Origin of the sequence: Nocardia jiangsuensis (assembly GCF_042650385.1) — a bacterium.
Classification (GTDB): Bacteria; Actinomycetota; Actinomycetes; order Mycobacteriales; family Mycobacteriaceae; genus Nocardia; species Nocardia jiangsuensis.
The window spans coordinates 1-57671 of sequence record NZ_JBHSAX010000011.1 but is presented as its reverse complement, the minus strand read 5'-3'; the positions used below and the strand labels follow the sequence as shown (position 1 = coordinate 57671).

General features: G+C 74.0%; 21 protein-coding genes and 1 pseudogene (1 of these 22 running past the window's edge). 11 read left to right on the top strand and 11 right to left on the bottom strand.

Going from position 1 to position 57671, the window contains the following annotated elements:
• The 4 genes and pseudogenes from ACFO0B_RS11515 to ACFO0B_RS11500 form a co-directional block, all read left to right on the top strand.
• A protein-coding gene (locus ACFO0B_RS11515; RefSeq protein WP_378612389.1) for a non-ribosomal peptide synthase/polyketide synthase crosses the window boundary here: on the top strand, window positions 1-11909 show its 3' portion. Its footprint begins 5770 nt before the window's first position; the window shows 11909 of its 17679 coding nt (coding positions 5771-17679); its start codon lies off the left edge, out of view; the stop codon is at window positions 11907-11909.
• Entirely contained in the window at window positions 11906-37192 is a 25287-nt protein-coding gene (locus tag ACFO0B_RS11510) for a non-ribosomal peptide synthase/polyketide synthase (protein WP_378612388.1), read from the top strand. Before ACFO0B_RS11515 ends, ACFO0B_RS11510 begins: the two co-directional genes overlap by 4 nt.
• A gap of 41 nt (window positions 37193-37233) precedes the next feature.
• The gene (locus ACFO0B_RS11505) at window positions 37234-37446 is read left to right on the top strand and encodes an MbtH family protein (RefSeq protein ID WP_233020628.1); all 213 of its coding nucleotides are present in this window, start codon (window positions 37234-37236) and stop codon (window positions 37444-37446) included.
• Between the two features lie 78 nt (window positions 37447-37524).
• Window positions 37525-37701 (top strand): annotated as a pseudogene (locus ACFO0B_RS11500) (type II toxin-antitoxin system RelE/ParE family toxin); the annotation flags it as partial.
• 124 nt (window positions 37702-37825) lie between these two features.
• On the opposite strand, the gene ACFO0B_RS11495 reads toward ACFO0B_RS11500, so the two are convergent.
• Window positions 37826-39019 (bottom strand): hypothetical protein, encoded by a 1194-nt coding sequence (locus tag ACFO0B_RS11495; RefSeq protein WP_378612387.1) that lies wholly within the window; start codon window positions 39017-39019, stop codon window positions 37826-37828.
• Between the two features lie 341 nt (window positions 39020-39360).
• On the opposite strand from ACFO0B_RS11495, the gene ACFO0B_RS11490 reads away from it, so the two are divergent.
• Window positions 39361-39558, top strand: a complete 198-nt coding sequence (locus ACFO0B_RS11490; RefSeq protein WP_357025467.1) for a hypothetical protein — start codon at window positions 39361-39363, stop codon at window positions 39556-39558.
• Between the two features lie 49 nt (window positions 39559-39607).
• Here the strand turns inward: ACFO0B_RS11490 and ACFO0B_RS11485 are convergent, their stop codons facing one another.
• On the bottom strand, window positions 39608-40480 hold the full coding sequence (locus ACFO0B_RS11485; RefSeq protein ID WP_378612386.1) for an aldo/keto reductase: 873 nt from the start codon (window positions 40478-40480) through the stop codon (window positions 39608-39610).
• Window positions 40481-40603: 123 nt separating this feature from the next.
• Here ACFO0B_RS11485 and ACFO0B_RS11480 point away from each other — a divergent pair, with 123 nt between their 5' ends.
• The gene (locus ACFO0B_RS11480) at window positions 40604-40996 is read left to right on the top strand and encodes a YybH family protein (RefSeq protein WP_378612385.1); all 393 of its coding nucleotides are present in this window, start codon (window positions 40604-40606) and stop codon (window positions 40994-40996) included.
• Window position 40997: 1 nt separating this feature from the next.
• Here the strand turns inward: ACFO0B_RS11480 and ACFO0B_RS11475 are convergent, their stop codons facing one another.
• The 7 genes from ACFO0B_RS11475 to ACFO0B_RS11445 all read right to left on the bottom strand — a co-directional run bounded on the left by ACFO0B_RS11475 (window position 40998) and on the right by ACFO0B_RS11445 (window position 50514).
• Entirely contained in the window at window positions 40998-42230 is a 1233-nt protein-coding gene (locus ACFO0B_RS11475; RefSeq protein WP_378612384.1) for a TetR/AcrR family transcriptional regulator, read from the bottom strand.
• A 67-nt stretch (window positions 42231-42297) separates the two neighbouring features.
• Window positions 42298-44298 (bottom strand): acetoacetate--CoA ligase, encoded by a 2001-nt coding sequence (locus ACFO0B_RS11470; protein WP_378612383.1) that lies wholly within the window; start codon window positions 44296-44298, stop codon window positions 42298-42300.
• Window positions 44255-45070 (bottom strand): HpcH/HpaI aldolase/citrate lyase family protein, encoded by an 816-nt coding sequence (locus tag ACFO0B_RS11465; protein WP_378612382.1) that lies wholly within the window; start codon window positions 45068-45070, stop codon window positions 44255-44257. The genes ACFO0B_RS11470 and ACFO0B_RS11465 overlap by 44 nt, the downstream gene beginning before the upstream one ends.
• Entirely contained in the window at window positions 45067-45552 is a 486-nt protein-coding gene (locus ACFO0B_RS11460; RefSeq protein ID WP_378612381.1) for a MaoC family dehydratase, read from the bottom strand. The genes ACFO0B_RS11465 and ACFO0B_RS11460 overlap by 4 nt, the downstream gene beginning before the upstream one ends.
• The gene (locus ACFO0B_RS11455; protein WP_378612380.1) at window positions 45549-46709 is read right to left on the bottom strand and encodes an acyl-CoA dehydrogenase family protein; all 1161 of its coding nucleotides are present in this window, start codon (window positions 46707-46709) and stop codon (window positions 45549-45551) included. The genes ACFO0B_RS11460 and ACFO0B_RS11455 overlap by 4 nt, the downstream gene beginning before the upstream one ends.
• Window positions 46706-48901: an acetyl/propionyl/methylcrotonyl-CoA carboxylase subunit alpha gene (locus ACFO0B_RS11450; RefSeq protein WP_378612379.1), complete on the bottom strand. Its 2196-nt coding sequence runs from the start codon at window positions 48899-48901 to the stop codon at window positions 46706-46708. Before ACFO0B_RS11450 ends, ACFO0B_RS11455 begins: the two co-directional genes overlap by 4 nt.
• A gap of 5 nt (window positions 48902-48906) precedes the next feature.
• Complete coding sequence (locus ACFO0B_RS11445; protein ID WP_378612378.1) at window positions 48907-50514, bottom strand: carboxyl transferase domain-containing protein; 1608 nt, start codon at window positions 50512-50514, stop codon at window positions 48907-48909.
• Window positions 50515-50599: 85 nt separating this feature from the next.
• Between ACFO0B_RS11445 and ACFO0B_RS11440 the strand changes: the two genes are divergently transcribed.
• Window positions 50600-51196, top strand: coding sequence for an SACE_7040 family transcriptional regulator (locus ACFO0B_RS11440; RefSeq protein WP_378612377.1), 597 nt, complete (start codon window positions 50600-50602; stop codon window positions 51194-51196).
• 67 nt (window positions 51197-51263) lie between these two features.
• Here the strand turns inward: ACFO0B_RS11440 and ACFO0B_RS11435 are convergent, their stop codons facing one another.
• Both ACFO0B_RS11435 and ACFO0B_RS11430 read right to left on the bottom strand, forming a co-directional pair.
• Window positions 51264-52010, bottom strand: coding sequence for a 3-hydroxybutyrate dehydrogenase (locus ACFO0B_RS11435; protein ID WP_378612376.1), 747 nt, complete (start codon window positions 52008-52010; stop codon window positions 51264-51266).
• Between the two features lie 82 nt (window positions 52011-52092).
• Window positions 52093-53472 (bottom strand): MFS transporter, encoded by a 1380-nt coding sequence (locus ACFO0B_RS11430; RefSeq protein WP_378612375.1) that lies wholly within the window; start codon window positions 53470-53472, stop codon window positions 52093-52095.
• 94 nt (window positions 53473-53566) lie between these two features.
• On the opposite strand from ACFO0B_RS11430, the gene ACFO0B_RS11425 reads away from it, so the two are divergent.
• From ACFO0B_RS11425 to ACFO0B_RS11410, 4 genes are all read left to right on the top strand, one after another.
• Window positions 53567-54526 carry a LysR family transcriptional regulator gene (locus tag ACFO0B_RS11425; protein WP_378612374.1) on the top strand — a complete coding sequence of 320 codons (960 nt, stop codon included), beginning with the start codon at window positions 53567-53569 and terminating at the stop codon, window positions 54524-54526.
• A 10-nt stretch (window positions 54527-54536) separates the two neighbouring features.
• Entirely contained in the window at window positions 54537-54962 is a 426-nt protein-coding gene (locus tag ACFO0B_RS11420; protein WP_378612373.1) for a PPOX class F420-dependent oxidoreductase, read from the top strand.
• A gap of 79 nt (window positions 54963-55041) precedes the next feature.
• Complete coding sequence (cobM, locus tag ACFO0B_RS11415; protein ID WP_378612372.1) at window positions 55042-55788, top strand: precorrin-4 C(11)-methyltransferase; 747 nt, start codon at window positions 55042-55044, stop codon at window positions 55786-55788.
• A 382-nt stretch (window positions 55789-56170) separates the two neighbouring features.
• On the top strand, window positions 56171-57671 hold a 1501-nt coding region (locus tag ACFO0B_RS11410; protein ID WP_378612371.1), incomplete at its 3' end, for a condensation domain-containing protein.

Below are 57671 nucleotides of genomic sequence, written 5' to 3'. Positions count from 1 at the left end.
GCTACCACGGCCGGGCCGCGCTCACCGCGGAGCGGTTCGTCGCCGGCCCCGCGGGGGCACGGCTCTACCGGACCGGCGACCTGGTGCGGCGCAACCGCTCCGGCGAGCTGGAGTACCTCGGCCGCGCCGACTTCCAGGTGAAGCTGCGCGGGCAGCGGCTGGAGCTGGGCGAGGTCGAGGCCGCGCTGGCCGCGCAGCCCGAGGTGCGCGCGGCCGCCGCAGGGGTGTACCCGCATGCCGCCGGTGAGCTGCTGGTCGCCTGGGTGGTGCCCGCGGTCCCCGACCCCGCCGCGGTGCTGGAGCAGCGGCTGCGCGAGCTGCTTCCCTCGTACATGGTGCCCGGCGCCTTCGTCCTGCTGGACGCGCTCCCGCTCTCCGCGGCGGGCAAGCTCGACCGGCGCGCGCTGCCGGAGCCGGAGCTCACCGTCGCCGCCTTCCGCGCCCCGGAGACCGCGGTCGAGCGCACCGTGGCCGCGGTCTTCGGCGAGGTGCTCGGGCTGGAGCGGGTCGGGCTGGACGACGACCTCTTCGCGCTCGGCGGCAACTCGCTGGTCGCGACCAGGATCGCGGCCCGGCTCGCGGCCCGGCTCGACCTCGACGTCCCGGTGCGCGCGCTCTTCGACCTGCCGACGGTCGGTGCGCTGGCCCGCGGGCTGGCCGAGCGCGGCGCGGTGCGGCGGCTGCCCGCCCCCGTCGCCGTGGTGCGGCCGGAGCCGCTGCCGCTCTCCTACGCGCAGCAGCGGCTGTGGTTCCTGGACCGATTCGACAGCGAGTCGGTGGCCAACACCCTGGTCGCCGCCTTCCGGCTGGACGGAGAGCTGGACGAGGCCGCGCTGCGCGCCGCCGTCGGCGACCTGCTGGCCAGGCACGAGGCGCTGCGCACCCGCTACCCGGCGGTGGACGGGGTCGGCTGCCAGCAGATCCTGCCGCCGGACCCGGCGCGGGTGCCGGTGACGGTCGAGCAGGTGGAGAGCGCCGCGGTCCGGCGGCGGGTGCGGGCGCTGGCCGCCGAGCCGTTCGCGCTCGACCGCGAGGCGCCGGTGCGGTTCGCGGTGCTGCGGGTCGGCGTGCAGCGGTCGGTGCTGGTCGTCGCGCTGCACCACATCGCGGCGGACGGCTGGTCCATCACGCCGCTCACCCGGGATCTGTTGCAGGCGTATGCCGCCCGGGTCGGCGGTGGCGAGCCGGGGTTCACCCCGCTGCCGCTGCAGTACGCCGACTTCACGGTCTGGCAGCACACCGTGCTCGGCAGCGCCGACGACCCGGAATCGCCGCTCGCCGAGCAGCTCCGGTTCTGGCGCGGCGAGCTCGCCGGGCTCCCGGACGAGCTCGGGCTGCGCACCGACCGGCCGCGGCCCGCGGTCGCCTCCGGTCGCGGTGCCAGGCACTCCTTCACCGTGGACGCGGCGACAGCGGGCGCGCTGCGCGAGCTCGCCGCGGCCGCCGGGACCACGCTCTTCATGGCGCTGCAGGCGGCCTTCGCCGCGCTGCTCGGCCGGCTCACCGGCACCACCGACATCGCGCTCGGCACACCGGTGGCGGGGCGTACCGACGCGGCGCTGGACGACGTGGTCGGCATGTTCGTGAACACCCTGGTGCTGCGCACCGCGGTGGACCCGGCGGCGGGTTTCACCGCCCTGCTCGCGGCGGTGCGCGACGGTGACCTGCGCGCCTTCGCGCACGCCGACATCCCGTTCGAGCGGCTGGTCGAGGCGCTGAGCCCGGAGCGCTCCAGCGCCAGGCACCCGCTCTTCCAGGTCATGCTCGACCTGCGCCAGGAGCCGCCCGCCGTGCCTGCGCTGCCCGGGCTCGCGGTCGAGCCGCTCGAGATCGACACGGCCACGGCCAAGTTCGACCTCCAGCTGACGGTCACCGAGCGGGCTGACGGCCCGCTGCCCGCCGTGCTCGAGTACGCCACCGATCTGTTCGACGAGGGGACGGTCGGCGCCCTCGCTTCGCGGCTGACCCTGCTGCTGCGCGCCCTGGTCGCCGAGCCGGAGCGGGCGGTCGGCGAGCTGCCGCTGCTCACCGCGGGCGAGGCGGAGCGGGTGCTGCGCACCTGGAACGACACGGATTTCCCGGTGGATCCGGAGGCCACCCTGGTCTCGATGTTCGAGGCGCAGGCGGCGGCTACGCCGGATGCGCCAGCGGTCACCTTCGAGGGCGAGACGCTGAGTTACGCGGAGTTCGCGGGGCGGGTGCGCCGGACGGCTCGGGCGCTGGTCGCGCACGGGGCCGGGCCCGAGGTCGTGGTCGGGGTCGCGCTGCCACGCGGGGTCGACCTGGTGGTCGCGCTGTACGCGGTGCTCGCGGCGGGCGGGGCGTACCTGCCGATCGATCCGGAGCATCCGGCGGAGCGGATCGCCGATGTGCTGGGGACGGCGCGGGCGAAGTTCGTGCTCACCCGGGGCGGGTCGCCCTTCGATTCGCGCGGCACGCGCCTGCTCGACCTGGGCTCGCTCGAACTCGGGTCGTACTCGGACGCACCGCTCGGCGGGGTCGGGCTGCGGGCGGCGAATGCCGCGTACGTCATCTTCACCTCCGGTTCGACCGGGCGGCCCAAGGGTGTCGCGGTGTCGCACGGGGCGATCGTGAACCGCCTGGTGTGGATGCAGGAGGAGTACGGGCTCGACCGGTTCGACGTGGTGCTGCAGAAGACGCCCGCGACCTTCGACGTGTCGGTGTGGGAGTTCTTCTGGCCGCTGCAGACCGGGGCGCGGTTGGTGATCGCCAGGCCGGACGGGCACCGCGACCCCGCCTACCTGGCCGAGGTGATCGTGGCCGAGCAGGTGACGACGGTGCACTTCGTGCCGTCGATGCTCGCGGTCTTCGTGGCCGAGGATCGGCTCGGGGACTTCTCCGACCTGCGCAACGTGTTCTCCTCCGGCGAGGTGCTGCCCGCGCCGGTGGCGCGGAGGCTGCTCGATTCGACCAGTGCCTGGCTGCACAACCTGTACGGGCCGACCGAGGCCGCGGTGGATGTGACGTACCACGAGGTCACCGAGGCGGACACGGCCGCTGTTCCGATCGGTTCGCCGGTCTTCAATACCCGGGTGTACGTGCTGGACGCGCGGCTGCGGCCGGTGCCGGTCGGCGTGCCGGGCGAGCTGTACCTGGCGGGCGCGCAGCTGGCGCGGGGGTACGTCGGCCGGGGCGAGCTGACGGCGGAGCGGTTCGTCGCCGACCCGTTCGGCGGGCCGGGGGCGCGGATGTACCGCACCGGTGATCTGGCCGCCTGGCGCGGCGACGGTGCGCTGGAGTACCTCGGGCGCACGGATTTCCAGGTCAAGCTGCGCGGGCAGCGGATCGAGCTGGGTGAGATCGAGGCGGTGCTGCGGGCGGACGCCGCGGTGGCGCAGGCCGCCGTGCTGCTGCGCGGGGAGCACCTGGTGGCGTACGCGGTGCCGGGCCGGGACGGGCACCTCGACCCGGTCGCGGTGCGGGCCTCGGTCGCCGAGCGACTACCGGCCGCGCTGGTTCCGGCCGCCGTCGTGGTGCTGGACGCGCTGCCGCTCAGCGGGTCGGGGAAGTTGGATCGGCGGGCGCTGCCCGACCCGGAGTTCGGCGGGGCCACCGGATACCGCGCGCCGCGCGGGGTGGCGGAGGAGGCGGCCGCGGCTGCCTTCGCCGAGGTGCTCGGGGTGGGGCCGGTCGGGGCGGACGACGACTTCTTCGCGCTCGGCGGGAACTCGCTGAGCGCCACGCGGGTCGTGGCCCGGCTCGGGGCCGCGCTCGACGCGACGCTGCCGGTGCGGATGCTCTTCGAGGCGCCGACCGTCGCGGGGCTGGCCGCGCGGGCTGCCCGGCATCGCGGGGAGGGGGCGCGGCCGCCGGTGATCCGGGTCGCGCGGCCGGGGCGGATTCCGCTGACCGCGGCACAGCGGCGCATGTGGTTCGTGAACCGGTACCTCGACGGGGCGGACACGCTCAATACCGTGCCGCTGGCGCTGCACCTGCGCGGTGTCGTCGATCGGGGGGCGCTGGAGGCGGCGCTCGGGGATGTGGTTGCGCGGCACGAGGTGCTGCGGACCGTCTATCCGGATGGGCCGGATGGGCCGGAGCAGCGGGTGGCGCCGGATGCGCGGGTCGCGCTGCGGGTCGTGCGCGGGGCGGACTCCGGGATCTCGGCTCTGGTCGCCGCGGCGGCGTTCGATCTGACCACCGATCTGCCGGTGCGGGCGGCGCTGGTGCAGACCGCGCCGGACGAGCACGTCCTGCTGGTGATCGTGCACCACATCGCGTGTGACGGGTTCTCGCTCGCACCGCTGGCCGCCGACCTGACCAGCGCCTACGCGGCGAGGGCGGCCGGGAGGGAGCCGGGGCTGGCGCCGCTGCCGGTGCAGTACGCCGACTACGCGCTCTGGCAGGAGGCGCAGCGGGCGCATCCGGAGACCGAGCGGCAGCTCACCTACTGGCAGCAGCGGCTGGCCGCGCTGCCCGAGCGGCTCGAGCTGCCCGCGGACCGGCCCCGGCCCGCCGCCGCCTCGCACCGGGGTGCGGCGCATCACCTGTACATCGACTCCGACCTGCACGGCGAGCTCGGTGAGCTGGCCCGGAAGCGGGAGAGCACGCTCTTCGGGACCGTGCACGCGGCACTGGCCGTACTGCTCGCCCGGCTCTCCGGGAGCGCCGATGTCGCCGTCGGCACGCCGGTGGCCGGTCGCGGGGATGCCGCGCTCGATCCCATGGTCGGCATGTTCGTGAACACCCTGGTGCTGCGGAGCACGGTCGATGTGCGCGACCGGTTCGAGGCGGTGCTCGACGCCGTGCGCACCGGCGACCTGGACGATCTCTCCCGGCCGGACGCCGCCTTCGAGGAGCTGGTGGAGCGGCTGGCTCCGGCGCGGACCGCGGATCGGCATCCGCTCTTCCAGGTGGCGCTGAGCTTCCAGAACTTCACGCCGCCGGTGCTCGAGTTGCCCGGGCTGACCGTCGCCCCGTACCCGATCGCGCCCGCGGTGGCGAAGTTCGATCTGCAGTTCACCGTGGTCGAGGCCTACGACGCGGATGGTCGTGCGGGTGGCATGGATATCGAGATCGTCTACGCCACCGATCTCTTCGACGCCGCGACCGTGCAGGTGCTCGGGCGGCGGTTCGCGCAGGTGCTGGCGGCGGTGGCGGCGGATCCGACCGTTGTGGTCGGGGACATCCAGTTGCTCAGTGCCGAGGAGCAGGAGCTCGCGCTGCGCGCGTGGGCTGTCTCCGCCCCGGTCGCCGAGGTCGCGAGCGATACGCTCGTCTCCCGGTTCGCGGGGGCGGCTCGTTCGTCGGGCGACGCGGTGGCCGTGCGGCACGGTTCGTCGGAATTGAGTTTCGGGGAGTTGGCGGCGCGGGCGCGGCAGCTCGCCCGGCGGTTGATCGCCGCCGGGGCGGGGCCGGAGACGCTGGTCGCGGTGGCGCTTCCGCGTTCGGCGGAGCTGATCGTCGCGCTGCTCGCGGTTCTCGAAGCAGGTGCCGCCTATCTCCCGGTCGATCCCGGGTACCCCGCTGATCGCATCGCCTATGTCCTCGACGATGCCGCCCCCATCTGCGCTGTCACTGCGCCGGACGCGGGGCTCGCCGCGGACTGGTTCGCCGGGCCGGTCCTCGATGTCACCGGCACCCTGCTGTCCGGCGCCGACCGGGCCGGCACCGGGCCGATCACCGACGCGGAGCGGCGGGCGCCGCTGCGCCCGGAACATCCGGCCTACGTCATCTACACCTCAGGGTCGACCGGCAGGCCCAAGGGCGTCGTCGTTCCGCATCGGGCGGTGCTGCGGCTCCTCGACAACACCCGGGACCTGTTCGACTTCGGGCCGTCCGACGTGTGGACGATGTTCCACTCGTACGCCTTCGACTTCTCGGTCTGGGAGATCTGGGGTGCGCTCCTGCACGGTGGGCGCGTCGTTGTGGTCGACCATTTCGTGGCCCGCTCTCCGCAGCAGTTCCGCGAGCTGTTGCGCGCCGAGGGTGTGACGGTGCTGAACCAGACCCCGTCCGCCTTCTACCAGCTGATCGCCGCCGACCTGGCCGAACCGCAGGAGCCGAACGCCCTGCGCACGGTCATCTTCGGTGGTGAGGCGCTGGAGCCGTCGCGGCTGCGCGAGTGGCAGGGGCGGTATCCGGAGCAGCCCGCGCTGGTGAACATGTACGGCATCACCGAGACGACGGTGCATGTGACGCATCGCGTCGTCGAGCCGGGGGCGACCGGTGTGATCGGCAGCGCCGTGCCCGGGTTGACCGTGCGGCTGCTCGACGAGCGGCTGCGGCCGGTGCCCGCCGGGGTGCCGGGGGAGATCTACGTCTCCGGCCTGCAGCTCTCGCGCGGGTATCTGAACCGGGGCGGGCTCACCGCGAGCCGCTTCGTCGCCGACCCGTACGCGGGTGACGGAACCCGGGCGTACCGCTCCGGTGATCTGGCGCGGTGGACCGCCACCGGGGATCTGGAGTACCTCGGGCGGGCGGACCAGCAGGTCAACCTGCGCGGGTTCCGGATCGAGCTCGGGGAGATCGAGGCGCAGCTGGTGCGCGCACCCGGGGTGCGCGAGGCGGCGGTGATCGTGCGGCACGACCTGGCCGACGAGGGTGCCGTTGTCGGTTACGTCGTGCCGGACCTCGCCCGCGACGCCGCGCTGGATCTGGTCGCGATCCGGCAGGCGCTGGCGGCGGTGCTTCCGGAGCACATGGTCCCGGTGGCGCTGGTCGAGGTCGAGCGGATTCCGCTGACGGTCAACGGGAAGCTGGATCGGGCGGCGCTGCCCGCACCGGTGTTCGAGGCGGCCGGGTACCGGGCGCCGAGCGGGCACGCGGAGGAGATCGTGGCCGCGGTGTATGCCGAGGTGCTCGGGGTGGAGCGGGTCGGCGCGGACGACGACTTCTTCGCGCTCGGCGGCAGCTCGCTGCTGGCCGCCAGGGTGGCGGCCAGGATCGGGGCCGCGCTGGACCGGACGGTCGGGGTGCGCACGCTCTTCGAGGCGCCGCGCGTCGCCGAGCTCGCGCGGGCGGTCATGGCCGGTGCCGAGGAGCGGCGGCCCGCGCTCGCGGCGGGGGAGCGCCCCGCGCGGATTCCGCTCTCGCCCGCGCAGCAGCGCATGTGGTTCCTGAACCGCTTCGGCACCGCAGCGACCGCCTACAACATCCCGTTCGCGCTCCGGCTCACCGGCGAGCTCGACACCGAGGCGCTGGCCGCCGCCATCGCCGATGTGCTCGCCAGGCACGAGGCGCTGCGCACCCGGTACCCGGTGGTCGACGGCGCGCCGGTGCAGGAGATCCTCCCGGTGGGTGATGTCGTCCGGAAATCTCTGCACCCGGTGCGGAGTTCTGCGGACGAGGTACCCGGCCGGATCGCCACCCTGGCCGCCACCACCTTCGACGTCACCGCCGAGGTCCCGCTTCGGCTCCGGCTCCTCCGGCTCGGCGAACGCGAGCACGTGCTCGCCGCGGTCCTGCACCACATCGCCGCGGACGGCTCCTCGCTGGCGCCCTTCACCCGCGACCTGATGACCGCCTATGCCGCGCGGACCGCGGGCACCGCACCCGCCTTCGCGCCGCTCCCGGTGCAGTACGCGGACTACGCGCTGTGGCAGCACGCGCTGCTCGGCGCCGACGCCGATCCGGAATCGCTCGCTGCCGAACAGCTCTCGTTCTGGAGCGCCACCCTGGCCGGGCTGCCCGACCAGCTCGCCCTGCCCACCGACCATCCGCGCCCGCCCCGCCAGAGCCTGCGCGGCGCCCGCGTCGCCGTCGAGCTGGACGCCGCGGCGCACGCGGCGCTGACCGCGCTCGGCCGCGGCCGCGGCGCCACCCTGTTCATGGTGGTGCACGCTGCCTTCGCCGCGCTGCTCGCGCGGCTCTCCGGCACCACCGACATCGCCGTCGGCTCGCCGATCGCCGGCCGCGGCGCCGCCGAGCTCGACGACGTCATCGGCATGTTCGTGAACACCCTGGTGCTGCGCACCGAGGTGCGCGGCGCGGAGAGCTTCACCGCGCTGCTCGACCGCACCAGGCGGGCCGACGTCGCGGCGCTCAGCCACGCCGACGTCCCGTTCGAGCGGCTGGTCGAGGTGCTGAATCCGGCTCGTTCGACCGCGCGGCACCCGCTCTTCCAGGTCGGCTACTCGTTCCAGAACCACGAGCGCGGGGCGCTGGAGTTGCCCGGTCTCGCGGTCGAGCCGGTGCGGTTCGAGGACGGTGTCGCCCAGTTCGACCTGCACCTGTTCGTGCAGGACCACTACGCCGCCGACGGCACCTCCGCCGGACTCGAACTGACCCTCGGCTACGCCACCGACCTCTTCGAGCCCGCCACCGCCGACGCCATCGCCGCCCGCCTCGTCCGGGTACTGCACCGCGTAGCCGCCGACCCGGCGCACCCCGTCGGCGACCTCGATCTGCTCGACGCCCGCGAGCGCGCCGCCCTCCTCGCCCCGACCCCGCACACCCCCCTCGCCCCCGCCACCCTGGACGACCTCTTCACCGCCCAGGTGGCCCGCACCCCCGACGCCCCCGCCCTGCTGGACGCCGTCGCGGGCACCACCCTCCGCTACCGCGAACTCGACGCCAGGGTCACCCACCTGGCCCGCACCCTCCTGTCGCACGGCGTAGGCCCCGAACGCACCGTCGCGCTCGCCATGCGCCGCTCCCCCGAACTCGTCATCGCCATGTACGCGGTAGCCCGAGCCGGTGGCGCCTACGTCCCCATCGACCCCGACCACCCCGCCGACCGAATCGCCCACATCCTCGAAACCGCCGCCCCGCTCTGCGTCCTCACCGCCACCGACGGTCCCTCGATCGCCACCGACCGCCCGACGCTGGTGGTCGACGGTGCCGAGCTCGATGCCGCCGGAACCGGCACCGCACCGATCACCGACGCGGAACGCCGGGAACCCCTCCGTCCGGAGCACCCCGCCTACCTCATCTTCACCTCCGGCTCCACCGGCGTACCCAAGGGCGTAGCGATCCCGCACGCCGCCGCCGTCAACCAGATCAGCTGGCTCGCAGACCGATTCGAGCTCGGAGCGAACGACGCGACCCTGCTGAAGACCCCGGCGACCTTCGACCTCTCGGTCTGGGAGTTCTGGTCCCACCTCAGCACCGGCGGCAAACTGGTGGTAACCGAACCCGGCACCGAACGCGACCCGCACCACCTGCGCGAACTGTCCGAGAACTTCGGCATCACCACCCTGTACGCCGTCCCCTCCCTGCTCGGCATGCTCCTGGAGACCGGCCTCCCCCGAACCCTGCGCCGAGTACTCGCCATCGGCGAGGCCCTGCCCCCGGCAACCGCATCGGCTCTGCGCCGCGAGAACCCCGACGTATCCCTGTGGAACCTGTACGGCCCCACAGAAGCCGCGGTCTCGATCACCGCCCACGAGGTGACCGACACCCCCGTCCACACGGTCCCGATCGGGACGCCCTGCTGGAACAGCGGCATCCGCGTACTCGACCCCCGCCTGCACCCGGTCCCACCCGGCGTCCCCGGCGAGCTGTACCTCACCGGCGCCCAGCTGGCCCGCGGCTACCAGCACGACCCCGCCCGCACGGCAGACCGCTTCGTCGCCGACCCCTACTCCACCGGCACCCGCATGTACCGCACCGGCGACATCGTCAGACGCCGCCCCGACGGGGCCGTCGAGTACCTGGAGCGCGCCGACTTCCAGGTGCAGATCGGCGGCTTCCGCATCGAACTCGGCGAGCTCGAGAGCGCCCTGCTCCGCCACCCCGCCGTGACCGGCGCCGTCGCCGTGGCCAGGGCGAGCGCGGGCGGCGCACGGCTCGTCGGCTACGTCGCCGCGCCCGTGGCGGACACCGCCGCACTCGCGACCGAGCTCCGCACCGCCCTGCGCGCGGAACTCCCGGCCTACATGGTCCCCGCGACCATCGTCGTCCTCCCGACCCTCCCGCTCACCGGCAACGGCAAGGTCGACCGCGCCCGCCTCCCGGACCCGGAGTTCACCGAACCCACCGGCCGCGCCCCCTCCGGCCTCGCCGAACACCTCGTCGCGACCACGTTCGCCGAGGTCACCGGCGCCTCGGCGGTCACGGCGGAGACCGACTTCTTCGCTCTGGGCGGCACCTCCCTGCTCGCCACCCGCCTCGCCGCGCGGCTCGGCACGGCCCTGCGCGCGCAGGTGCCGGTGGCGGCGGTCTTCGAAGCGCCGACGGTGGCCGCGCTCGCCGCGAAACTCCCGGAGTTCGGTACCCCGCGCCCGCCCCTGACCGCGCGCGGGAGCGACGCCCCCGTCCCGCTGGCCCCGGCCCAGCACCGCATGTGGGTGCTGAACCAGCTGACCACCACCTCCGACGCCTACAACATCCCGCTGGCGCTCCGCCTCACCGGCGAGCTCGACGTCACCGCGCTGAGCACCGCCCTCGCCGCCGTCGTCCGCAGGCACGAACCGCTGCGCACCCGCTACCCGGACACCCCCGACGGCCCGATCCAGGAGATCCTGCCCGCCCCCGCCGCCGAACCGCTGCCCATCCGGACGGTCACCGACTACGAGACCGCCATCGCCGATTTCGTCCGCGAAGGCTTCGACGTGACGACCGCCCCTCCGGTCCGCGCGACCCTGCTCCGCGCGGGCGAGCGGGACTGGGTCCTCGCGGTGGTGCTGCACCACATCGCCGCCGACGGCTACTCGGCGGTGCCGCTCGCCACCGACCTGGTCCGCGCCTACACCGCCGCCGCGGCGGGGCAGCACCCGGAGCTCCCCGCCCCCGCGGTCACCTTCGCCGACTACACCGCCTGGCAGCACACCCTGCTCGATACCGTCGCCGCCGACCAGCTCGCCTGGTGGGGCACGGAACTCGCCGGCGCCCCCGAGGTGCTCGCGCTGCCCGCCGACCGGCAGCGCCCGGCCCGCCGGGACGGCCGCGGCGCCACCGTCAGCACCACCGTCGACCCGCAGCGCACCGCCGAGCTGCGCCGCGCCGCCGTCGAGCAGCGCGGCACCCTGTTCACGGTGCTGCACACCGCGCTCGCGGTGCTGCTCGGCAAGCTCACCGGCAGCGCGGACCTCACCATCGGCACCCCGGTGGCGGGGCGGGGCACGGCCGAACTGGACGGGCTGGTCGGCATGTTCGTGAACACCGTCGTGCTGCGCAGCGAGCTGGACCCGCGCGGCACCGTCGCGGAGCTGCTCACCGCGGTCCGCCGCCGCGAGCTGGCCGCCTTCGCGCACGCCGACATCCCCTTCGACCGGGTGGTCGACGGGCTCGGGCGCACCCGCTCGGCCGCCTACGGGCCGCTCTTCCAGGTCATGCTCACCGTGCAGGACAACCCGCCCGGCCCGCTGCCGCTGCCCGGCCTCACCGTCGAGCCGCTCGACCTCGACCTCGGTGACGCCAAGGCGGACCTGCACCTCACCGTGCTCGAACAGCGGGACGGCGGGCTCGAGCTGCGCTTCGGCTACGCCACCGACCTGTTCGACGAGCGCACGGTCCGCGCCATCGCCGAGCGCTTCGCCCTGGTCTGCGCCGCCATCGCAGGCGACCCGGACACCACCGTCCGCGCCATCGACATCCGCACCGCCGCGGAACGCACCCCCCGCCCCAGCTACGCCGCGCACCCAGCCTCCGGCGCCCCGGATCAGGACCCGGCCGCCCGCGCCGCGGATCAATCACCACGCCCTGCCGGGCACACCCTGGCCGACCTGCCGTCCCTGGTCGCCCGCGCAGCCGAAACAGCGCCGGAAGCTACCGCTTTCGCGCACAACGAGCACTCCGTCAGCTACGCCCAGCTGCACGCGAAGCTGACGGCAGTCGGCAAGGCGATGGGCACCGTCGCCAAACCCGAGGCCCTGGTGAACGTCGCCCTGGCCGGGCTGATCCCCGGCCTGCTCGCCGCGCTCGGTCCCGCCCTCCCCGCCGCACTGCAGACCCTGCTCGCCGACGCCGCCGCCCAGGTTTCCGATCCGGAAGGAACTCGCCGATGACCCACGTCGATTCGGTCCCGAGCACAGCGCGCACGGCGGGGGAGCGCGGGTACGGCATCGACGACCTGCCCGGGCTGATCGACGCGGTGGCCGCGGCACAGCCGGAGCGACCCGCGCTGCGGCACGGCGCGAGCACGGTGAGCTACGCCGAGCTCGCCGGTGAGCTGGCCGAACTCGGCGCGGCGCTGGGCGACGGGCTCGGCCCGGACACGCTCATCTCGGTGGTGGTCTCGGGCAGGCTGCCCGAGCTGCTCGAGGGCGACGGCGCGCTCGGCGCGGTGCTCACCGCGCTGCTGGACGACGCCGTGCTGGTGGCGGAGCAGGAGCTGCCCGCCGCCTGTGCGCCGGTGGAGACGCTGGTCACCGAGTTCGCCGCGCAGGTCGAGCGGACGCCGGACGCGGTCGCGGTCGAGTTCGGCGCCGAGGTGCTGACCTACGCCGAGTTCGATGCCAGGGTGCGGCGGCTGGCCGGGCACCTGGTCGAGCTCGGGGTGGGCCCGGAGGCGCTGGTCGGGCTCGCCGCGCGGCGCTCGGTCGAGCTGCTGGTCGGCATGTACGCCATCCTGCGCGCGGGCGGCGCCTACGTCCCCATCGACCCCGATCACCCCGCCGACCGCATCGCCCACATCCTGGACACCGCCCGCCCCCTCCTCGTCCTCACCACCACCCCCGACCGCCCCCACCTGGACACCCCCGTGCCGGTTCTCGCCGTCGACGAGTGGGAGCGCACCGCCCCCACGCTCGCCCCGGGGACCGGCGGCCGCGCCTCGGCCGAGCACACCGCGAACGCCGGCGCCGCCCCTGGCACCGGCGAGCACCGCTCCTCCGGCGACAACACCGCCTACGTGATCTTCACCTCCGGCTCGACCGGCCGCCCCAAGGGCGTCGCCGTCACGCACCGCGCGATCCTCGCGAACCTCCGCTGGCGCCAGCGCGTGTACCGCATGGAACCCGACGACGCCGTCATCCAGAAGACCCCCTTCACCTTCGACGTCTCCGTCTGGGAGCTCTTCTGGCCCCTGCAGGTCGGCGCCCGCCTGGTGATCGCCGCCCCCGACGGCCACCGCGACCCCGCCTACCTCGCCCGCTGCATCCGCGAGAACGCCGTCACCGTCGCGCACTTCGTCCCGTCGATGCTCGCCGTCTTCGTGGCCGAGCCGGAGGTGGAGCACGCCGCCGAACCCCTGCGCCTGGTCTTCGCCTCCGGCGAGGCGCTCCCCGCCGCGACCGCCGCCGCCTTCCGCAAGATCAGCGGCGCCACCCTGCACAACCTGTACGGCCCCACCGAGGCCGCGGTCGACGTCACCGCGCACGAGGTGACCGCGGACGACACCGCGAGCGTCCCGATCGGCGGCCCCGCCGACGACACCGAACTCCTCGTGCTCGACGACGCCCTGCGCCCGGTCCCGGACGGCGTGGTCGGCGAGCTGTACCTGGCAGGCGTGCAGCTGGCCCGCGGCTACGTCGGCCGCCCCGCGCTCACCGCGGAGCGCTTCGTCGCCGCGCCGGAGGGCCCGGCGGGCGAGCGCATGTACCGCACCGGCGACCTGGTGCGCAGGCTGCCCGCGCTGCCCGGCGCCAGGGCCGAGCTGGAGTACCTGGGCCGCACCGACTTCCAGGTCAAGCTGCGCGGCCTGCGGATCGAGCTCGGCGAGGTCGAGGCCGCGCTGCTGGCGCACGAGGGCGTCGCGCAGGCCGCCGTGCTGCTGCACCGCAGCGGCACCGGCGACCACCTGGTCGGCTACGCGGTGCCGCACCAGGGCCGCACCATCGACACCGCCGCCGTGCTGGCGGGCGCCCGCGACCGGCTGCCCGAGTACATGGTGCCGAGCCTGCTGATCGCACTGGACGCCATGCCGGTGAACGCCAACGGCAAGCTGGACCGCCGCGCCCTGCCCGAGCCCGAGTTCGGCAGCACCGAGACCGAGTACCGCGCCCCGGAGAACGAGGCCGAGGCCGCGGTGGCGCAGATCTTCGCCGAGCTGCTCGGCTCCGACCAGGTCGGCGCGGACGACGATTTCTTCGCGCTCGGCGGCAACTCGCTCATCGCCACCAGGGCCATCGCCAGGATCGGTGCTGAGCTGAACCGCTCGCTCGACATGCGCGACTTCTTCGAGCGCCCCACCCCCGCCGCGCTCGCCGCGCCGGCGAGCGCCCCGAGCACCCCGCGCCCGGCGCTCACCGCGGGCGCCCGCCCGCACCGGGTGCCGCTCTCCCCGGCGCAGCGGCGCATGTGGTTCCTGAACCGCCTCGGCGTCGAGCGCTCCGGCCCGGACGACATCGACACCGCCGCCGTCGACAACATCCCGGTGGCGCTGCGCATGCGCGGCAGGCTGGATGTGCCCGCGCTGGCCGCCGCCATCACCGACCTGGTGGCCAGGCACGAGGTGCTGCGCACGGTCTACCCGCAGACCGAGGCGGGGCCGGTGCAGGTGGTCCGCCCGGTGCACCCCGCCTTCGACCTGACCCCGTCCGAGGTGCCCGCGGACGACCTGGTCGAGGTGGTCGCGGCGATGGCGGGGCAGGGCTTCGACGTCGCCGAGGAGATCCCGGTCCGGGTGCGGCTGCTGCGCAGCGGCCCCGCCGACCACACCCTCGTGCTCGTGGTGCACCACATCGCGGCGGACGGCGTCTCCATGGGCCCGCTCATGCGGGATCTGGTGAGCGCCTACCGGGACCGGCGCAACGGCCTCGCCCCGCAGTGCCCGCCGCTGGCCGTGCAGTACGCCGACTACTCGCTGTGGCAGCAGCGGCTGCTCGGCGACGAGACCGACCCGGACTCCGCCGTCTCCCGCCAGCTCGGCTTCTGGCGCGCCGAACTGGACGAGGTCCCCGCGGAGCTCACGCTGCCCGCGGACCGCAAACGCCCCGCGGTCGCCTCCTACCGCGGCGCCACCCACGAGTTCACCGTCGACGCGCGGCTGCGGGCCGGGATCGAGGCGGTGGCCGCGGCCAACCGCGCGACCCCGTTCATGGTGGTGCACGCGGCGCTGGCCACCCTGCTGGCCCGGCTCTCCGGCGGCACCGACATCACCGTCGGGACGCCGGTGGCCGGCCGCGGCGAGCGGGTGCTCGACGACCTGGTCGGCATGTTCGTGAACACCCTCGTCCTGCGCACCGCGGTCGACCCGGCGGCGCCCTTCACCGCGCTGCTCGCGCACGCCAAGGACCGCGACCTGTGCGCCTTCGCGCACGCCGACGTCCCCTTCGAGCGGCTGGTCGAGGTGCTGAACCCGGCCCGCTCGCAGGCGCGGCACCCGCTCTTCCAGGTCGCGCTCTTCATGCAGAACCTGGGCCCGATCTCGCCCGCCATGCCGGATCTGGCGACCGAGCTGGTCGACTTCGACCCCGGCTTCGCCAAGTTCGACCTGCAGCTCACCCTCTCCGACGCGGAGCACGGCTACCGCGCCGAGTTCACCTACGCCACCGACCTGTTCGACGAGGCGACGGTGGCGGAGTTCGCGGTGAAGCTCCGCCGGGTGCTGCACGCCGTGGTCGGCGATCCGAGCGTCGTGGTCGGCGACATCCCGGTCACCGCACCGGCGGAGCTGGCCCTGGTGACCGGCGCGTGGAACGAGACCGCGCACCCGGTGCCCGGCCACCTCCTGCACGCGGGGTTCGCGGATCGGGTGCGCGCGAACCCGGACGCCGTCGCGCTGGTCGACGAGGCAGGCACGCTCACCTACCGGCAGCTCGACGACCGGGTGAACCGCTTCGCCCGGCTGCTCGCCGAGCGCGGCGCCTGCCCGGAGCAGCTCGTCGTGCTCGCCATCCCGCGCGGCGTCGACCTGGTGGCCGGCATGCTGGCGGTGCTGCGCACCGGCGCCGCCTTCGTCCCGGTCGACCCGGCGCACCCGGCCGAGCGCATCGGCCACATCCTGGACACCGCGCGCCCGGCGGTGCTGGTCGCCGCGACCGATTTCGCCGTCCCGGTCGACCCGGCCGTCCGCGTCCTGCTGCTCGACCGGGTGCGCTGGGCCGCGCTCGCCGCCGACCCGCTGCCCGCGGCACCCGTGCGCCCGGAGAACGCCGCCTACGTCATGTTCACCTCCGGCTCCACCGGCCGACCGAAGGGTGTCCTGGTACCGCACGGCGCGGTGGCGAACCAGATCGCCTGGATGGCAGCCGAGTACGGCTTCACCGCCGACGACGTCTACCTGCAGAAGACCGCCTCGACCTTCGACGTCTCGATCTGGGGCTACTTCGTCCCGCTGGCCACCGGCGGCCGGATCGTGCTCGCCGCCGAGGGCGGGCAGCGCGATGCCCGCTACATCGCCGAGCTGGTGCGCGAGCACGGCGTGACGCTGACCGACTTCGTGCCGTCGATGCTCGCGGTCTTCGCCCAGCACGCCCGCCCCGCCGAGATGGCCACGCTGCGCGATGTCTTCGTGATCGGCGAGGCGCTGCCCCCGGAGACGGTCGCCAGGGTGACCTGGGCGCGCGTGCACAACATCTACGGCCCCACCGAGGCCGCGGTCTCGATCACCGCGCAGGAGGCGACCGCGCAGGACACCGCGATCGGCTCGCCGGAGTGGAATTCCCAGGTCTACGTGCTGGATTCGCGGCTGCGGCCGGTCCCGGTCGGGGTGCGCGGCGAGCTGTACCTCGGCGGGGTCCAGCTGGCCCGCGGGTACGTGGGCCGCCCGGATCTGAGCGCGGATCGCTTCGTGGCGAACCCGTTCGGGGACGGCACCCGCCTGTACCGCACCGGTGACGTGGTCTCGTGGCGCGCCGACGGCGTGCTGGTCTACGCCGGGCGCGTCGACTTCCAGGTGAAGTTCCGCGGCCAGCGCATCGAGCTCGGCGAGATCGAGACGGCGCTGCTCGCGGTGCCCGGGGTGACCCAGGCCGTCGCCCTGGTGATCGACGGCCAGCACTTGGCCGGGTACGTGACCGGCGACGTCGACGGCCCGGCCGTGCGCGAGGCGGTCGGCGCGGCGCTGCCCGCCTACATGGTCCCGTCCGTGGTCACCGCGCTCGCGGAGTTCCCGCTGAACCCCTCCGGCAAGCTGGACCGGAAGGCGCTGCCGGCACCGGAGTTCGGCACGGTCGAGTTCCGCGCCCCGGAGACCGGCACCCAGACCCTGGTCGCCCAGACCTTCGCCGAGGTGCTGCGGGTCGACCGCGCTGGGCTCGACGACGACTTCTTCGCGCTCGGCGGCAGCTCGCTCGACGCCACCCGGGTCACCGCGCGGCTCAGCGAGGCGCTCGAGGTCAGGGTGCCGGTGCGGCTGCTCTTCGAGACCGCCGAGGTGGCCGGGCTCGCCGCGGCGCTCGACCGGCTGCTCGGCGCCGAGGCCGTCCCCGCGCGCCCGGCGCGCAGGGAACGCCCGCCGAGCATTCCGCTCTCCCCGGCACAGCGCAGGCTGTGGTTCCTGAACCGGATCGAGGTGCAGGACGGCGCGGACAGCGTCTACAACCTGCCCGTCGTGCTGCGGCTGCGCGGCCCGCTCGCGGTGGACGCGCTGGATCGGGCCGTGCTCGACGTGCTGATCCGGCACGAATCGCTGCGCACCGTCTTCCCGGACGACGGCGCGGGCCCGCACCAGTTCGTCGTGCCGACCGAGGAGATCGGGCTCGGCCTCTCCCCGGTCCCGGTCCCCGCCGACGGGGTCACCGAGGCGGTCGCCTCGGTGGTCGCCGCGGTCTTCGACGTGGCCACCGAGCTCCCGGTGCGGGTGGTGCTGCTCGGCGTCGAACCCGACGACCACGTGCTGGTCCTCGCGGTGCACCACATCGCCGCCGACGCGCTCTCCATGCCGCCGCTCGTCACCGACCTGGTCCGCGCCTACCGGGCGCGGGCCGATGGGGCGGAGCCGGAGTTCGGCGAGCTCGAGGTGCAGTACGCCGACTACGCGCTGTGGCAGCACGAGGTGCTCGGCGACCCCGCCGACGCGCGCTCGCTCGCGCACCGCCAGCTCGCCTTCTGGCGCGCCGCGCTGGCAGGCGCGCCCGCCGTCTGCACCCTGCCCGCGGACCGGCAGCGGCCCGCGCGGCCGACCAATCGCGGTGCGGCCGTTCCGCTCTCGATCGACGCGGGCACCGGCGCCGCCGTGCGCGCGCTGGCCAAGCGGGCCGGGGCCACCCCGTTCATGGTGCTGCACGCCGCGCTCGCGCTGACCGTCGGCCGGGCGGCCGGCAGCACCGACGTGCTGGTCGGAACCCCGGTCGGCGGGCGCGGCGATCGCGCGCTCGACCCGCTGGTCGGCATGTTCGTGAACACCCTCGTGCTGCGCACCCGGTTCGAGCCGGACGCCGGGTTCGGGGCGTTCCTGCGGACCGTGCGGGACGGCGATCTCGCCGCCTTCGGCGCCGCCGACCTGCCGTTCGAGGACGTCGTCGACGCGCTCGCCGTCGACCGGAGCAGCGGCGCCCCGCCGCTGTTCCAGGTGCTCTTCAGCTATGCCGAGCCGCAGCCGGCCTTCGCCGACCACCCGGCGTTGCGGGTGCCCGGGCTCACCGTGCACCCGGTCGAGGTCGACGACCCGACGGTCAAGGTCGACCTGCACCTGGTGCTCACCGAGCGCACCGGCGACAGCGGGCTGGACGGCACCCTGCGCTACGCCACCGAGCTGTACGACGAGGCCACCGCCGCCGCCTTCGCCGACCGGCTGCTCCGGGTGCTCGCCGCGGTGACCGCGGTGCCGGAGGCCCCGGTCGGGGATGTCGCGCTGCTCGACGCCACCGAGCGCTACCGGGTGCTGCGGCACTGGAACGACACCGGCCGCGAGCTGCCCGCCGCCACCCTGGCCGGGCTCTTCACCGCGCAGGTCGCCCGCACCCCGGACGCCGTCGCGCTCACCGCGGGCGACACCGACCTGCGCTACGCCGAGCTCGCCGAGCGGGCGCAGCGGCTGGCCCGGCTGCTCATCGGGCGCGGGGTCGGGCCGGACACCCTGGTCGCGCTCGGCATGCACCGCTCGATCGACCTGGTCACCGGCATGTACGCGGTGATCCTCGCGGGCGGCGCGTACCTGCCGCTCGACCCGGACCACCCGGTCGAGCGCACCGCGCACATCGTCGGCACCGCCGTCCCGCTGCTCGCGCTGACCTCCGGCGCCGATCTGCCGCGCGAGATCCCGGTGCCGCGGCTGCGCATCGACCGCACCGACCTCGGCGCGTATCCGGCCGGACCGATCACCGACGCCGAGCGGCGCGCGCCGCTGCGCCCGGATCACCTGGCGTACGTGCTCTTCACCTCCGGCTCCACCGGGCGGCCCAAGGGCGTCGCGATGACGCACGGCGCCGTCGCGAACCGGCTGCGCTGGATGCAGGGTGCGCACCTGCCGCTCGACCGCACCGACGTCGTCCTGCAGAAGACCCCGGTGACCTTCGACGTCTCGGTGCCGGAGTTCTTCTGGCCGCTCCAGGTGGGGGCGCGGCTGGTGCTGGCCCGGCCGGACGGCCACCGGGACCAGGACTACCTGGCCGAGCTCATGCGCCGCGAGGGCGTCACGGTGGCGCACTTCGTGCCGTCCATGCTCGCGGCCTTCCTCGCCGAGCCGAGGCAGGTGCCCACGCTGCGGCACGTGCTCTGCTCCGGCGAGGCGCTGCCCGCGGCGTCGGCGCAGCGGATGCGGGCGCACGGGGTCCGGGTGCACAACATGTACGGGCCGACCGAGACCGCGGTCGAGCTCTCCGTGCACGAGGTGCACGACGCCGACACCGGCATCGTGCCGATCGGCCACCCGATCTGGAACACCGCCGCCTACGTCCTGGACGCGCGGCTGCACCCGGTGCCGGTCGGCACCCCCGGTGAGCTGTACCTGGCAGGCGCCCAGCTGGCCCGCGGCTACCTCGGCCGGGCCGGGCTCACCGCCGACCGCTTCGTCGCCGACCCGTTCGGCGCCCCGGGCAGCAGGCTCTACCGCAGCGGTGACCTGGTGCTCCGCCGCGCCGACGGGGAGCTGGAGTTCCTCGGCCGCACCGACTTCCAGGTCAAGGTGCGCGGGCTGCGCATCGAGCTCGGCGAGATCGAGACCGCGCTCCTCGCGCTCCCCGCCATCGCCCAGGCGGCGGTCCTGGTGCGCGACCCCGGCACCGGCCCCGTCCTGGTCGCCTACCTCGTGGCCGCCCCCTCCGCCTCCTCGGACACATCCACCACCATCGACACGCACCGGGTGCGGGAAGCGCTGATCCGTACGCTCCCGGCGTACATGGTCCCCACCACCTACGTGGTGCTCCCGGAATTCCCGCGCACCCCCTCCGGCAAGCTCGACCGCACCGCTCTCCCGGCCCCGGAGCAACCCGCCACCACCTTCCGCGCCCCCGCGGGCGAGGCGGAACAGCTGGTCGCCGCGGTCTTCGCGGCGCTGCTGGCGACCGACGGGGTCGGACGCGACGACGACTTCTTCGCCCTGGGCGGCAACTCCCTGATCGCCACCCAGCTCGCCGCCCGCCTCGGCGCGGAGACCGGCACGACGGTCCCGGTCCGCGCCGTCTTCGACGCCGCGACCGTGCGCGACCTCGCCACCCTGATCGAACCCGCACTGCGCGAACAGCAGCGGACCGCCGACGCCCTCCCCCCGATCACCGCCCGCCCCCGCGACGGCGCCGTCCCGCTCTCCATCGCCCAGCAGCGCATGTGGTTCCTGAACCGCTTCGACGGCGGCAGCGGCGGCTACAACATCCCCTTCGCGCTCCGGCTCACCGGCGCGCTGGACGTGGACGCCCTGCGCGCCGCCGTGGACGACGTGCTCGCCAGGCACGAGACCCTGCGCACCGTCTACCCCGAGCACGACGGCGCCGCCACCCAGCTGGTCCTCCCCGCGGGCACCGAGCTGGTCGACCTGGTGGCGCGCACCGTGCGCCCCGCCGAACTCCCCGCCCTGATCGCCGCGGTGACGGGCACCGGCTTCGACGTGACCGCCGAGGTGCCGCTGCGCGCCAGACTGCTCCGCGTCACCGACGACCCCGCCGCCGACATCCCGCCCGGCCGCCAGGAGCACGTCCTGCTCTTCGTGGTGCACCACATCGCCGCCGACGGCTGGTCCTTCGCCCCGCTGACCCGCGACCTCACCGCCGCCTACGTGGCCCGCCGGGCAGGCGCCGCCCCGAACTGGCGCCCGCTGGAGGTGCAGTACGCCGACGTGGCGCTCTGGCAGCGCGACGTCCTCGGCGCCGCCGACGACCCGGCTTCGGTGCTCGGCCGCCAGCTCGGCTACTGGTCGAGGCAGCTGGCCGGCGCGCCGGAGCTGCTCCCGCTGCCCACCGACCGCGCCCGTCCCGCCGTCGCGGGCAACCGCGGCGGCGCCGTCACCGCCACCATCGACGCCGCACTGCACCGAGCCGTGCGAGAGACCGCCACCGCGCACCGCGCGACCCCGTTCATGGTGCTGCACACCGCGCTCGCGGTGCTGCTCGCCCGGGTCTCCGGCACCGCGGACGTGGTGATCGGCGCTCCGGTGGCCGGCCGCGGCGATGCCGCGCTCGACGAGCTGGTCGGCATGTTCGTCAACACCCTCGTGCTGCGCACCGAGGTGCGTCCGGAGCAGTCGCTGGCCGAGCTGCTCACCGCCGTGCGCGGCACCGACCTTTCCGCCTTCGACCACGCCGCCGTCCCGTTCGAGCAGCTGGTCGAGGTGCTGAGCCCGGTGCGCTCGCAGGCGCACGCCCCGCTCTACCAGGTGGCGCTCACCCTGCAGAACCACGCCGAGCCGGAGTTCCGGCTGCACCGCCTCGCCATCGCCGCGCTCGAGGTCGGCCCCGCACCCATCCAGGTCGACCAGGACTGGACGCTCACCGAGCGCACCGCGGACGGCGAACCCGCAGGCATCGACATCTACCTGCACTACGCCGCCGAGCTCTTCGACCCCGAGACCGCGCACGGCTTCGTCGCCGCCTTCGAGCGGGTGCTGCGCGCCCTGGTCCGCGATCCGAGCACGCCGGTCGAGGCCGTCGAACTGCTCTCCGCCGCCGAGCGCGACCTGCTGCTGGTCCAGCGCAATGCCACCGCGCGGGCGCTGCCGCCGCAGACCCTCGACGACCTGCTTCCCGCCCGCGCCGCCGCCGAGCCGCACGGCACCGCCGCGCTCTTCGACGGCGCCGCACTCACCTACGCCGAGCTGGAGACGCGGGTGCGCGGCCTGGCCCGCGCCCTGATCGCCCGCGGCGTCGGGCCGGAGACCGTGGTCGGCGTCGCGGCGCACCGCGGGCTCGACCTGCTGGTCGCGCTGTACGCGGTGGTCAGGGCGGGCGGCGCCTACCTGCCGCTGGACCCGGAGCACCCGGCCGAGCGGCTGAACCGCCTGCTCGCCGATGCCGAGCCGCTGCTCGTCCTCGCCCCGACCGGTTCCGGGCTGCCCCCGCTGGATGCCCCGATCCTCGACATCGCCGAACTCGCGGCGGCGCAGCCCGACTCCGGCCCCTGGCAGGACGCCGAGCGGCTGCGGCCGCTGCGGCCGGAGAACACCGCCTACGTTCTCTTCACCTCCGGCTCCACCGGCAGGCCGAAGGGCGTGACGGTGAGCCACCGCGCCATCGTGAACCAGCTGCGCTGGCTGGAGTTCCGCTACGGCGTCACCGCCGCCGACCGCATCCTGCAGCGCGCGCCGCTGACCTTCGACGTCTCGGTCTGGGAGGTCTTCCTCCCGGTGGCGGTCGGCGCCCCGCTGGTGATCGCGAAACCCGGCGGTCACCTCGACCTGGCCTACTTCGCGGAGTTGCTGCGCACGCACCGGATCACCATCGCCGAGTACGTGCCTTCGGTGCTCGCCGCGCTGCTCGCCGAGGGAATGGGCGACGCGCTCGCCTCGTTCCGGCATCTGCACTGCGGCGGCGAGGCGCTCACGCCGGACCTGCTCGTCGCGTTGCGGGGTGTGGTCGGCGGCGCGCTGCACAATGCCTACGGCCCCACCGAGGCCGCGATCTCGGCGGTCTACCACGAGTTCACCGCCGCCGACGCGGAGTCGGGGCGCGATGTCGCCATCGGCAGGCCGTGCTGGAACACCCGGGTGTATGTGCTGGACGCCAGGCTGCGCCCGGTGCCGGCCGGGGTGACCGGCGAGCTGTACCTGGCCGGTGCGCAGCTGGCCCGCGGCTACCACGGGCGCTCCGGGCTCACCGCCGAGCGGTTCGTCGCTGATCCCTTCGGCACGCCGGGCGAGGTCATGTACCGCACCGGCGACCTGGTGCGCTGGAACCGCGCGGGCGACCTGGTGTACCTGGGCCGCAACGACTTCCAGCTGAAACTTCGCGGGCAGCGGATCGAGCTCGGTGAGATCGAGAGCGCGCTGGCCGCGGTGCCCGGCGTCGCCAATGCCGCGGTGCTGGTGGCGCGGGACGCCGCCGGGCAGGACGTGCTGGTCGGCTACGTCAGCGGGGCCGGGCTGCGCGCGGAGTCCGTACTGGCCGCGGTGCGCGGCCGGCTGCCCGCCGCCATGGTCCCGGCGCGGCTGCGGGTGCTCGACGACATGCCGCGCACCACCGTCGGCAAGCTGGATCGCGCCGCGCTGCCGCCGTTCGAGGCGGCGGATGCCGCGGTGCGGTTCCTGGCCCCGCGCGAGGGGGCCGAGTCGGTGCTCGCCGCGCTGGTCGCCGAGCTGCTCGGCACGGAGGTGCCGATCGGCGCGGACGACGACTTCTTCGCGCGCGGCGGGAACTCGCTGCTCGCCATGCGGTTGGTGGCGCGGGCGAATGCCGCGCTCGGCGGCGCGCTCACGGTCAGGGAGGTCTTCGCCGCCCCGACCCCGGCGCTGCTCGCGGCCAGGGTGACCACCGGGACCGCCCGGCCCGCGCTCACCGCCCGGCCGCGCCCGGAGCGGGTGCCGCTCTCGCTGGCACAGACCCGGATGTGGCTGCTCAACCGGCTGGATCCGGATTCGGCGGTCTACCACATCCCGATCACCATCCGGCTGCGCGGCGCGCTCGACGTGGCCGCGCTGCGCGCCGCCCTGCGCGACGTCATCGACCGGCACGAGGCGCTGCGCACCGTCTTCCCCGACGACGGCGCGGGCCCGTACCAGCACATCCTCGCCGACTACCCGGCGCTCGCGCTCCCGGTCACCGACAGCACCGAAACGGCGCTCCAGGCAACCATTCTCGCGCTCACCGGCACCGGTTTCGACCTGCGCGTCGACCTCCCGCTGCGGGCCGCCCTCTACCGCCTCACCCCCGACGACCACGTCCTCGCCGTCGTCGTCCACCACATCGCGGCCGACGGCGTCTCCACCGCGCCCCTGGCCCGGGACCTCATGACCGCCTACACCGCCCGCGCGGCCCGTGCCGGCCTCGCGCCGAACTGGACCCCGCTCCCGGTGCAGTACGCCGACTTCACCCTGTGGCAGCACGAGACGCTCGGCTCCGCCGACGACCCGGACTCCGTCCTCGCCGACCAGATCCGCTTCTGGCGCACCGAACTCGACGGCCTCCCCCCGCTCCTGGAACTCCCGACCGACCGCCCCCGCCCCGCCATCGCCTCCGGCCGCGGCGCCACCGCCGAGTTCGCGATCGGCCCCGCGCTCACCGCCGCGCTCACCGACCTGGCCAGGGCGAACGGCGTCTCCACCTTCATGGTGCTGCACGCCGCCTACGCCACCCTGCTCGGCCTGCTCTCCGGCAGCACCGACATCGCGCTCGGCACCCCGGTGGCGGGCCGCGGTGAACAGGCGCTGGACGACCTCGTCGGCATGTTCGTGAACACCCTGGTGCTGCGCACCCCGGTGCGCCCGGAATCCACCTTCGCCGAACTGCTGCGCACCGTGCGCGAGCACGACGTCCGCGCCTTCGGCCACGCCGATCTCCCGTTCGAGCGGCTGGTGGAGGAGCTGGACCCGGTGCGCTCCCGCGCGCACGCCCCGATCGTGCAGACCCTGCTCACCTTCGAGCACCGCGACGACACCGTGCTCCGGCTCCCCGGCCTCGAGGTCGCCGCCTACCCGCTGGTCAACGACACCGCCCAGTTCGACCTGGCCCTCGAGCTCACCGAGCACGGCACGGAACACGGCACCGGGCTGCGCGCGCTCTTCCGCTACGCCACCGACCTCTTCGACCCGGCCACGGTCGCCGCGCTCGCCGCCCGCTTCGTCCGGGTGCTCGAGCAGGTCGTGGCCGCGCCGCTGGCGCGCCTCGGCGCCATCGACCTGCTCGACCCCGCCGAGCGGAACGAGGTGCTCACCGCCTGGAACGCCACCGAGCACCCCGGCGCCCCCGGCGAGACCCTGAACACCCTCTTCGAGCGCCAGGTCGCCCGCACCCCCGACGCCACCGCCCTGCGCGCGGGCGACACCACCCTCACCTACGCCGAGTTCGCCGCCCGGGTGCACCGCCTTGCCCGCTGGCTGACCGGCCAGGGCGTCGGCCCCGACTCCATCGTCGCGCTCGGCATGCGCCGCTGCGCCGACCAGGTGGTCGGCATGTACGCGGTGCTCGCCACGGGCGGCGCCTACCTTCCGGTCGACCCGGACCACCCGGCCGAGCGGGTGGAGTACGTGCTGGCCATCGCGCGTCCGCTGCTCATGCTGACCTCCGGTTTCGACCCGGAGGCCGGCGACGTCCGGCAGGTGCGGATCGACCGGCTGGAACTCGCCGGCTTCGCCGCGACCCCGCTCACCCAGGTGGATCTGCTCGGCGTCCGGCAGCCGGGGCACGCCGCCTACGTGCTCTTCACCTCCGGCTCGACCGGCCGCCCCAAGGGGGTGGTCGTCGCGCACGCGGCCATCGTGAACCGGCTGGTGTGGATGCAGGAGCGGTACCGGCTCGGCGCCGAGGACGTCGTCCTGCAGAAGACCCCGGCGACCTTCGACGTGTCGGTGTGGGAGTTCTTCTGGCCGCTGCAGGTCGGCGCCGCGCTGGTGCTGGCCGGGCCGGACGGGCACCGCGACCCGGCGCAGCTGGCGGCGCTGATCGCCGACGCGGGCGTCACCGCGGTGCACTTCGTGCCGTCGGTGCTCGCGGTGTACCTCGAGGAGCCGCGCGCGGCGGAGCCCGCCCGGCTGCGGCACCTCTTCGCCTCCGGCGAGGCGCTGCCCGCCGCTGTCGCGCAGCGGGCGCGGGCGCTGACCGGCGCCGCGGTGCACAACCTGTACGGCCCCACCGAGGCCGCGGTCGACGTCACGCACCACACGGTCGCCGATGCCGACGCCGAGTCGGTGCCGATCGGCGCGCCGGTCTTCAACACCCGCCTCTACGTGCTGGACGGCAGGCTGCGGCCGGTGCCGGTCGGCGTGCCGGGGGAGCTGTACCTGGCGGGCGCCCAGCTCGCCCAGGGCTACCTGGCGCGCCCCGACCTCACCGCGGACCGCTTCGTCGCCGCGCCCTTCGGCCCGGCCGGCGAGCGCATGTACCGCACCGGTGACCTGGTCCGCAGGCGCGCCGACGGGGAGCTGGAGTACCTGGGCCGCACCGACTTCCAGGTCAAGCTGCGCGGTTTGCGCATCGAGCTCGGCGAGATCGAGACCGCGCTCGCCGCGCTCCCCGGCATCCGCCGCGCGGTCGCCGCGGTCCGCACCGACCCGCACCGCGGCGATCAACTCGTCGCCTACGTCGTCCCGGATACGGCCGCGGGAACCATCGGCTCGTTCGACGCAGGCACCGCCCGCCGCGCGCTGGCGGAGACGCTGCCCGCGTACATGATCCCCACCGCCTTCGTGCCGCTGGCGACCCTCCCACTCAACCCGTCCGGCAAACTCGACCGCAACGCCCTCCCGGCCCCGGAATTCGAGACCGCCACCTTCCGCGCCCCGGAATCCGACACCGAACGCCTCGTCGCCCGGATCCTCGGCGAGCTGCTCGGCACGAGCGAGATCGGCGCCGACGACGACTTCTTCGCCCTCGGCGGCAACTCCCTGCTCGCCACCCGCCTGGTCGCCAGGCTCGGCACCGAACTCGCCGCCGAGCTCCCGGTCCGCCTGGTCTTCGAGGCCCCGACGGTCGCCGCGCTCGCCGCCCGCGCGGAACGGCTCGCGGGCACCGGCGGCCGCCCCGCGCTCACCCGCCGCCCGCGCACCGAGCTGGTTCCGCTCTCCCCGGCCCAGCAGCGCATGTGGTTCCTGAACCGCTTCGACCCGGCCGAGACGGTGAACAACATCCCCGCCGTCATCCGGCTCACCGGCCCGCTCGACGTCGCCGCGCTCACCGCCGCGCTGGCCGACGTGGTCGCCAGGCACGAGACCCTGCGCACGCTCTACCCCGACCTGGACGGCACCGGCTGGCAGCGGGTGCTGCCCGCGGACCGGTCGCCCGCGCTCACGGTCACCGACGAACCGGACCCGGCCCGGGCCGTCGCCGAGCTGGTCGGCACCCCGTTCGATGTCACCGCCGAGGTCCCGGTGCGGGTCGCGCTGCTCAGGCAGAGCCCGGCCGCGCACGTGCTCGCCCTCGTCGTGCACCACATCGCCGCCGACGGCTTCTCGCTCGGCCCGCTCGCCCGCGACCTCGCCACCGCCTACGCCGCGCGGACCGGGAACACCGCCCCGGCATGGACCCCGCTCCCGGTGCAGTACGCGGACTACGCGCTCTGGCAGCGCGAGCTGCTCGGCGCCGAGGACGACCCCGGCTCGACCGCCGCCGCCCAGCTGGGGTACTGGCGCGCCGCGCTGCGCGGCGCCCCCGCCCAGCTCGATCTGCCCACCGACCGCCCGCGCCCGGCCGTCGCCTCGCACCGGGCGGGGGAGACCACGCTCCCGCTCGCCCCCGCGCTGGTCAGGTCGATCGCCGCACTGGCGGCCGCGCACGACGCCACCCCGTTCATGGTGGTGCACGCCGCGCTCGCGACCCTGCTCGCCCGGCTCTCCGGCACCGCCGACATCGCCGTCGGCACCCCGGTCGCCGGCCGGGGCGCCGCCGAGCTCGACGACGTCATCGGCATGTTCGTGAACACCCTCGTGCTGCGCACCGAGGTGCCGCCCGCCGCCCCGTTCGGCGCCGTGCTGCGCCGGGTCAGGGAGACCGACCTGGACGCCTTCGCGCACGCCGACGTCCCCTTCGAGCGGCTGGTCGAGGTGCTCGACCCGCCGCGCTCGCAGGCGCGGCACCCGCTCTTCCAGGTCGCGCTCTTCTTCCAGAACCTGGAACCGGTCGCGATCGAGCTGGCCGGGCTGACCCTGGCCGAGCACCGCGTCACCGAGGTCGGCACCCGCTTCGACCTGCAGCTCACCGTCACCGCCGACGCGCTGCTGCTGACCTACGCCGCCGACCTCTTCGACGAGCCGACGGTGCGCGGCTTCGGCGAGCGGCTGCTCCGGCTACTGGCCGCGGTCACCGCGACCCCCGACCAGCCGGTCGGCGACATCGAGCTCTTCGAGCCGGGCGAGCGGCACCGGGTGCTCACCGAGTGGAACGACTCCGCGCACGTCTCCTTCGGCTCCGAGCTGCTGCTGGACGAGTTCTCCGCGCAGGCCGCCGCCACCCCGTTCCACCCGGCGCTGGTCTTCGTCCCCGACGACGGCGGCGCCGTCACCAGCATCACCTACGGTGATCTCGCCCGCCGGGTGAACCAGCTGGCCAGGCACCTGATCGAGCTCGGCGTCGGGCCGGAGGCGCTGGTCGCGCTGGCCCTGCGCCGCTCGATCGACCTGGTGGTCGCGGTGTACGCGGTGCTGGAGGCGGGCGGCGCCTACGTGCCGATCGACCCGGACCACCCGGAGCGGCGGATCGCGCACATCCTGGAGACCGCGCGCCCCGCCGTGGTGCTCGCCACCGCCGGAACCGAGATCGCCTGCGATGGCACCGTGGTCCGGCTGGACGAGCTGCGGCTGGACGGCTACCGGGACGACCCGATCGGCGCGGACGAGCGGCCGCTGCCGCTGCGCCCGGCGCACCCGGCGTACGTCATCTTCACCTCCGGCTCCACCGGCAAACCCAAGGGCGTCAGCGTCTCGCACGCCGCGATCGTCAACCAGGCCAACTGGATGCTGTCCCGGTATCGGCTGGCGGCGGGCGAGGTGTATCTGCAGAAGACCGCCACCACCTTCGACGTCTCGCTGTGGGGTTATTTCCTGCCCCTGCGGGTCGGCGCCACCGTCGTGCTCGCCGCACCGGACGGCCACCGCGACCCCGGCTACCTCACCGAGGTGATCGCCGGATACGGCGTCACCGCCACCGATTTCGTGCCGTCCATGCTCAGCGTCTTCGCCGCGCACGTGGCGGCGGCGGGCCGCGCCGACGCGCTGGCCACGCTGCGGCAGGTCTTCGTGATCGGCGAGGCGCTGCCCGCCGAGACGGTCAGGGCCTTCGGCGCGGTGAGCCCGGCGGCGCTGCACAACCTGTACGGCCCCACCGAGGCCGCGGTCAGCATCACGCACCGCGACGTCACCGGCGAGACCGGCCGCGGCGTGCTGCCGATCGGCGTCCCGGAGTGGAACAGCCGCGTCTACGTGCTGGACAGCAGGCTGCGACCGGCACTGCCCGGCGTCGCGGGCGAGCTCTACCTGGCCGGTATCCAGCTGGCCCGCGGCTACCAGGCCCGCCCCGACCTCACCGCCGACCGCTTCGTCGCCGACCCGTTCGCCGGGCCGGGCCAGCGCATGTACCGCACCGGCGACCTGGTGCGCTGGGACACCTCCGCCCACGCCCCCGAGCTGATCTACCTGGGCCGCACCGACTTCCAGGTGAAGTTCCGCGGCCAGCGGATCGAGCTCGGCGAGATCGAGGCGGTGCTGGCCGCGGTGCCTGGCGTCGCGCAGGCCGCGGTGCTCGTCGTCGGCGAGCACCTGGCCGGCTACCTGACCCCGGCGCCGGGCGCCGCGCTCGACGACGCCGAGGTGCTCGCCGCCGCGGCCGCCGCGCTGCCCGCGTACATGGTCCCCGGCGTGCTCGTGGTGCTGGACGCCTTCCCGCTCAACGCCTCCGGCAAGCTGGACCGCGCCGCGCTGCCCGCCCCCGAGTTCGCCCGCACCGCCTACCGCCCGCCGGTGACCCCGGTGCAGCGGCAGGTCGCCGCGGCCTTCGAGGCGGTGCTCGGCGCCACCCCGATCGGCCTGGACGACGACTTCTTCGCGCTCGGCGGCAACTCGCTCAGCGCGACCAGGCTGATCGCCCGGCTCGGTGCGGCGCTGGACCGGCGGGTGCCGGTGCGGCTGCTCTTCGAGGCGTCCGGGGTGGCGGCGCTCGCCGAGCGGATCACCGCGGAATCGGTGGCGGGCGACGTGGTCCCGCTGCTGGCCGGTGCCCGCCCCGAGCGGCTCCCGCTGGCCCCGATGCAGCGCGGCATGTGGCTGGCCAACCGGCTCGACCCGGACTCCGCCGTGCACAACATCCCGGTCGCCGTCCGGCTGCACGGCGGCCTCGACACCGCCGCGCTGACCGCCGCCTTCGCCGACGTGGTCGCCAGGCACGAGGTGCTGCGCACCGTCTACCCGGCCGGGCCGGACGGCACCGGACACCAGGTGATCCTGCCCGCCGACCCGCCGCCGCTGCGGCTGGAGGTGCGCGATCCGGACGGCGCCCCGCTCGCCGAGCGGATCGGCGCGGTACTCGCAGGCGGCTTCGACGTCACCGCCGAGGTGCCGGTGCGCGCGGTGCTGCTGCGCGAGGACCCCACCAGCCAGGTGCTGGTCGCGGTGCTGCACCACGTCGCCGCCGACGGCCACTCGATGACCCCGCTGCTGCGCGACCTCATGGCCGCGTACCTGGCCAGGGTGCTCGGCACCGACCCGGCCTGGCCGCCGCTCACCGCCCAGTACGCGGACTACGCGCTCTGGCAGACCGCCGCCGTCGAGGCGAGCGCGGAGACCGAGCTGGCCTTCTGGCGGGAGACCCTGCGCGACCTGCCCGACCCCGCGCTGCCCACCGACCGTCCGCGCCCCGCCGTGGCGAGCCACCGCGGCGGCACCGTGCGCGCCCGGATCGGCGCCGAGGTGGCCGGCCGGGTGCGGGCGCTGGCCGCCGAACACCGGGCGACCCCGTTCATGGTCGTGCACGCCGCGCTCGCGGTGCTGCTCGCCCGGCTCTCCGGCAGCGCCGACGTGGTGGTCGGCACCCCGGTCGCCGGGCGCGGCGCGGCCGCGCTGGACGACCTGGTCGGCATGTTCGTGAACACCCTCGTGCTGCGCACCGAGATCGATACCGCCGCACCCTTCGCCGAGCTGCTCCACACCGTGCGCGGCGCCGACCTGGCCGCCTTCGGCCACGCGGGCGTTCCCTTCGAACGGGTCGTGGACGAGCTCGGCACCGAGCCGTCGCCGGCCAGGCACCCGCTCTTCACCGTCGCGCTGAGCTACCTGGCCGACGGCTCCCCGGCGGGCGCCGCGACCGCGGTGCCGGGGCTGGATCCGAGCCCGGTGGAGTTCACCGAGGCGGTGGCCCGGTTCGACCTGCAGTTCACCGTGGCAGGCGACCCCGACGCCGACGGCCACCTGAGCGTCGAGCTCGACTACGCCACCGACCTCTTCGACGAGGGCACCGCCGCCGGGCTGCTGCGCCGCTTCGGCAGGCTGCTCGGCGCGCTCACCGCCGACCCGGCCCGCCCGGCGGGCGACGCCGAGCTGCTCGCCCCGGCCGAGCGCGCCGCGCTGCTCGTCGCCCCCGCCGGCACCGTGCCGCCGCGCACACTGCCCGAGCTCATGGCCGCGGCCGTCGCGCTCAACCCGGACGCCACCGCGCTGGTCGACGGCGTGCGCGAGCTGCACTACCGGGCGCTGGACGAGCGCTCCACCCGGCTGGCCCGGCTGCTCGTCGAGCACGGCGTCGGCGCCGAGGACACGGTGGCCGTCGCGGTGCCGCGCTCCGCGGAGTCGCTGCTCGCGCTCTGGGCGGTGGCCCGCACCGGCGCCACCTTCGTCCCGGTCGACCCCACCTACCCGGCCGAGCGGGTCAGCCACATGCTCACCGACTCCGGTGCGACGCTCGGCCTCACCGTCGGCGCGGTCCGCGCCGAGCTGCCCGGCGACGTCGAGTGGATCGCGGTCGACGCCGCCGACACCGCCGCCAGGCTGCGCAATCTGCCGCCCGGCGCGGTGCGGCCGCTCCGCCCGATCCGCCCCGAGCACCCGGCCTGGATCATCTACACCTCCGGCTCCACCGGCGTCCCGAAGGGCGTGGTCGCCACGCACGGCGGGCTCGCCGGGGTGGCGGCGGCCCAGCTCGCCGCCTACCGGACGACCGCGCGGTCCCGCGTGCTGCACGTGGCATCGCCCAGCTTCGACGCCTCCATGCTGGAGCTGCTGCTGGCGCTGGCCGCGGGCGCCAGGCTGGTGATCGCGCCCGCCGGGGTGTACGGCGGGGCGGAACTCACCGCGCTCATCCGGCGCGCCGGGGTCACGCACGCCTTCCTGACCCCCGCGGTGCTGCGCACCCTCGACCCCGAGCAGCTGCCCGGCCTCGCGCACCTCACCGTCGGCGGCGAGGCGTACGGCCGCGACCTGGTCGACCGCTGGGCGCCGGGCCGCGCGCTGCACAACACCTACGGCCCCACCGAGACCACCGTCATCACCAGCATCAGCGCCCCGCTGCGCGCGGGCGAGCCGTTCGACATGGGCGCGCCGATCGACGGCATGTCCGCCCTGGTCCTGGACGCCAGGCTGCGGCCGGTCCCGGTCGGCGTGGTCGGTGAGCTGTACCTGCGCGGCCCCGGGCTCGCCCGCGGCTACCACCGGCGGCCCTCGCTCTCGGCCGGCCGCTTCGTCGCCGATCCCTACGGCCCGGCGGGCGGGCGGCTCTACCGCACCGGTGATCTGGTGGCCTGGACCGCGGGCGGCGGGCTGCGCTACGCGGCCCGCGCCGACCAGCAGGTGAAGGTGCGCGGGCTGCGCATCGAGCTGGGTGAGATCGACGCGGTGCTCGCCGCGCACGGGTCGGTCGGCGCCGCCGTCACGCTCGGGCACCCGGACCCGTCCGGGAACACCGCGCTGGTCGCCTACGTGGTGCCCGCGCCCGGCCACACCGTCGACATCGCCGAGCTCACCGCGCACGCCGGGCGCTCGCTGGCCGGCTACATGGTGCCCGCCTCGATCACCGTGCTCGACGCGCTGCCGCTCACACCGGTGGGCAAGCTGGACCGGAAGGCGCTGCCCGCGCCGGAGTTCCGCGGCACCGAGTTCCGCGCCCCGCGCACCGCCGCCGAACACGCGGTCGCCGAGGTCTTCGCCGAGCTGCTCGACCTGGAGCGGGCCGGGCTGGACGACGACTTCTTCGCGCTCGGCGGGAACTCGCTCACCGCCACCCAGCTGGCCGCGCGGCTCGCCGCCCGGCTCGGCGCCCCGGTCGGGGTGCGCCTGGTGTTCGAGCACCCGACGGTCGCCGCGCTCGCCGCCGAACTCGGCGCCGCCGGCGGCGATTCCGCGCCCGCGCTGGTCCGGCGGGAGCACACCGGCCCGGTCCCGCTCTCGCTGGCCCAGCAGCGCATGTGGCTGCTGAACCGGCTCGACCCGGAGTCCACCGCCTACAACATCCCGCTCGCGGTGCGGCTCGGCGGCGACCTCGACATCGCGGCGCTCGACGCCGCCGTCGCCGATGTCGTCGAGCGGCACGAGACGCTGCGCACGGTGTACCCGAACACCGGATCCGGGCCGGTGCAGGTGGTCCTGCCCACCGCGGAGGCGGGGCGGCCGGTGCTCACGCCGATACCGGTCGCGGAGGACGATCTGCTCGCCGCCGCGGGTGACTTCATCGGCGCCGGGTTCGATGTCACCGCCGCGGTCCCGGTCCGTGCCCGGCTCTTCGCCGTCATCGGTGCGGCATCGGCCGACGCGCCCGCGGAGCATGTGCTCGTCGTCGTCGTGCACCACATCGCCGCCGACGGCTCGTCGCTGGCCCCGCTCGCGCGCGACCTCGTGCGCGCCTACGCGGCCCGCCGCTCCGGCGCCGCACCGGCGTGGACCCCGCTCCCGGTGCAGTACGCCGACTTCAGCCGCTGGCAGCGCGAAACCCTCGGCGCCGAGGACGATCCCGGCTCGCTGGTCACCCGCCAGCTCACCTTCTGGCGGGAGACCCTGGCCGAGCTGCCCGCGCAGCTCACCCTGCCCGCCGACCGCCCGCGCCCCCCGGTGGTCTCCACCAGGGGCAGGCACCTCGACTTCACCGTCGACGCCGGGCTGCACGGCCGCCTCGCCGAGCTCGGCAGGCAGCGCGGGGCCACGCTGTTCATGGTGCTGCACGCCGCCTGGGCCACGCTGCTGGCCCGGCTCTCCGGCACCGCCGACATCGCCGTCGGCACCCCGGTCGCCGGGCGCGGCGCCGCCGAGCTCGACGACGTGGTCGGCATGTTCGTGAACACCCTCGTGCTGCGGGCCGAGGTGCGCGCCGCCGACCCGTTCCTCGACCTGCTCACCCGGGTGCGCGAAGCCGACGTCGCCGCGTTCGCGCACGCCGACGTGCCGTTCGAGCGGCTGGTCGAGGTGCTCAACCCGGAGCGCTCCACCGCGCGGCACCCGCTCTTCCAGGTCGGCTTCTCCTTCCACAACCAGGCCGAGGCCGATCTGGAGCTGGCCGGGCTGCGGGTCGGCGCGCTCGACATCGCCTCCGAGGTGTCGCAGTTCGACCTGCACCTGGTGATCACCGACCGCTACCACCCGGACGGGTCGCCCGCCGGACTCGCCGCCTCGCTCACCTACGCGACCGCGCTCTTCGACGAGTCCACCGTCGCCGGATTCGCCGGCCGGCTGCACCGGCTGCTCGACGCCGTCTGCGCGGCGCCGCAGCTCCCCGTCGGCGACATCGCGCTGCTCGATGCCGCCGAGCGCGAGCGGCTGCTGCACACCTGGAACCGGCCGGATCGCTCGCTGCCAGGCCCGGCCACCCTGGTCACCGGCTTCGAGGAGCAGGTGCGCCGGACGCCGGAGGCGATCGCGCTGGTCGACGGCGCCGTCACCGTCACCTACGCCGAGTTCGCCGCCAGGGTGAACCGGCTGGCCCGGCTGCTCGCCGGCCGCGGTCTCGGCCCGGAAACGCTGGTGGCGCTCGCGCTGCCACGCGGGGTCGACCTGGTGGTCGGGATGTACGCGGTGCTCACGGCGGGCGCCGCCTACGTCCCGCTCGACCCGGCGCACCCCGCCGAGCGGACGGCCACCGTCCTCGCGGCCGCCGCCCCGCGGCTCGTGCTGACCTCCGCCGCCTGGCCGCACCCCCTTCCCGGCCACCGGGAGGTGCTGAACGTGGCCGTCGCCGAAACGCCGACGTTCGCCCTGTCCAGCGCTGCCCTGCGCGACGACGAGCGCACCGCCCCGCTCCGCCCCGAGCACCCGGCGTACGTCATCTTCACCTCCGGCTCCACCGGAACGCCGAAGGGCGTCGCGGTCCCGCACGCCGCCGTCGCGCACCAGCTCGAATGGATGCAGTCCGAGTACCACCTCGGCGCCGACGACGCCGCCCTGCTCACCACCTCCGCCGCCTTCGACCTCTCGGTCTGGGAGTTCTGGCTGGCCCCGCGCACCGGTGCCCGCCTGGTCATCGCCCCGCAGGACGCCCAGCGCGACCCGCGCGGCCTGCTCGACCTGATCGAGCGCACCGGCGTCACCACCGTGACCCTGGTCCCGTCGCTGCTCGCCATGCTCGCCGAGACCACCGGCGCCGCACCGCTGCCCGCACCGCTGCGCCGCCTGCTGGTGATCGGCGAGGCGCTGCCCGCCGCCACCGTGCGCCGGGTCGCCGCGCTGACCGGAGCCCGGATCGACAACCTCTACGGCCCCACCGAAGCCGCGGTCTCGATCACCCGCTACCGCACCGAATCCGGGCTGCCCGGCCCGGTCACCCCGATCGGAACGCCGGAGGCGGGGTCGCGGGTGCACGTCCTCGACGACCGGCTGCACCCGGTGCCGATCGGCGTCACCGGCGAGCTGTACCTGGCCGGTGCGCAGCTGGCCCGCGGCTATCACGCCCGCTCCGAGCTCACCGCCGAGCGCTTCGTCGCCGACCCGTTCGGCGGGCCGGGGGAGCGGCTCTACCGCACCGGCGACCTGGTGCGCTGGAACGCCGACGGGCAGCTGGAGTACGTGGAGCGCCGCGACTTCCAGGTCAAGGTGCGCGGCTACCGGATCGAGCTCGCCGATATCGAGCACGCCCTGCGTGCGCAGCCCGGGGTGCGCGCGGCGGCGGTGCTCGCGCACGGCTCCGGCGAGCACACCCTGCTCGCCGGGTACTACGCCGCCGACGCGGTCGACCCCGCCGAGCTGCGCGCCGCGCTGGCCGAGCGGCTGCCCGGCTACATGGTCCCCGCGGTGCTGATCCCGCTGGACCGGCTGCCGCTCACCGCCAACGCCAAACTGGACAGGGCCGCGCTGCCCGCCCCCGAACTCGCCGCCGCCGAGTTCGCCGCGCCCGCAACGGAGCTGGAGCACGTTGTCTGCGCCGCCTTCGCCGACGTCCTCGGCGCCGAGCGGATCGGCACCACCGACAACTTCTTCGAGCGCGGCGGCAACTCGCTGCTCGCCACCACCCTGGCCGGGCGGATCGCGGCCGAGCTCGGCGAGACCGTCTCCGTGGTCTGGCTCTTCGCCGCCCCCACCCCCGGCGGGCTGGCCGAGCGGATCACCGCGCACCGGGCCGGGCGCGGGCGGATCGACCGCGAGGTCGCCTACGAGGTGCTGCTCCCGCTGCGCGCGGGCGGCAGCGCGGAGCCGCTGTTCTGCTTCGCCCCCGCGGGCGGCATCGCCTGGTCGTTCGCCGGACTGGCGGCGCACGTGGACCGCGAGCGGCCGCTCTACGGCCTGCAGTCGCCGGTGCTCGCCGGAGAGCCGGAGCTGCCCGGCTCGCTCGCCGAGTGGGCAACGCGCTGCGTCGACGAGATCCGCGCGGTGCAGCCGGAGGGGCCGTACCACCTGCTCGGCTGGTCGCTGGGCGGGGTGCTCGCGCACGCCGTCGCGGTCGCGCTGCAGGACCGGGGTCAGCAGGTCGCGCTGCTCGGCATGATGGACAGCTCACTCGAGGTGCCCGCCGAGCGGGACGGGTCCGTTGTCGTCGGTGACCTGTTGGGCGGTCTGCTCGGTGGCTCGCAGGCCGCGAGCCTGACCCTCGGCTCGGCCGCCGCTTCCGGTGGCCAGGAGCCGGCCGGCTCCGCGCCGGTGGCCCCGGCCCCGGTCACCCTCGGCGACCTCGCCACCCGCCTCGGCGACCTCCCCGAACCCTTCGCCTCCTTCGGCGCCGACCGCCTGCACCGCGTCCTCGACGCCGGTGTCCGCTCACTCGACCTGGTCGCCGGCTACCGCCCCCGCCCCTACAAGGGCGACCTCGTCTACTTCACCGCCGCACTCGACGACCCCACCGGTGCCACCGGCGCCGCCGGCTGGGCGGGCGCCGTCGACGGCACCGTGCACAACCACGCGGTCCCCGCGACGCACTGGCACATGACCACCGAACCGGCGCTCTCCCGGATCGGCCACGTCCTGGCCGACCTCTGGACGCGGCACCCATAGACCCCCGACACCCCGTTCCTCCGGCAGAAAGTTCGCACCCGATGAACAACCCCTTCGACGACGACGATGCCCAGTTCTACGTCCTGATCAACGACGAGGGCGAGCACTCCCTCTGGCCCGTCTTCGCCGCCGTCCCCGGCGGCTGGACCGTCGCGCACGGCGCCGCCGCCCGCCGCGAATGCCTGCACTACGTGGAAACCCACTGGCTCGACATGCGCCCCAACTCCCTCATCACCGCCATGAACGCCCCCTGATCCACCCGAATGCGGGGCGCGCGGGCCACATCCCCCTTCCGCCCGCGCGCCCCGACCCCATAACGCTTTGCGTCGACAACCGTCGACGATTCGCGTGTTCCGCCGGGTAACCGGTTGGAGAAGTTGTCCGGGGATCGTGACGGGCAGTACGGCATCCGGGTCGACGAACAGTGGCGGATCTGCTTCCGGTGGACCACCGCGGGTGCGGCCGACGTCGAAATCGTCGACTATCACCGAGAGGAGGAGTCGACATGACGACGATGGAGCCGGTTCACCCCGGACACCGCGCTGCGGCCGGCCCGCTACTTCGGCACGAGCGAGCGGTTGGCCGACGTGCTCGCCGCGATCCGGCCCCTGCGCTCCGCCTGAGAGCGAACGATCACGCCCGCCGGTCGCCGGTGGCGGTGGTCATGCGGTCGCGCCACTCGGTGACGGCCCCGCCCCGGCGGGTGCCGAGGGTGGAGTCGAAGCGGCGGGCGCGTTTGGCGACGGTGAGCCCGACGTAGGTGTTCGGCCCGGTGATGGCGGCGGTGGCGACGGCGCAGGCCTCGTCCACCTCGCCCCCGGCGAGCAGCGCGGTGGCGTGCTCGAAGCGCACCAGCGCGGGCTCCATGGTCTCGGACGGGTCGTAGGCGGCGAGCGCCTCGGCGGCGGCCTGCTCGGTCTGGTCGACGAGCCCGAGCCGGGCCGAGCCGATGGCCCGGTAGAAGGCGAGCTTCTCCGGCCGGAAGGAGAAGATGCCGAGCGGCATCTCCTCCGGCTTCGCCACCGCGAGCGCGCCGGCGGCCCGGTCGATACAGCGCGCGAAATCGGCGGCTTCGCCGAGTTCGGCGTGCGCCCGCGCGGCCAGGCTCCAGAGCCAGGCGGTGGCGGGCCCGCGGTCCGGGTTCTGCGCGAGCCGCGGCGCGAGCAGCGAGAGCACGTCGCGCGGGCGGTCGCTGTAGGTGGGCAGGTAGCCTGCGCCGGCCAGCGCGATGTCCTCGGTGTAGCGGTCACCGATGTCCTGCGCGGCGTGCGCGGCGGTGGTGTACCACATCTTGGCCTGGCCGAAATGCCCGTCGTTGAAGAGGATCTCGCCCACGACGGTCGCCAGCCTTCCCGCGGTGCGCACCAGTCTGGCCTGCGCCGCTGTGGTCTGCCGCTCGGCGAGACAGCCGCGCACGATGCGGAACTGCTCCAGCGCGCCCGGCAGCAGCTCGCGCGGCGGCACCTGCACCGCGCGGGTGCCGAGGTGGGTGGCGGTTTCCTCGAGGACCAGCAGCCTGCGCTCGCTGATCGAGCCCGCGTCCAGCGCCGCGAGCATGCGTTCGGGTTCCGCGGCGACGAGCGCCGCGGCCTGGCCGGCGATTCCGACACCGGCATAGGTCAGTAGTTCACGCCTTCTCACATCGTCCTCGACTTCCTTGTCGAGCCCGCTTTCGAGCTTGGGTTCCGGTTCGGCGATTGCCTGCGTGAACCGGGCCCGCGCCTCGGCATCCGCCTCGGCCAGCACCCGATCCAGCAAGCGCCTGCTCGCATCGTGCATCCGCGTGGTGCGGCCGTTCTCCCACAACCCCACGGTGCGTGGTGTCACTCCCACCAGACGGGCGAACTCGTAACGGCTGCGTCGCATTGCCGCGCGCAGCGCCTTGACGTGTTCACCCCTCCAGTCGACTTCGAGCATAGGTGCCGCCTCGTCCCCAACCGGTCCTTACAAGCGAAAAGTACTCGCAATTACCGTATTCGGGACTGGTTTGCGCGTACTCGCCGCGTGCACCCTTGAAAGCGCACCCGGTGCCGGGGGTTGTGCCCGAACCCTTACGGTGGACGCCCTTTTCGACCGGAGCCCGCGCGCGGTCCGATCCAGCCGCCCCCGGCTCCTCCCGCGCCACCACGGCGCCGGGTGCACACATCGAGCAACATCGGAGGTGGACCATGGACGTACTCGCACCGGATACCCGCGAACTGTGGTTGATGCAGAGCCGCGACTGCGCCGCCGAGCCGCCGCCGCTGGATGCCGCGCGCGCTCGGTTCGTCCTGGCGGTGCACGCCGGGCACGGCGCCGGATGCAGGCAGTTCCTGGCCGCCGCCGCCTTCTCCTACGGTGCCTATCGGGACACCGCCCGCGCCTGACCGGCGCGAACCCGGCGCCGCATGAGGGGCGGCGCCGGGTACGGCGGCCCTACGCGGCGTTGCTGAGCGTCTCGAACTCGCTGTCGGAGAGCGTGATCCCGGCCGCCGCGATGTTCTCCTCCACGTGCGCCACCGTCGAGGTGCCCGGAATCGGCAGTACCACCGGCGAGCGCCGCAGCAGCCAGGCCAGCGCCAGCTGGGCAGGCGAGGCACCGTGCTCGACGGAGATCGCGTCCAGCGGCCCGCCCGGCCTGGCCAGCTCGCCGGTGGCGATCGGGAACCACGGGATGAAGGCGATGTTCTCCGCCTCGGCGTACTCCAGCACCTCCTCGTCCGCCCGGTTCGCCAGGTTGTACAGGTTCTGCACGGAGACGATCGGCGCGATCTCGCGCGCCTCGCGCAGCTGCTCCACGTTCACCTGGGAGACCCCGATGTGCCGGATCTTGCCCTCCTCGCGGAGCAGCGCCAGCTCGCCGAGCTGGTCGGCGAGCGGCACCTTCGGGTCGATCCGGTGCAGCTGGTAGAGGTCGATCCGGTCGACGCCGAGGTGGCGCAGGCTCAGCTCGGTCTGCTGGCGCAGGTACTCGGGGCGGCCGACCGGCCGCCAGTCGCCTGGCCCGGAGCGGGTGAGCCCGCCCTTGGTGGCGATCACCAGGTCGTCGGCGTACGGGTGCAGCGCCTCGCGGATCAGCCGCTCGCTGACGAACGGCCCGTACGAGTCGGCGGTGTCGATGAAGTTCACGCCGAGCTCGACGGCGCGGCGCAGCACCCGCACCGCCTCCGCCGGGTCGCGCGGGTCACCCCAGACGCCCTCGCCGGTCAGCTGCATGGCGCCGTACCCGAGCCGGTTGACCGGCAGGTCGCCGCCGAGCGCGAAGGTGCCGGACGCATCGGCCGGCCGGGACTCCACATCGGTGCTCATCACAGATCCTCTCGTCGTCGATACCCCTCGGTCGCAACCGGGGGAGCGGCTCGGATGTTCCCGGTCCCGCGCCGATGAATCCGGGCCGCCCGCCGCGTCGGAACAGGGGAGGAAGGGAGAACCATGTCCGAGCACGAGATCCGCACCGTGATCGAGAACTGGGTGGCGGGCATCCAGGCCCGCGATCTCGCGGCCACGCTGGCGAACCACACCGACGACATCGTCATGTTCGACGTCCCGCCGCCGCAGAACGGCGTCCGCGGCGCCGCCGAGTACCGCGCGTCCTGGCCGCCGTTCTTCGAGTTCATCGCGAGCGGCGCCCGCTTCGAGATCGTCGAGCTCCAGGTCACCGCGGGCGCCGACGTCGCCTTCGCGCACGCCCTGCTGCACTGCGCCACCCCCGACGAGCTGGCCGCGCACCCGGACCGCCGCCTGCGCATCACGCTCGGGCTACGGCACGAGGGCGGCCGCTGGCTGATCGCGCACGAGCACCACTCGTACCCGCTGGAGGGCTGAGTCAGGCCCCGAAGAGGATGGCCCGCATGAGCAGGCAGACCCGCTCCGGCGAGCCGGCCGGGTCGGTGTCGAAGGCCCGGCCGAGATCCACCACCTGGGCGAAGGCGGCGTGCACCAGGAAGCGGGTCTCGGCGGAGCTGAGCTCGGGGCGCACGTCGCGCACCAGCCGGGCCCACTCCTCGACGCTGAGCCGCTGGATATTGCGCAGCACCGTGCGCTCATCGGCGGGCACGTGCTGGAACTCGGTGTAGTAGACGAAGGTCAGCGCGCGCTCGGCGAAGGAGCCTGCCACGTACTGCCTGATCAGCGTATCCAAGGCGTCCGCGCTGTCGGTGCTCGCCGCGACCGCGGGGCCGACGGCGCCGGAGACCCGGTCCGCCGCGCGCCGGAAGGCGGCGGCGAGCAGGTCGCTCTTGCCCCGGTAGAAGCGGTAGACCGCGGAGGCGGCGGAGAGCCCGGCCGCGGTCGCGATCTCCTCCACGCTGACGTTCGGGTAGCCGCGCGCGTGGAAGAGCTCGACCGCCTTGCGCAGCAGCAGCTCGTGCTTGAACGAATCCGGGATCTCGACCGGGGCGGGCAGCTCGGTGGCGACCGCGGGCGGCAGCTCGACGGCGGCGAGCGCGATGGCCGCCCTGCTCAGCAGCCGCTGGATGGTCTTCACCGGCAGCGCGGCGTGGTGGTCGGCGATGCTGGTGACGGCGCTCAGGATGGCGATGCAGAGCACCCGGACGTCGGTCTCGGAGAGCTCCGGGCGCAGCGCGGCCACCTGGGTGCCGAGCGCGCGCAGCACCGTCAGCTGCTGCGCGTTCAGCAGCGCCAGATCGTCCGGCTCCAGGTAGCGGCCCTCCCAGCGCACCAGGGTGACGGTCGGGCGGTTCTCGATGGTGGTGCTGATCAGCGCCTCCAGCACGTGCTCGAGCCGGGTGCGCGGGGGCGCGTCGGTGAGGTCGTCCGGCAGCCGCACCGCCGCGGTCATGGCGCCGCCGACCCGCAGCAGCTCCTCCTGGAACAGCGCGTATTTGCTGGGGTAGTGCCGGTACAGCGCGGCCGAGCTGATGCCGAGCGCGGTGGCGATGTCCTCCATGCTGACGCCGTGGTAGCCGAGCGAGCCGAAGGCGGCCGCCGAGGTCGCCGCGATCTGGGCGCGCCGGTTCTTCGGCCGCCGCCGGATCTCCCGAGGTGCCGGGTCGCCGGTGACCGCCTTGCGCGTGCTGCGGCGATTGTCGACACTCATGCCGACATGGTATCGGTACGGCCCCCGGTTGCCCGCCGATGTGCCGACCGGATCCGCCGTCCGCGCATCACTTCGCGGACGGCCGCTGCCCCGCGTACCAGTCCAGCAGCTCCGGATCGTCGACCGCGCTGCGCTCGACCACCCGCCCCGCCTCGGCGCCCTGGAACAACTTCTTGATCGGCACCTCCAGCTTCTTGCCGGTGCGGGTGTGCGGGATGCCGGGCGCGACGATCACCTCGTCCGGCACGTGCCGCGGCGAGACCTCGGTGCGGATGGCGCTCGCGATCCTGGCGCGCAGCTCGTCGGTGAGTTCGGCGCCGGGGGCCAAGGTGACGAAGAGCGGCATCCAGTAGCCGCCGTCGGGTTGCTCGACGCCGATCACCAGCGCCTCGGTGATCTCCGGCAGCCGCTCCACCGACTGGTAGATGTCGGCGCTGCCCATCCGGATGCCGTGCCGGTTCAGCGTGGAGTCCGAGCGGCCGTGCACCACCACGCTGCCGTGCCCGGTCAGCGTGATCCAGTCGCCGTGCCGCCAGACGCCGGGGAAGGTGTCGAAGTAGGCGTCGTGGTAGCGGTGGCCGTCCGGGTCGTTCCAGAACCGCACCGGCATGGACGGCATCGGCGCGGTCACCACCAGCTCGCCGACCTCGTCGCGCACCGATTCGCCGTCCGGGTCGAAGGCGTCCAGCGCGACCCCGAGGTACGGCGCGGAGAGCTCGCCCGGCCACACCGGAACCGTCCGGGTGCCGCCTGCGAAGGCGCTGACCACGTCGGTGCCGCCGCTGATCGACGAGACCTGCACGTGGTCACCGGCGTTCGCGCCGATCCACGCCGAGGAGGCGGGCGGCAGCGAGGAGCCGGTGATGCCGACCGTGCGCAGCGCGGAGAGGTCGAAGGCGGTGCGCGGAACCAGCCCGTCCTTGATGCAGGCGAGCACGTAGCCGGGGCTGGTGCCGAGCACGGTGCTCCCGGTCTCGGCGGCGATCCGCCAGAGCGCGCCGGGGTCGGGGTGCGTGGGGCTGCCGTCGTAGGTGACCACCGTCGCGCCGGTGAGCAACCCGGCCACCTGGAAGTTCCACATCATCCAGCTCGGGCTGGTGTACCAGAAGAAGGTGTCGTCCGGGCCGATGTCGGCGTGCAGCGCGACGGCTTTCAGGTGCTCGAGCAGCACCCCGCCGTGGCCGTGCACGATGCCCTTCGGCAGCCCGGTCGTGCCGGAGGAGAAGACGATCCAGAGCGGGTGGTCGAAGTCGACCGGCTCGGTGGTGATCACCTGCGGCTGCGCCTCGGTGATCGCGACGGCGTCGGCCCACGGGGTGACGTCATCGACCGGCAGCCCCAGCCGGGGGACGACGACGGTGCCGCGCAGCGTCGGCAGCCCGGCCCGCACCGCGGCCAGATCCGCCCGCTTGTCGTGCGTCTTCCCGCCGTAGGCGTAACCGTCGGCGGCCACCAGCACCACCGGCTCCAGCTGGCCGAGCCGGTCCAGCGCGGCCTTGGGCGAGTAGTCCTGGCCACACGCGCTCCAGACCGCGCCGATGCTGGCGGTGGCCAGGAAGGCGACGATCGCCTCGGGGATGTTCGGCAGGTACCCGGCCACCCGGTCGCCCGCGCCGACGCCGAGCTCGCGCAGGGTGCGCGCGAAGGCGGCGGTGACGTCGATCAGCTCGGCCCAGGAGACCTCGCGTGGCGCGCGCTCCTCGGTGATCTGCACGATGGCCGGGCGCTCCGGGTTCAGCGCGCGGATCACCTGGTCGACGTAGTTGATCCTGGTGCCGGGAAACCACTGCGCGCCAGGCATCTCGCGGCTCGCCAGTACCTCGCCGCCGATCTCGCCGAGCCGGAAGTAGTCCCACAGCGTGTGCCAGAAGCCGGGCAGGTCGTCCACCGACCACTGCCAGAGCGCGGGGTAACCGTCGAACTCGCGCCCGGCCCGCGCCCCGGCGAACCGGGCGAAATCGGTGATCCGCGCGGCGGCGATATCGCGCTCGGCGGGCACCCACTGTGGTTCCACTGCTGTCTCCTCAGTCGCTCGCTGCGCCGCCACGGCGCACGATCTGCTCGGCATGCCGGAGCACCGGCCCGTCCACCATCCGGCCATCGAACTGGAAGACGCCGCGATGGTTCGGCACCTCGGCGAGGACCCGGCGCGCCCAGTCCAGATCCTCCGGCGACGGCGCGTAGGCGCCGCGGATCACCGGGATCTGGCTCGGGTGGATGGCCACCTTGGCGTCGAAGCCGACGGCGACCGCGTCCAGCGCCTCCTCGCGCAGCCCGTCCAGGTCGGGGATGTTCAGGTACACCCCGTCGAGGGCGAACTTGCCCGCCGCCTTGCCCGCGAGCAGCGTGCTCGAGCGCAGGTGCCTCGGCAGATCCCGGTAGCTCCCGTCGGGGCGGCGGGTCGACTGCCCGCCCAGCGCGGCCACCAGATCCTCCGCGCCCCACATGATCCCGACGGCGTTCGGCTCGACCATGATCCGCTCGCCGGCCAGCGCGCCGCGCGGCGACTCGATCAGCGCGATCACGTCGAAGCCGTCGAGTGCGCGCAGCTGCTCCGGCGACTCGGCCTTCGGCAGCATGACGGAACGGTAGTCGGTGCGGTGCACCGCGCCGAGATCGGCCGCGTAGTGCTCGGTGTCGGCGCCGTTGATCCGGATCACCGTGGTCGCCGGGTCGAGCCGGGTGCTCAGCAGCGCGTCCCTGGCGGACTCCTTGTCCGCGGCGGCGACCGCGTCCTCCAGGTCGAGGATCACCACGTCGGCGGCGGCGGCCGCCTTGGCGTAGCGATCCGGGCGGTCGGCCGGGCAGAAGAGCCACCCCGGGCCGGTCACGTCGGTCATGCCGCTGTCTCCTTCGTGCGAACGAGGGTCTTCCGCACGGCCGTGACGACCACGTCGCCGTGCTGGTTGTAGCCGGTGTGCGCGAGGGTCACGATGCCCTCGCCCGGCCTGCTCTTCGAGAGCCGCTTCTCGGTGACGACGGTCTCGGCGTAGAGCGTGTCGCCGTGGAAGACCGGCTTCGGGAAGGCGATCTCGGAGAATCCGAGATTGCCGACCAGGGTGCCCTGGGTGAGCTGCGCGATCGAGAGCCCGATCAGCGTGGAGAGGGTGAACATCGAGTTCACCAGCCGCTGGTTGAACGGCGGCTGCGCGTCGGCGAAGGCGGCGTCCAGGTGCAGCGCCTGGGTGTTCATGGTGAGCGTGGTGAAGAGCACGTTGTCCGCCTCGGTGACGGTGCGCCCCGGCCGGTGCTCGTAGATCACGCCGATCTCGAACTCCTCGAACCAGAGCCCGCGCTGGGTGACCCGCTTCGGCGCGCTCACAGGCCGAGCTCCCTGGCGATCAGCAACAATTGAACCTCCGTCGTACCCTCGCCGACCTCCAGGATCTTGCTGTCCCGGTAGTGCCGAGCCACCGTGTACTCGTTCATGAAACCGTAGCCGCCGAAGATCTGCGTCGCGTCCCTGGCATTGTCCATGGCGGCCTCGCTGGCCACCATCTTCGCGATCGACGCCTGCTTCTTGAACGGCTTGCCGGACAGCATGAGCGCGGCGGCGTCGTAGTAGGCGGTGCGCGCGGTGTGCGCCCGCGCCTCCATCCTGGCGATCTTGAAGGCGATGGCCTGGTTGCGCCCGATCGGCTTGCCGAAGGCGTCCCGCTCGCCCGCGTATCGGACGCTCTCGTCCACACAGCCCTGGGCCGCGCCGACCGCGACCGCGGCGATCGCGATCCGCCCCTCGTCCAGGATGCGCAGGAAGTTGGCGTAGCCGCGGCCGCGCTCGCCGAGCAGGTTCTCCTCCGGCACCCGGACGTCGGTGAAGCTCAGCGGGTGCGTGTCCGACGCGTTCCAGCCGACCTTGTCGTAGGCCGGTCCGGCGACGAATCCGGGGGTGTCGGCCGGGACCAGGATGGTGGAGATCTCCTTCTTGCCCCCGGTGGTTCCGGTGACGGCGGTGACGGTGACCAGCCGGGTGATGTCGGTGCCGGAGTTGGTGATGAACTGCTTGCTGCCGTTGATCACCCACTCGCCGGAGTCGACGACGGCGGTGGTCTTCGTCCCGCCCGCGTCGCTGCCGGCGCCGGGCTCGGTGAGCCCGAAGGCGGCGAGCGCGCGGCCGCCCGTGAGCTGCGGCAGCCAGTGCCGCTTCTGCTCCTCGGTGCCGAACCGGTAAATCGGCATGGCGCCGAGCGAGACCCCGGCCTCCAGCGTGATGGCGACGCTCTGGTCGACCTTGGCCAGCTCCTCCAGGGCGAGGCAGAGCGCGAAGTAGTCGCCGCCCATGCCGCCGTACTCCTCCGGGAAGGGCAGCCCGAACAGCCCCATCTCGGCCATACCCGCCACCACCTCGTACGGGAAGCTGGACTCGGCGTCGTGCTCGGCGGAGACCGGGGCGACGACCGCGCGGGCGAATTCGCGCACGGTCATGGCCAGGTCGCGGTAGTCCTCCGGTAGCGAGCCGGTGGCGAGGAAATCGGTCATGCGGGTAGTCCTTCGATCGTCGACGCGGTGATGCGGGCGAGCACCTGGTCCAGCCGGACCTGGGTGCCCGGCGTCACCAGGAGCTCGACGGTGCCTGCGACCGGCGCCGTGAGCGTGTGCTCCATCTTCATGGCCTCGACCACGACCACCGGGTCGCCTGCGGCCACCTCGGTACCGGCCGCGGTGCCGATTGCGATCACCGAACCCGGCATGGGGCTGCGGATCTCGGCGTCGCCCTGGTGCGCGCCCGCCCCGCGCAGGGCGGTGGAGGTCGCGCGCCGCAGGTGCCTGGTGCCTGCCGGGCCGGCGAGCCAGTACTGCCCGCCCGCCGCGGCGACCAGGTACTCGTGCCGGACACCGTCCAGGGTCAGGGTGAGGGTGGTGACGCCTGGTATCCCCGCGGCAGCTGCCGTGCCGCCGGTCCACCGCGGCCCCCCGGCGTGCTCCGCACCACCGGTGAGTGTCGTGCCACCGGTAAGTGCTGTGCCGCCGGTGAGTGTCGTGCCACCGGGGGGCGCCGTGCCGCGGGTAGGTGCCGCGCGGTAGCCGCCCGCGTCCGTGATCGGGGACGCTGACGCGGTGAGCGTCAGGTCGAGGCCGTCGTCCACGCGCACCCGGGCCGCATCGGGCGTCCCGGTGATCCGCACCTCGCGGGTGACCCCGTCGGCGGCGAGCCGCGTCACGACCGGTGCGGGAACGCCAAGCCGCCACCCGGACGGTTGCGCCCACGGCCCGGCCCCCGGCCCCGGCTGCATGGCCAGCCAGTCCGCGACCGCGGCGGCCACCACCTCGTCATCGCTCACCTGCGCGGGCACGAAATCCCCGACCCGCCGGTCGAGCAGCCCGGTGTCCAAGTTCCCGGCGACCACATCCGGATCGGCGAGCAGGAACCGCAGGAACTCCACATTGGTCCCCAGTCCGAGCACCACGGTCTCGCCAAGCGCCCGATCCAGCCCGGCCAGCGCCGCACCCCGGTCGTCGGCGAAGGCGATCACCTTGGCCAGCATCGGGTCGTAGTCGCTCCCGACCACCGTCCCGGCGCGCAACCCGGAATCCACCCGCACCCCGGCGGGCTCGGCGACGGCGAGCACCCGCCCGCCGGTCGGCAGGAACGCCCGCCCCGGATCCTCCGCGTACACCCGCGCCTCGACGGCGTGCCCGGTGAGCGCGATATCGCCCTGCGCGACCACCAGCGGCTGCCCGGCGGCGACCCGGACCTGGCACTCCACCAGATCCACCCCGGTCACCAGCTCGGTCACCGGATGCTCCACCTGCAGCCGGGTGTTCATCTCCATGAAGAAGAACTCGTCCGGCCGGTCCGCCGACACGATGAACTCCACCGTGCCGACGCCCCGGTAGCCGACGCTGCGCGCGGTGGCGCAGGCGGCGGCGCCGATCCGCTCCCTCGTCGCCGCGTCGAGCAGCGGCGACGGCGCCTCCTCGATCACCTTCTGGTGCCTGCGCTGCAGCGAGCACTCCCGCTCGCCCAGATGCAGCACGGCGCCGTGCGCGTCGGCGAGCACCTGCACCTCGATGTGGCGCGGATTGGTGACGAACCGCTCCAGGAACAGCGTGTCGTCGCCGAACGCCGCCGCGGCCTCGCGCCGCGCGCTGACCAGCGCCGCGGGCAGCTCGGCCGGGTCCTCGACCCGCCGCATCCCCTTGCCGCCGCCCCCGGCGGATGGCTTGACCAGCACCGGGAACCCGATCCCCGGCGCGGCCGCCAGCAGCTGCGCGTCGGTCAGCCCCGGCTCGGCGATACCGGGAACCACCGGCACGTCGAACGCCGTCACGGTCTTCTTGGCGGTGATCTTGTCGCCCATCACCTCGATGGCGCGCGCCGGCGGCCCGAGGAACACGATCCCCGCCGCCTCCAGCGCCGCCGCGAAGGCCGCGTTCTCGGAGAGGAAGCCGTACCCGGGATGCACCGCACCGGCCCCGGTGCGCACCGCCGCCGCGACCACCAGGTCGACGGCGAGGTAGCTCTCCCGGGCGGGCGCGGGCCCGAGCCGGACCGCGACGTCGGCCGCGTGCACGTGCGCCGCGTCCGCGTCCGCGTCGCTGTACACCGCCACCGAGCGCAGCCCGAGCGCGCGCAGCGTGCGGATCACCCGGACCGCGATCTCGCCCCGGTTCGCGACCAGGACCGTGTCGAACGCCGTGCCGGCGGAGGCATCGAAGAGGGAGGTCACGGCCGTCACATCCGGAAGACGCCGTAGGAGACCGGGGCGAGGGGTGCCTGCGCGCAGGCCGCGAGCGCCAGGCCGAGCACCGTTCTGGTGTCGGCCGGGTCGATCACCCCGTCGTCCCAGAGCCGGGCCGTCGAGTAGTAGGGGTTGCCCTGGGTTTCGTACTGCTCCCGGATCGGGGCCTTGAAGGCTTCCTGATCCGGCTCGGACCAGGGCCGGCCCGAGCCGTCGAGCTGGTCGCCGCGCACCGTGGCCAGTACCGAGGCGGCCTGTTCGCCGCCCATGACCGAGATCCTGGCGTTGGGCCACATCCACAGGAAGCGCGGCGAGTAGGCGCGCCCGCACATGGAGTAGTTGCCGGCGCCGTAGGAGCCGCCGATCACCACGGTCAGCTTGGGCACCCGGGCACACGCCACCGCGGTGACCATCTTGGCGCCGTGCTTGGCGATGCCGCCCGCCTCGTAGTCGCGGCCGACCATGAAGCCGGTGATGTTCTGCAGGAACAGCAGCGGGATCTTGCGCTTGTCGCAGAGCTCGACGAAGTGCGCGCCCTTCATGGCGGACTCGCCGAAGAGCACGCCGTTGTTGGCCACGATCCCCACCGGGTGGCCGTGCAGCCGGGCGAAGCCGGTGACCAGGGTCTTGCCGTACTCGGCCTTGAACTCGCCGAAGCTGCTCCGCTCGGGGGCGTCCGGCTCGGCGTCGACCAGCCGGTGGATCACCTCCCGCACGTCGTAGGGGGTGCGCAGGTCGGTCGGGACCACGTCGTAGAGCTCGTCCTCCGGCGCGGCCGGGGCCACCGATCGGGTGACCTGCCAGGGTGATTCGGGCGCGGGGCCGAGCGTGCCGACGATCCGGCGCACGATGCGCAGCGCGTCCTCGTCGTCCTCGGCGAGGTGGTCGGTGACGCCGGAGACCCTGCTGTGCAGCTCGCCGCCGCCCAGCTCCTCGGCCGTGACGACCTCGCCGGTCGCCGCCTTCACCAGCGGTGGCCCGCCCAGGAAGATGGTGCCCTGGTTGCGGACGATCACCGCCTCGTCGCTCATGGCGGGCACGTAGGCGCCGCCCGCGGTGCAGGAGCCGAGCACCGCGGCGATCTGCGGGATCCCGGCGGCGCTCATGGTGGCCTGGTTGAAGAAGATCCGGCCGAAGTGCTCGCGGTCGGGGAAGACCTCGTCCTGGTGCGGCAGGTGCGCGCCGCCGGAGTCGACCAGGTAGATGCAGGGCAGGTGGTTCTGCAGCGCGATCTCCTGCGCCCGCAGGTGCTTCTTCACCGTCATGGGGTAGTAGGTGCCGCCCTTGACCGTGGCGTCGTTGGCGACGATCACGCACTCCCGCCCGGACACCCGGCCGATGCCCGCGATCACCCCGGCGGCCGGGCAGTCGCCGCCGTACATGCCGTCCGCGGCCAGCGCCGCGATCTCCAGGAACGGGCTGCCGGGGTCGAGCAGCCGGTCCACCCGGTCGCGGGGGAGCAGCTTGCCCCGGTCGAGGTGGCGCTGCCGCGCCTTCTCCGGGCCGCCCCGTGCCGCCGCGGCCAGCCGCTCGCGCAGCTCGTCGACGAGCGCGCGGTGCGCCGCCCGGTTGTCGAGCCCGAGCTCCAGTGTGCCGGTCATGGTGCATCCCGTTCCGTGTCGGTTAATCGCTGTTAACTGTTTTTCAGGTTAATCTGGATTAACCGACTTTGTCCACAGGAGGTGCGTGGTGACCGTCGAGCCCGCGGTGCCGACCCGGCGCGAGCAGCTCAAGCAGCAGCGTCGCAGCGATCTGCTGCGGGCCGGGGGCCGGCTGATCGCCGATCGCGGCTTCGCCGGGGTCCGGCTGGACGATCTCGGCGCCGCGGTCGGGATCAGCGGGCCCGCGGTGTACCGGCACTTCGCCTCCAAGGAGGCGCTGCTCGTCGAGTTGCTCACCGAGGTATCCGAGCGGCTGCTCGCCGGTGGCCGCGCGGTGGCGGGCGGTGGTGCCGAGCCGGGCGCCGCGCTGGCCGCGCTGGTCGACTTCCACCTCGACTTCGCGCTGGGCGAGCCGGAGCTCATCCGGATCCAGGACCGCGATCTGGACGCCGTCCCGCCGGGGCCGCGCCGGGAGATCCGGCGCGCCCAGCGTCGCTACGTCGAGGTCTGGGTCGGCGTGCTGTGCGCGCTGCGCCCCGGCCTCGGTGAGGAGAGCGCCAGGGTGCAGGCGCACGCCGCCTTCGGCCTGATGAACTCCACCCCGCACAGCGCGAGCCGGGCCACCGCCGTCCGTGCCCGGCCGGTGCTCCGCCGCATGGCGCTGGCGGCGCTGGGCGGCTGAGCCGCCCGGGCCGCCTCGGCGGCTCACCGGCGCCGGACGCGCGCGCGAATCGCGCCCGGCGGCCGGATCACCTGGCGCTCCAGCCGCCGTCCATGGTGTAGGAGGCCCCGGTCACCATGCCCGCGTCGGCGGAGGCGAGCCAGCAGACCAGCGCGGCGACCTCCGCCGGCTCCACCAGCCGCTTGATCGCGCTCTCGGTGAGCAGCACCTTCTCCACCACCTCCCGCTCCGGAATCCCGTGCGCCGCCGCCTGGTCCGCGATCTGCTTGTCCACCAGCGGTGTTCGTACGTACCCCGGGTTCACGCAGTTGCTGGTGACCCCGTGCGGCCCGCCCTCCAGCGCCGTGACCTTGGAGAGCCCCTCCAGCGCGTGCTTGGCGGTGACGTAGGCCGACTTGTACGCCGAGGCGCGCAGCCCGTGCACCGACGAGATGTTCACGATCCGCCCGCCACCGCTGTGGTACATGTGCGGCAGGGCCGCTCTGACCAGCAGGAACGGCGCCTCCACCATGAGCGTCATGATCTGCCGGAAGCGCTCCGGCGGGAAGTCCGGGATGGCCGCGACGTGCTGCACCCCGGCATTGTTGACCAGGATGTCGGTCTCCAGCTCCAGCGTCTCCAACGCGGTGACATCGAGCAGGTCGACCGCCCAGGCGGTGCCGCCGATCTCGGCGGCCACCTCCTTCGCCCCGGTCTCGTCGCGGTCCGCCACCGTCACCCGCGCGCCGCGCTCGGCGAGGGCGCGGGCGCAGGCCGCGCCGATTCCGCTCGCCCCGCCGGTGACCAGCGCGGTCTTCCCGGCCAGCGGGCTCATCGCGATCCCGTGGCCGGGCGGCCCACCGCCGCCGTGGCCCGTGCGGAGCCCGCCGCCCCGGCGCGGCCCGTCGCAGCGTCGCTCATCGGGCGGTCACCGCCGTCTTCGCCTCGTCGGCCAGCTGCGCGGCGTCGTCGGCATCGATCTGCGCGAGGTCGGCGCCCCTGGTCTCGCGCGCCACCAGCACCGCGACGGCGGTGATCGCGCAGGCCACGGCCAGGTACACGGCGATCGGCACCGAGGAGTCGAAGGTGTCGAGCAGCCGGACCGCGATGATCGGCGCCAGCGAACCGGCGACGATCGAGGTCACCTGGTAGCCGAGCGAGACGCCGGAGTAGCGCATCCGGGTCGGGAACATCTCCGCCATGATCGCGGGCTGCGCCGCGTACATGAGCGCGTGGAACACCAGCCCGATCACGATGGCGAGCAGCACGACGACGTGGTGCGCGCTGTTCATCATCGGGAAGGCGAAGAAGCCCCAGGTCCCGCCGAGCACCGCGCCGACCAGGTACACCGGCCGCCTGCCGATCCGGTCGCTGGCCCGCCCGACGAGCGGAATCGCTGCGAAGTGCACCGCGTGCGCGATCAGCAGCCACCACAGGATGTCCGAGGTGTCCATGCCGACCTGCACCTTGAGGTAGGTGATCGTGAAGGTGACCACCAGGTAGTACATGATGTTCTCGCCGAACCGCAGCCCCATGGCGGTGAAGACCCCGCGCGGGTACCGCTTGAGCACCTCGACCGCGCTGAACGAGCTGCTCTTCAGCTCCTCGGCCTCCTGCTGCGCCTCCAGGAAGATCGGCGCGTCGGTGACCTTGGTGCGGATGTAGTACCCGACCAGCACCACCACCGCGGAGAGCCAGAACGCCACGCGCCAGCCCCAGGAGAGGAAGGCGGCGTCGGAGAGCGTGCTGGTCAGGGTGAGCAGCACCACGGTCGCCAGCAGGTTGCCCGCGGGCACGCCTGCCTGCGGCCAGCTGGCCCAGAAGCCGCGATCCCGGTTCGGGCTGTGCTCGGCGACCAGCAGCACCGCGCCGCCCCACTCGCCGCCGACCGCGAAGCCCTGCAGGAAGCGAAGCAGCACGAGCAGCGCAGGCGCCCAGTACCCGATCTGCCCGAAGGTCGGCAGGCAGCCCATCAGGAAGGTGGCCGCGCCGACCAGCACCAGGCTGAACTGCAGCAGCTTCTTCCGGCCGTACTTGTCGCCGAAGTGGCCGAACACGATGCCGCCGAGCGGGCGCGCGACGAAGCCGACCGCGTAGGTGACGAAGGCGGCAAGGATGGCGTCCAGCTCGCTGGTGCCCGCCGGGAAGAACACCTTGCTGAACACCAGCGTCGCGGCGGTGCCGTAGAGGAAGAACTCGTACCACTCGACGACGGTGCCCGCCATCGAGGCTGCCACCACCCGCCGGAGGTTGCTCGGTGCGTAGCCGGGATCGCCGGCCGCGCTGCCTACGCTCATCGAAACTCCTTCGTTCACCCCGGCTCGGCTCGCATTGTGACCGGGCGCACACTGAGTGTTTCCTGAGTATTCGTGCGCGAAACCATGCACCGCAATGCCCAGAACCGCACCTCCCATCTGCGAGAATGCAGACATGAATCCGGGTCGGGGCCGGCCGAGCGCCGACGATCTGCTGGTGCTGCTCGCCGTCGGCCGCAGCGGCCGCTTCGTCTCCGCCGCCGAGGAACTCGGGCTGAACCACACCACCGTCTCGCGCCGGATCGCCGCGCTGGAGCACGACCTCGGCGGCCGGGTGCTGAACCGGGTCGCCGGTGGCTGGGAACTCACCGACCTGGGCCGGGAGGCGCTCGGCGCCGCCGAGGCGGTGGACGCGGCGGTGCGCACGCTGAACCGCGGCGGCCAGCACCGGGTGCTGGAGGGCGTCGTCCGGATCTCCTCGACCGACGGGTTCAGCGGCTACCTCGCGGCCCCCGCCGTCGCCGAGGTGCGGCGCAGACACCCGGGCATCTCGGTGGAGCTGGTCACCGCGACCCGCCGCGCCTCGGTGCAGCGCTCCGGGCTGGACCTGGAGGTGGTGGTCGGGCAGCCGCAGGTGCACCGGGCCGAGGCGCTGCGGCTCGGCGAGTACTGCCTGCGGCTCTACGGCTCCCGCGGGTACCTGGCCGAGTTCGGCCGCCCCGGCACCGTCGACGACCTCGCGCGCTACCCGCTGGTCTACTTCATCGACTCCATGCTGCAGGTGGACGACCTCGACCTGGCCCCCGCCGTCGTCCCCACCATGCGCGAATCGGTGAGCTCGACCAATGTCTTCGTGCACGTCGAGGCGACGAGGGCGGGGGCGGGGCTCGGGCTGCTGCCCTGCTTCATGGCCGACCGCCACCCGGACCTGGAGCGGGTGCTCGCCGCCGAGGTCGTGGTCCGGCTCTCGTACTGGCTGGTCGCGCGGCACGAGACGCTGCGCAGGCCGGAGGTCGCCGAGGTGGTCGCCGCCATCCGCGCCCGGGTCGAACACAGCCGCGACGAGTTGCTGGGAAATCTCGGGGACCGTTCCTAGGCTTGCTCGCATGACCTCACTCAGCGATCCCCAGGTCCGCGACTTCCTCGCGCACGGCACCCGCACCGGCAAGGTCGCCTTCGTCGCCTCCGACGGCCGCCCCGTGGTCTCGCCCATCTGGTTCGTCGTCGACGGCGACGAGCTGGTCTTCAACACCGGCCGCGACACCGCCAAGGGCAAAGCCTTCGCCCGCGACCCCCGCATCGCCCTCTGCGTCGACCTCGAGGAGCTCCCCTACGCCTCGGTGCAGATCCAGGGCACCGTCACCCTCTCCGACGACCCCGCCGAGCTGCTCCGCACCGCTACCGAGATCGGTGGGCGCTACATGGGGGCCGAGCGGGCCGAGGAGTTCGGGAAGCGGAACGGGGTTCCCGGAGAGCTGGTCGTCCGGGTGCGCCCCACCAAGATCATCGCCCACTTCGACGCCACCGCATAGGCCGAGCTGGCATTCCAGCACCGCGGTGCGTTCGGCTGCGGCGACGGGCGCGAGCGAGTGCGTCTCTACACTGCCCCGCATGACAGTCCACTTCATCGGCGCGGGCCCGGGGGCGGCGGACCTGCTGACGGTGCGGGCGGTGGAGCTGCTGCGGAGCAGCCCGGTCTGCCTGTACCCGGGCAGTTACCTGGACCCGGCGGTGCTGGCGCACTGCGCGCCGGAGGCGGAGCTGGTGGACACCCAGCGCCTGGATCTGGATGCCATCGTGGCGAAAATCAGCGCGGCGCACGACGGGGGCAGTGATGTGGCCCGGTTGTGCTCGGGCGACCCGTCGGTGTACTCCGCGCTCACCGAGCAGGCGCGCAGGCTGGACCGGCTGGGGATCCCGTGGGACGTGACCCCCGGCGTCCCGGCGTACGCGGCGGCCGCGGCGGCGCTCGGCGCCGAGCTCACCGTGCCGGAGCTGGCGCAGTCGGTGGTGCTCACCCGCGCGCAGGCGCGCTCCACCGCCATGCCGGAGCGGGAGCGGCTGCGGAGTTTCGCGGCGACCGGGGCGACGCTCGCGCTGCACCTCGCGATCACGAGGACGAGGGAGCTGGCGGCGGAGCTGGCGGCGGAGTACGGCCCGGACTGCCCGGCCGCGGTGGTCTACCGGGCCAGCCAGCCGGACCAGCTGATCCTGCGCGGCACCCTGAGCGATATCGCCACCCGGGTCGAGGGGGCCGGGCTGCGGCAGGCGGCGGTGATCCTGGTCGGCCGGGCGCTGGCGCCCGCGGTCGAGTGCGTGCAGTCACACCTCTACGACCCGGGCCGCGCCCGGCTGTGAGCCGGGCGGCATCCGATCGGCTATCGATCCCGCTGTGAGCCGGATAACACCCGCGACCAGCCGTTGCAGCCCACTGAACGCCGCGCACCCGCCCGGCCGGGGCGAATAGGTGATTGCTATCTGCGGTGTTCGGGTATTGGTTGGTCGGGCACTCGCCGCGACGGTAGATTGGATCGGTGGTCAGCAGCGAGATCGATGCGGTGGAGGCGTTCGCGCCCGTGTAACGGGCGCACCGGGGCAGACAGATATTGCCTACGAAGATTATTGCCTGATTGAGATGAAACTGGATCCGGAGACGGAAGGCGCCCCGCGGTGACGGGTGGGCGCCTCTTCGGGTGCCGTCGGGGAGCGCTCACGCGGTGTTCCGGAAGCGAGGTTACGGTTGGACCGGCTGGATTTCGGCGGAAACGACGAAACTGGTGACACTCGGGGAGATGCCGTCGAGTACTTCCCGCTTTCGCCTGCTCAGCTGGGCATTTGGTACGCGCAGCACGTCGACCCGCAGGTCCCCGTCACGATCGCGCAGTACGTCGATCTGCACGGCGACCTCGACCCCGAGCTGCTGCTGCAGGTCAGCATCCGCGCCTCGCTGGAGACCGGCTCCGGCTACCTCCGGATCATCGAGCGCGACGGCGAGCCGCTGCAGGGCGTCGATCCCTCGCTCTCCTCCGAGCAGGAGTACGTCGACCTGCGCGGTGCCGAAGACCCGGAGGCGGCCGCCGCGGAGTGGATGCGCGCCGAGTACTCGCGCCCGCTGGACATCGTCGCGGACCGGCTGATCAAGACCGCCGCGCTGCAGCTCGGCGAGCACCGCTGGTACTGGTACACCCGGATCCACCACATCGCCCTCGACGGCCTCGCCGCCACCAACTACGTGGCCAGGATCGCCGAGCTCTACACCGCCGAGACGCGCGGCGAGGAGCCCGCCGCCGCCAAGGCCACCCCGCTGCGCACCCTGTACGACGCCGAGATCGCCTACCGGGACAGCTCCCGCTTCGACTCGGACCGCGAGTACTGGGCCGCGCGGGTCGCAGGCCTGGAGGAGGGGACCAGCCTCACCGGGCGCTCCGCCCCGCCGTCGGCGCTGAACAACGTGGCGAGCGCCGCGCTCACCGACGAGCAGGACGATCTGCTCGCCGCCGCCGTCGCCAAGCACGACAACACCCCGGCCGGGCTGCTCATCGCCGCCTTCGGCGCCTACCTGGCCCAGCTCACCGGCGCCGAGGACGTCATCCTCAGCCTCCCGGTGACCGCGCGGACCACCGCCGCCATGCGCCGCGCGGGCGGCGTGACCTCCAACATCGTGCCGCTGCGGCTCGCCGTCGGATACGACAGCACGGTGGCCGACCTGCTCAAGCGGGTCCAGGTCGAGGTCTCCGGCGCGCTCCGGCACCAGCGCTACCGGCACGAGGACATCCGCCGCGACGCGGCAGGCGACGGCATGGTGACCACGGAGTTCTTCGGGCCGTGGGTCAACATCATGCTGTTCCACAGCGAGATCGTGCTCGGCGAGATGACCGGCCGGTTGAACGTGCTCTCCACCGGCAGCATCGAGGATCTGGGCGTCAACTTCTACCAGTCCACGACCGGTAGCCACACGCACATCGACTTCGAGACCAACCCGAATCTCTACAGCTCCGACGAGGGCCGTACGCACCACGGGCGATTCCTGGAGTTCTTCCAGCGATTCCTCGCCGCGGACGCCGACACCGAGGTCTGGAGTCTGCCCGCGACCACCGCCGAGGAGCGGGAGCGGACGCTGGTCGAGTGGAACGACGCCGAGCAGGACGTTCCGACGACGACGCTGGTCGCGTTGCTGGACGAGCAGATCGCGCGCACTCCGGAGCGAACGGCGTTGCGGTTCGAGGGGACGAGTCTGTCCT

Excerpts from the sequence above, each read along its gene's own strand:
- ACFO0B_RS11510 (WP_378612388.1), top strand. The coding sequence starts at position 11,906 with ATGACCCACGTCGATTCGGTCCCGAGCACAGCGCGCACGGCGGGGGAG.
- ACFO0B_RS11505 (WP_233020628.1), top strand. The coding sequence starts at position 37,234 with ATGAACAACCCCTTCGACGACGACGATGCCCAGTTCTACGTCCTGATC.
- ACFO0B_RS11490 (WP_357025467.1), top strand. The coding sequence starts at position 39,361 with ATGGACGTACTCGCACCGGATACCCGCGAACTGTGGTTGATGCAGAGC.
- ACFO0B_RS11485 (WP_378612386.1), bottom strand. The coding sequence starts at position 40,480 with ATGAGCACCGATGTGGAGTCCCGGCCGGCCGATGCGTCCGGCACCTTC.
- ACFO0B_RS11480 (WP_378612385.1), top strand. The coding sequence starts at position 40,604 with ATGTCCGAGCACGAGATCCGCACCGTGATCGAGAACTGGGTGGCGGGC.
- ACFO0B_RS11475 (WP_378612384.1), bottom strand. The coding sequence starts at position 42,230 with ATGAGTGTCGACAATCGCCGCAGCACGCGCAAGGCGGTCACCGGCGAC.
- ACFO0B_RS11470 (WP_378612383.1), bottom strand. The coding sequence starts at position 44,298 with ATGCCGAGCAGATCGTGCGCCGTGGCGGCGCAGCGAGCGACTGAGGAG.
- ACFO0B_RS11465 (WP_378612382.1), bottom strand. The coding sequence starts at position 45,070 with ATGACCGACGTGACCGGCCCGGGGTGGCTCTTCTGCCCGGCCGACCGC.
- ACFO0B_RS11455 (WP_378612380.1), bottom strand. The coding sequence starts at position 46,709 with ATGACCGATTTCCTCGCCACCGGCTCGCTACCGGAGGACTACCGCGAC.
- ACFO0B_RS11445 (WP_378612378.1), bottom strand. The coding sequence starts at position 50,514 with ATGACCGGCACACTGGAGCTCGGGCTCGACAACCGGGCGGCGCACCGC.
- ACFO0B_RS11435 (WP_378612376.1), bottom strand. The coding sequence starts at position 52,010 with ATGAGCCCGCTGGCCGGGAAGACCGCGCTGGTCACCGGCGGGGCGAGC.
- ACFO0B_RS11430 (WP_378612375.1), bottom strand. The coding sequence starts at position 53,472 with ATGAGCGTAGGCAGCGCGGCCGGCGATCCCGGCTACGCACCGAGCAAC.
- ACFO0B_RS11425 (WP_378612374.1), top strand. The coding sequence starts at position 53,567 with ATGCCCAGAACCGCACCTCCCATCTGCGAGAATGCAGACATGAATCCG.
- ACFO0B_RS11420 (WP_378612373.1), top strand. The coding sequence starts at position 54,537 with ATGACCTCACTCAGCGATCCCCAGGTCCGCGACTTCCTCGCGCACGGC.
- cobM (WP_378612372.1), top strand. The coding sequence starts at position 55,042 with ATGACAGTCCACTTCATCGGCGCGGGCCCGGGGGCGGCGGACCTGCTG.